Here is a 57,060-nt window from a genome sequence, read left to right as displayed (position 1 = left end):
CAGCCACCACTTTGCCCAGGAACTGCAACGCGAACGGCACGGCGTGGAGGATATTGAAGCGGCCGCTCAGTTCCACGGGAGGCAGGTAGAACATCCGCGCCACCAGCACTGCCAGCAGCGCACCGAAGAGCAGGTTTCCCGGGCTGAAGTCCTGCCACAGCGCGCCCCAGACAAGGACCAACCATACGAGCAGGGGAAGCTCCTGCCGCAGGGAAATCCGGCGTCGGCTCATTTTCCGCCTCCGGCCTTCAGCGCCAGGTCCGGAACGGGCGCGTCCTCGCCCAGCACCGCCTGGATGTAGGAGGTCCGGTCCAGCATGTCCTGCGCCGCCCTGTCCGCGAGGTTGAACAGCGGGCCCGCAAAAACGGTGAGTGACACGCCCAGCAGCACCAGTCCCAGCGTCGGGCCCAGCATGGTCCGCGGCAACAGCGTAACGTTCGTGCGGCCTGCCCTGCTTCCCGTATCCGAATCCTCGGGCGCGGCCAGCAGGACGGGGTCCGGGTACTCGGCGTCCGTGGGCTTGCGCCAGAACGCACGGTTCCAGACCCTGGCCACCGCCAGGAGTGTCAGGAGGCTGGTCACCACACCGCCGATCACCAGGGCATAGGCCAGCGGGGTGCCCAGTTCGATGCCGGCCTGGATCAGCCCCACCTTGCCCAGGAACCCGGAGAACGGCGGGATGCCCGCCAGGTTCATGGCGGGCACAAAGAACAGGATGGCCAGCACCGGGGACAACTTGGCCAGGCCGGCCAGCCGGTCCACGGAGGAACTGCCGCCGCGGCGTTCAATGAGCCCCGTGACCAGGAACAGGCTGGTCTGGATGGTGATGTGGTGGGCCACGTAGAACACGGCGGCGCCCAGCCCGGCCACGGAGGACATCGCCAAGCCGAAGACCATGTAGCCGATGTGGCTGACCAGGGTGAACGAGAGCAGACGTTTGATGTCGCTTTGGGCCAGGGCACCCAGGATGCCCACCACCATGGTCAGCAGCGCCGCCACCATCAAGGGTGTGTTCAGGCTGTCGCCCGGAAACAGCAGGGTTTCGGTGCGCACCATCGCGTACACGCCAACCTTGGTCAGCAGGCCCGCGAACACGGCCGTGACCGGGGCAGGCGCGGTGGGGTAGGAGTCAGGCAGCCAGAAAGACAGCGGGAACACAGCGGCCTTGATGCCGAACGCCACCAGGAGCATAACGTGCAGCAGGGTCCGGGTTCCCTCGTCCAGGTCCGCGAGCTTGATGGCGAGATCAGCCATATTCACGGTCCCGGTAGCGCCGTAGACCATGGCGATGGAGATCAGGAACAGCACCGAGGACACGACGGACACCACAACGTAAGTGACGCCGGCGCGGATGCGCGGTCCGGTCCCGCCCAGCGTCATCAGGACATAGCTTGCCGTCAGCAGGATCTCGAACCCGACGTACAGGTTGAAAAGGTCCCCTGAGAGGAACGCGTTGGAGACTCCTGCCACCAGGATCAGGAAAGTCGGGTGGAAGATCGATACCGGCGCGTCCTGGTCGCCGTCGGCCATGCCCTGCCCGGTGGCGTAAACCAGCACCGCCAGGCTAACGGCGGAGGACACCACCAGCATGAGGGAGGAAAACTGGTCCACCACCAGAACGATGCCCCACGGTGCCACCCAGCTGCCGATCTCCACTGCGGCCGTTCCGCCGTTCCAGACAGAAGCCAGCAGCACGCATTCAAGCAGGAGCGTCAGGGACAACACGCCGATACTCACGGCGCGCTGGGCACGGGAATGCCGGATCAGCAGGAAAGCCAAAGCCGCGCCGAGGATGGGAAGCACGACGGCGAGCGGGGCAAAGCTTGCGATGTTCACTTCACACCTCCTTCAGGGCCAGGGGTGACGTTGCGTGATCCAGGCTGCTCTTCGGCAGCGGCATCCGCAGCAGGTATCTTTCGGGCGCCGGCTTTGACGGTCGCGCCTGCTTCAGGGGCGTCTCCGGGCGCGGCATGGTCGGAGAGGGAGCTTCCGTCGCCGCCCAGCATCGTCAAGGGAAACTCGGAGGTCTCGGCCGGAATCTCGGCGTCGTCCTCGGCATCAAAACTGGGGGTCTCGGCGACCCGGAGGTCTTCGAGGTCGTATTCGATCTCATCCTGGCGGGCGAGTACCCAGGTCCGGTAGATGATGCCGAGCATAAAGGCCGTCACAGCGAAGGAGATCACGATCGAGGTGAGGATCAGGGCCTGCGGAAGGGGGTCCGCGTAGTCCTGCGCGGCTGTGTCCTTGTCATAGAGCGGGGCCAGCCCGGCGTAGCCGCCGGTGGCAAGGATCAGCAGGTTGGTGGCGTTGGCCAGGAGCATCAGCCCCAGCAGTACGCGGGTAAGGCTTCGTTCCAGGATCAGGTAGATGCCGCACGCGTAAAGCGCCCCCATGACGATCAGCAGGGTCAGGTTGACACTCATCCTTGGCCCTTCGCAGTGGTTTCGGCGGCGGCGTCCACGGTCCCGGGCCCGTCCGCCGCTTGCCGGTCAGAACCCTGCGCAGCTGGCTCTGCGTCAGCCTGCAGTCCGTCGTCGGACGGTTCTCCTTCGGGCGGTTCTCCTTCGGGCGAGGCGGCGTCCTCTTCGAAGTGCTCGTCAATTTCGGCGCCGAGGGTCCGCAGGACGTCCAGCACCAGGCCGATCACCACGGTGTACACGCCGATATCGAAGATGGTGGACGTGACGAACTTGATGTCGCCGAACACCGGCAGCCACAGCTCGATGATGGCGCTCTGGAACACCTGGCCGCCCAACAGCAGCGGCACCACGCCCGACGCGGCCGCCGTGGCGAGCCCGATCCCCAGCAGGGTTCCCGCTCCCACAGGAGTTGCCTCGCGCAGTTCAAAGCGGCCCCCTGCCAGATAGCGGATGGCCAAAGCAAGCCCTGCTGTCAGGCCGCCCGCGAATCCCCCGCCCGGCAGGTTGTGCCCGGCCAGCAGGAGGTAGAGGGAGAAAATGATCAGGGAGTGGAAGATCAGCCGGGTCACCACCTCAAAGATGATGGAACGGCGTTCGGGTGCCAGGGTCCGTCCCGCCACAATCCAGGCATCCCGCGCGGACGCCGCGAACCTGCGGCTGATGGCCAGCGCTGCAGCCTCCCGGGATCCTGGATCCACTCCGACCCGGCGGCCCACGCTGCCCTCGGCCACCGTGGTAGACATCTTGATCCGGTCACCCCGCCCCCGGACAAAGATCAGGCTGGCAACGCCGGTGGCGGCCAGCGCCAGGACCGAGATTTCACCAAAGGTGTCCCATGCCCTGATGTCCACCAGGGTCACGTTGACGATGTTCAGCCCGCCGCCGCCCTCGTAGGCGAGGCGCGGAAACTCCAGTGAAACAGGCACGGCCACCCGTGCTCCCATGGCAAAAATGGCCGCGAAGACCATGGTGACCCCGAATGCCAGGCCGATCACCACACGGACCACGCGGTACCTTCCGCCGGTCCGGTCCCTGAGCTCGGCCGGAAGGCTGCGCATGCCAAGGACAAAGGCGACCAGAATGATGGTTTCCACCAGCATCTGGGTGAGGGCGAGGTCCGGGGCTCCCTGGAGGGCGAACATCAGTGCAATGCCGTAGCCCGTCACGGACACCATCAGCACGGCCAAGAACCGCTTGTTTGCCTTGACAGCGGCCAGGGCACCGATCACGATTCCGGCCCCCACCACCGCCTGCAGCGGCGAGTACGGGTCGATGAAATACAGGTTCTCCGGCAGCGGCTTGCCCGCCAGCAGCATGACCGTCAGCGGAAGCGCAAACGCCATGGAGAGGATGACGGCCAAGTAGAAGTACAGTGAACCGCGCTGGGTCCGCCCGGTGATCCACACCGCAGTGTCATCCAGCGCCCCGATGGTGAGCTGGTAGGCCCTGTCAGCATCAACCCAGCCCGGCACGAGGTCCTGTGCCCGGCCCACCGCCGTCCGGCCGAAGTACATCGCCAGGCCGAGTGCGAAGGTGAGGGCCGTCAGCCCCAGTGCCGGGTTAAACCCGTGCCACAGCGCGAGGTGGCCTGCCTGCTCGGCCGCTGTCCCGGCGTCGGGCGCGGTGGAGGCGAACAGTGCGGCGTAGGGCTGGATCCAGGAATCCACTGGTGCCGGCCACAGTCCATAGACGATGGTGAGCAGGCTGAGGAGGGCAGGAGCCGCCAGGAATGAAGGACGTACCGCCTTGAACGGCGTGGGCTCCACTCCGGGCTTCGCCGCGAAAGCTCCCCACATGAACCGGGCGCTGTAGGCGAACGTCAGGATGGAGCCCAGGACTATGCCAGCGAGCACTGCTACGCCCCACGGGCCGCTCTCCGCATGGTGGACAAAGGCCTCAAGCACCGATTCCTTGGCCACGAAACCCGCGAGCAGCGGCACGCCGGCCATGGACGCGGCGCCGATTCCTGCCACGATGCCCAGTGCCCTGGACGAGCGGAAGACGCCGGACAGTTTGCGGACATCCCGCGTCCCGGACTGGTGGTCGATGATGCCCACCACCAGGAACAGGGTGGCTTTGAAGAGCCCATGGGCCAAGAGCATGGCAAGTCCGGCCAGCGCGGCGTCCGGCGTGCCGAGCCCCACCACCATGGTCAGGAAACCGAGCTGGCTAACGGTGCCGTACGCGAGGATGAGCTTGATATCCGTCTGGCGGAGTGCCCGGTAGCCGCCCACCAGCATGGTGGCCAGCCCCAGTCCCAGCACGATCGGCTGCCAGTAGGCGGTCTCTGAGAAGCCCGGCGCCAGCCGCGCCACGAGGTAGATCCCGGCCTTCACCATTGCTGCTGCGTGGAGGTACGCGCTCACCGGTGTGGGCGCGGCCATGGCCCCGGGGAGCCAGAAGTGCAGGGGAATCAGAGCGGATTTGCTGATGGCACCCACCAGGATAAGGACGACGGCGGCCGCCACCATGCCCGCGGAAGGTCCAGTGACCAGGGTGGGAGCCTGCGCCAGGATGGCCGAGATGCGGTATGTGCCGGCGCTGAAACCCAGCATGACCAGGCCCACGAGCATAGCGAGCCCGCCCGCAGTGGTCACCATCAGCGCCTGGAGGGCCGAGCGGCGCGCGGCCAGCCTGGTCCGCGCGAACCCGATCAGCAGGTAGGACAGGATGGTGGTGAGTTCCCAGAAGATGAACAGCAGGAGGAGGTCGTCCGCCACAACAAGGCCGAACATGACCCCCGCGAAGGCGAGCAGCTGGGCGCCGAAGCCACCGAGGTTTTCGTCCTTCTTCTTGAAATACCGGGCGCAGTAAACCAGCACCAACGAACCGATACCCAGCACCAGCAGGGACATGACCCAGGCCAGGGCGTCCATCCGGAAGGCAAGCTCAAGCTTGAGCCCCGGAATCCACGGGAAAACCTCAGCGGTTGCACCTGACCCGGAATACACGGCGCCGTGCTGGAGCAACAGCCAGAGGAAAGACGCCGCAGGGACAGCGGCCAGCGCGTAGAAAGCGTTGCGGCCCCACGCCCTGAACAAAAACGGCGCCACAGCAGCCACCGCAAAATGCACGGCAAGGACTGTGATCACTGGTATCTCCGCGTTCGTCAGGAATTCGATTGTCAAAAGTTGGGGCAGGCGGTCAATTCGTTGGATTCGGTGGCCACAGTTTAGCAAGCGCCCACCGACAATTTCCCCCGGCCGTCACGCTGGGACGCCGGATTCCCCGGGTGTCCCGCAACAGGAGGACCCCTTGTTCGCCACGGGCGGATACCATTCAGCCTATGAACACCGCCAGCGCTCCCGAGGCCATGCAGCCGTCACCGGAACTCACCTCCGGAAACGAAGCCACCGGCCGGGGCAGGGTCATTGCCTGGGCAGCCTGGGACTGGGGTTCTGCGGCCTTCAACGCAGTGATGACCACCTTCGTGTTCACTGTCTATCTGACCTCCAACGCCTTCGGCGGCGAGGACCAGGCGTCAGCTGTTCTCGGCGGTGCCCTGTCGATCGCAGGACTGGCAATCGCCCTGCTGGCCCCGGTAACCGGCCAACGGTCCGACGCCGGGGGCAGGCGAAAGCTATGGCTGGGGGTCAACACGGCCGCCGTCGCCATCCTGACCGCCCTGTGCTTCTTCGTCTTCCCTCGGCCGGAATTCCTGCTGCTGGGGGTTGCCTTGATTGCGCTGGGCAATATTTTCTTTGAGTTCGCCGGCGTGAACTACAACGCCATGCTCACCCAGATCTCCACCCCGAAGAACATCGGCAAAGTCAGCGGCTTCGGCTGGGCCATGGGCTACCTTGGCGGCATCGTGGCACTGCTGATCGTGCTGCAACTGTTCGTCCAGCCGAGCTTCGACTGGTACGGCGCCTCTACCGAAGACAGTCTCAATATCCGGCTGGTGGCAGTGTTCTCCGCCCTGTGGTTCTTTATCTTCGCCCTGCCGGTCATGTTCGCGGTGCCGGAACTTCCCCGTCCGGTGCAGGTCAAGCCACTGGGGTTCATGGCCTCGTACGCCTTGCTGGTCCGCCGGATCAAGGCGATCTATGCCACGAGCCCGCACACCATCTACTTCCTCCTCGCCAGCGCCGTTTTCCGGGACGGCCTGGCCGCAGTCTTCACGTTCGGTGGCGTCATCGCGGCCGGCACTTTCGGCTTTGAGCTGTCCCAGGTCATCTTCTTCGCCATCTTCGGCAACGTGGTGGCGGCCGTGGGGGCAGTGATCGGCGGATTCCTGGACGACAGGGTGGGCCCCAAGGCAGTGATCATCGGCTCGCTTGTGGGGCTGCTGATCGCGGGGACCATGATCCTGGTCCTCGGCAATGGCGACTATGTCTTCTTCGGAACGGAGTGGGCCGGGAGCACCACGTTCTGGGTGTTCGGGCTGTTCCTTTGCCTCTTTGTAGGCCCGGCCCAGTCCTCGTCGCGGGCGTATCTGGCGCGGTTGGCCCCCCACGGCGAGTCCGGCGAGCTTTTTGGACTTTATGCCACCACAGGTCGCGCCGTCAGCTTCCTGGCGCCGGCCCTCTTCACGCTCTGCATCGCGCTGGCCACTCCCCTGGTCGCTGCCGGCGAGGCACAGCGCTGGGGGATCCTGGGCATCATGGTGGTTCTGCTGGCAGGCCTGTTGGTCCTGTTGCCGGTGAAGTCGCCGGACAAGACCTCCATCGCGGTGGTCCCGTCCGCCTAACGCGAACAAATCCCAAGGTCCCGCCTCCGCCGCCCCCTACCCGGCGCGCGGCCACCCTAAACCACTCCGCGAAGACTAGGCTGGAATCATGAACGTGGACGAGACAGACCTCCCCGGCCTCGGCCGGCGGAAGGACTTTATGACGGCTTCAGGGCGCCGTATCGGCGTAGTGGAGCTACGGGAGGGCCAGACGGAACTTATTGTTTCCACCTGGGACGATCCCGATACCTGCCAGGCGTCCATTCCCCTCACCGGGGATGAGGCCGCCACCCTGGGCAACCTCCTGGGCGGGCAGCACCTGGCCATGAAACTGTCCGAGGAGCACCGGGAAATCCCGGGCATCGTCACCCGGCAGTTCTCCATCGCTGCTGACTCCCCGTTCCAGAACCAGCCCATGGGCAAGGCCTGCATCCGCACCCGTTGCGGAGTTTCGATCGTGGCGATCATGCGGGAAGGCGAGGTTGTCCCGTCGCCGGGCCCCGACGTCGTGCTTCACCCCGGTGACCTGCTGGTAGCCGTCGGCACGCAAGAGGGCCTCGACGCCGCGGCCGATATCCTGCGCAACGGATAACCGTCATGGACCCGCTGGCCCTGACCCTCATTGAACTGGGGGCCGTTGTGTTCTGCCTTGGCCTCTTGGCCAGGCTGGCCGGACGGATCGGAATGTCACCCATTCCCCTGTACCTCGTAGGCGGACTCGCCTTCGGCGCTGGCGGCGTGGTGAAGCTAGAAGGTATGCAGGAATTCGCACATCTCTCCGGTGAGATCGGCGTCATCCTCCTGCTGCTTATGCTCGGATTGGAATATACGGCGGCGGAACTTTTCACCGGCCTGCGCAGGTCATGGCAGGCCGGTGTTCTTGACCTTGTACTGAACTTTGTGCCCGGGGCAGCGTTGGCTTTCCTGCTTGGCTGGGGTCCGGTGGGCGCCATGGTCATGGGCGGCGTGACCTATATTTCGTCCTCCGGAATCGCGGCCAAGGTCATCACGGACCTCGGCCGGATCGGCAACCGCGAAACCCCAGTGGTGTTGTCCATCTTGGTGTTCGAGGACCTGGCCATGGCCCTCTACCTCCCCATCCTGACAGCCACGCTGTCCGGCGTGAGCTTCCTGGGCGGGCTGACCACCGTGGGCATCTCCCTGGCAGTGGTCACGGTTGTCCTGGTGGTGGCCCTGAGGCACGGCCACCACGTGTCCAAAGCTGTGCACAGCGAAAACTCCGAGGTCTTCCTGCTCAACCTGCTCGGCGCTGCACTGCTCGTGGCCGGCATCGCGTCGGCCATGCAGGTCTCTGCCGCGGTGGGCGCTTTTATGCTCGGCATCGCCATCTCGGGAGCCACCGCCCACAGCGCCACCCGGATCCTTGAGCCGCTGCGGGACCTCTTCGCCGCCATCTTCTTTGTTGCGTTTGGGCTCAACACTGACCCGTCGTCCATCCCGCCTGTGCTCGGCTGGGCCCTGATCCTGGCCGTCGTCACCGCGGCCACCAAAATGGTCACCGGAATCTGGGCCGCCAAACGGGCCGGCATTGCCCGGCCCGGCCGCTTCCGCGCCGGCGCTGCGCTGATTGCCCGCGGCGAGTTCTCCATCGTCATCGCCGGCCTGGCCGTGGCCTCGGGCGTGGTTCCGGACGAACTCGCTGCAATGGCCACCGCCTACGTCCTGCTGATGGCCATCATTGGCCCGCTGGCCGCACGCTACGTTGAGCCTGCCGTGAAGGCGTTCCCCTGGCCCGTCCGCGTAGCTGCGCAGACCTGACGCCCGCCTGGGTAGGTACCCAACCGCACCCGAACCCTCATCGACTGGCTACATCTCATCGCTTTGGCGGCCGCTTAGCGCAGATACCTCACCCCTCGATCCGCCACCCCGCCGCACCCCGAACCCTCATCGAGTGGCTACATCTCATCGCTTTGGCGGCCGCTTAGCGCAGATATCTCACCCCTCGATCCGCCACCCCGCCCGCACCAGCGCATCCAGCACCCGGTGGGCACATCCGTCGTAACCCCAGGTCCGCACATGGCCGGCCGTAACCGTGACCGACTGCCAGCCGATAGCCGCTATGGATTCATCCCTGCTGATGTCTGACTCACGTTGGCGGGCCTCCAGATGGTGGCGCCCATCGTAATTGACGGCCACCTTGAAGTCCGGGAACGCCATGTCCGGCCAAGCCAGTTCCCAGCCGGTTGGATCCTGCACCACATAACTGAGCACCGGCTCCGGCAGGCCGAGCCGGCCGAGGGCCAACCGAAGCCGTGTCTCGGGCACGGAATCGGCACCAACCCGGCACAGTTCCACGGCAAGCCTCGCTTTCCGGATTCCCCGGACGCCGGGGTTGGACCTAACCTGTTCGTGGAGGTCCGCCAGTGAGCACAACGCCTTCTTGGGAGGGCCGAAACTCCTCGACTGGCTGCAGATAAAGAAATCGCCGGCCGCCACGAGGTCCTCAAGATCCAGGACCGAAGCCAGGTCCAGCCAGGTTCGCGCGGGGCCGGTGACAGGGACGTCGTCGAGCATTGCCACGTCCTGCTCGCGGAGTGCCAGCCGATGACCGGCGATTCCCTTCCGGACCGGCCGCGTGCCGCCAGCTGCCTTCGCCAAGTGAATGTTCAAGTCATGCTGCATGGCGAGGGGCAGCGGGCACTCCCACAGCAGGGCCGCCGTCGTGAGGCAGCAGACCGCGTCCGGCGTGAGCGCGGCGAGCAGGGCACACGTGCGGTGCAGCGTTTGGGCAGCACCCCATGGAACGCGAACGCCACGGCTCGCCACCCGCAGATCACTGCGCCATGCACGCCCGGCAGGGACTCCCGCCTGGACCTGCTGCTCCAGCGTGAAGGACAGTCCGACCAAGTGGTCAGGGAGAGCTGAAGGCGGCCGCATGACCCATTGTTGGCACAGTTAATCCCCGGTAGGCGGGTTATGCACAGTGTGGAGGAGCAGTCCGGCCCCGGACCGCGGATCGAGTGGCGAGCTCTCGCCGCTTAGGCCGGGTGTTAACGCCGAGATCTCGCCACTCGATGAGGAGCCGCCCTCGAAAAGACTCAGACCGCGGTGCGGTGGAAGTTCAGGTGGCTGCGGCTGGCTGTGGGGCCGCGCTGGCCCTGGTACCGGTTGCCGTATTCGCCCGAACCGTACGGGAATTCAGCGGCCGAGGTTAGCCGGAAGAAGCACAGCTGGCCGATCTTCATTCCCGGCCACAGCTTGATGGGCAAGGTGGCCATGTTGGACAGCTCCAGGGTCACATGCCCGGAAAAGCCCGGATCGATGAACCCTGCGGTGGAGTGGGTGAGCAGGCCAAGGCGGCCCAGCGAAGACTTGCCTTCGAGCCGGGCGGCAATGTCATCGGGCAGGGTAACCGTCTCGTACGTGGAGCCGAGGACGAACTCGCCAGGGTGCAGAATGAAAGGCTCACCGGTCTCCACCTCCACGAGCCGCGTCAGCTCCGGCTGCTCCTCCGCGGGGTCGATGTGGGCGTATTTGTGGTTGTCGAAAAGCCGGAAGAACCGGTCGATCCGCACGTCCACCGACGACGGCTGAACCATCACGGGATCGTACGGTTCAAGAACAATCCGTTGGGAGTCAATTTCGGCACGTATGTCGCGGTCAGAGATCAGCACGCCTCCCAAATTACTATGCGTTGTCCACAGCGCACATTCTTTCGTTGTTGCTGTTGCCTGGTGGGGCTAATGTTGCCTCAGATGTAAGCCGCCGGATGGTCTCCCGGTTGGTTCCAACTGAACAAAAAGCTGGGGATGAATTTGAGAAAATTTGCGGCGCCCGCCGTTGTGGCTGTCCTGTGCGCGCTCTCGCTCGTGTCCCCGGCGGCCGGCCTGTACACCGGTCCTACTGACAAGGACCCAGGCGCCTCGGCAGCCCAAGCTGCGGGAGCCACGGGTCCCAGCGCCGTCACGCTGAACCCGGCGGTCGCAACGGACGACGACGGCGGTACTCCTGGCGCTGACACCGGCGGCGGATCGCCGCTCGCCCCGGCCGTGGAACCATTGATCACCCCGGCCTCGCCGGCCGTGGATCAGGCCGCGGATCAGGCCACGTCAGATGCCGCGCCCCTCGCGTCAACGGCAAACCAGGCCGTGCCCGTGACCGCCCCCAGTGAGGCCATCGCACCGGAGCCGCCTTCGATTCCACCGCTGTGGGCGCCGGACGAGGAACTGGCCCAGCCCAAAGCGCCAGCACCCTCAACAAAGTCAACGGAATCAACCCTCACCCCCGAAGCACTGACGCCGGAGGCCCTCGTCCCGGACAGCAACGCAGCCGCCATCCTGACTGTGTTCAACAGGATCAACGAATACCGGGTGGCTAAGGGTTTGGCTCCCGTGAAGTACCACGCCACCGTGGCGGGCCTGGCGCAGGATTGGTCAGACAATATCGCCTCACGTGACGTCATTGAACACCGGGCCAGCTTCTGGACGGATGCCCGCGCCTTGAGCCCGAACAACGGAGCCGGTGAGGTTATCGCCATCCGGACAGACCGCGACGCAGCGCAGTTGGTCGAGTGGTGGAAGGGCTCCCCCGGGCACAACGCGATGCTTCTCGATCCCCGGTTTAACGTCATGGGTGCAGGGATCTCCTACACGAATAACCTGTACTCCATCTGGGGCGTGGTGAACTTTTTCGGCTACACCACCCTCCCTGCGGGCACCGTCACCTCCCCTGGTGGCGGCTCAACCGGCAGCTCGCCCTTCCCGCCGGCAACACCGAGTGTCTGCGATCCGGCCGTCAGGCACATGCCGCCTACCCTGGATCTGACAGCCGCCGCCATCACCAGCGCCGCGGACCTCGTCTCCATCAATAGCGGCGGCGAACTCATCAACCGCCCCTCCACTGGGAACAGGACCTACGGCCCGGCCAGGGTCATAAACTCCTTCTTCAGCGGCGCGAAGGAAGTCTTCGTGACCGACTGGGACCGCAACGGCACCTATGACATCCTCGCGCAATGGAATGACGGCCGGCTTACGCTTCATCCGGGGTTCGCCGGCGGGGGCTTCGCCGCTGCGGTCACACTCGGCCAGTCCGGTTGGGCCACCATGACCCTCGCCGTCGGCGGGTGGTGCGCCACCAACCGGCTTCCGCAACTGGTTGCCCTGGACACGTCGGGCAACCTCTGGCTCTACCCGAACAAGGGCCTGGCCGATCTGTCCTCCCGCACACTGATGACCAGCGGCGTCCCGCAAAGCAGGCTGAGCATGGTGGATTATGACGCCGACGGCTTCCAGGACCTTCTGGCAATAAAGGCCGACGGCGTGGTGCAGCTTTACCGGGGATCCGGCGCCGTGGCACCCCGCGCCGAAGCCCGCACCACTGTCGCTACCGGCTGGGGCGACGTCACCGGCATCAGGTCCCTGAAGGGTGTTACCGCCCTGAACTCCACCGGCGTTGCCCTGCGCCGGGCTAACGACGCCGTGCAGTACTGGGACCTGAGCGGCGGAACCCTTGCGGCGGCGTCGAACATTACCGGCAGCTGGGCCGGCCAGAGGCTGGCACAGTAACCTGCGGCCAAAGGCGGCGCTAAGCGGCCGTGCGCATCTCCAGCACGTCCTTGAGGCGCATCAACTGGCACACTTCGGCCTTCATGGTGCGCTGGATGCCGGCGTTCATCAGGCCGAGCAGGCCTTTGGGCTGATATTCGAGCGCGAACCGGACCCGGGTCCCGGCCTGTTCCGTGCTGAGGTAATAACCGCCCGCGGGCTGTTCGGGGCCCGCAATGACCTTGAACTGGATCTCGGCGCCGGGCCGGGCGTGGGTGATTTCGAAATCTGCCGGGATTGTCCGTCCGGCCCGGCCTGTCATTGTCTGCTGGTAAATGGCGCCCTTGGTGCCGGGTGCCCCGGAGAGCAAGCCAATGGTGCGGATGCCCCGGCGCCACTGGGGCAGGTTCATGCCGTCGATCAGGAAGTTGTAAACCGCCAGGGCGTCACGGCGGATAAGCACTTCGTGCTCGGCAAATGCCATGGGATTCCTTCGTTCAGCGGCAGGGTCGGCGATGGTAGCCCGCCCCACCCCCATGACACCGCAGCTAACGGGTTCAGAGTAGCCACCCGGTCCGCCCCGGACCTAGCCACAGGCGGCGGCGTTATGGAACAGTTATTGGATGACGCGGCAGGCTTGGGCAGCTCTCCCGGACACGGCCCGCACAGGCGCCGCAGGTTGCAGGGGAGTCCGCGCATCTGCGCTAAGCTAAGTTCTGCCCCGCTCACATTGGGGGCGACGCGGCTGTAGCTCAATGGTAGAGCGCTAGCTTCCCAAGCTTGATACGCGGGTTCGATTCCCGTCAGCCGCTCCAAAGCCACTAAATCCCCCGGTGAACCCCTAGCCGTTTCTGGCCTTCCTCACGCCTCGCTCCACGGCCTTTTTCAGCGCTGCAAGCCGGGCCGCTTCCTGCTTCCGGTATGAGCCTTCCTTGGCAGCGGAGAATATACGCCCAAGGCCCTTCGGCTGGTACTGCGCGGTCGCCGTCATCCGGGTGCTGTCAGCCACCGGATACAGGACGTAGGAACAGCTGACGGTCTCGCCGCTGCCCACGAACGTTTCGGTCCAGGACCGCTCCGCCTCCTGGTCCTGGAACGTGAGGACCCGCCCCTCCTGGCCAGGCACAGCCGCCCGGGCTTGGGCATCCGTGCAGAGCGCATAAACCTCTGGACGTCCGCAGGGGATGAGGACGGTACTTTCAATCGTGATGGTTCCCATGGCGCTGTTTCCGTAATCCCGCAAGGCCTGCCCGGCGCAGTGCCCAGAGCGTCATTTTCACACCCTAAACCTGCAGGCACAATGACCGCCGCGCTGAACGCTCCCCGGCCGGATTCCGGGCGCGCCGGATCCCAAGGCCCGTTAGGTGCCGGCGTGTATCGTCGGAAGTCAGGAACCTCTCCGGTTCCGCTACAGGAGCAATCATGGCTGACAAGTCCCCCCGTCAAGCAGCATCCGCAAAATCCGGCAAATCCATCAAGGAAAAACGCGCCGACAAGAGAGCCGCTTCCTCGCCCGCCAGCTCCGTGGACACCACGCCAAACAAGGCCGCCAAGAAGAAGTGAACGGCCAGCAGACCCAGCTGAGCCTGGGCGTCCTTGCCTCCACGCGGAAACCGGACGAACTCCGTCTCCCCATCCATCCCCTGCACTTCGAGCGCATCGCCCCTGAACTGCGCCAGCGCATCATCTTGGAGCAGGGCTACGGCGAGCGCTTCGGCGTCTCCGATCAGCACCTTTCCACCCTCGTGGGCAAAATGGCCACCAAGGAAGCGCTTCTGGCGGAGGCCGACGTCGTACTCCTGCCCAAACCGCAGCCGGAAGACCTGGCAGAGCTGCGCGACGGCCAGGTCCTCTGGGGCTGGCCGCACTGCGTCCAGGACCGCGCCATCACCCAGCTGGCCATCGACAAGAAACTCACGCTGATTGCGTTCGAGGCAATGAACCACTGGGCCAGCGACGGCGGCTTCGGCCTGCACGTATTCCACAAGAACAACGAACTGGCCGGATACTGCTCGGTCCTGCATGCCTTGGCATTGACCGGTTCAACGGGCGACTACGGGCGGCGGCTCAGTGCGGTGGTGATCGGCTTTGGTGCCACCGCCCGCGGCGCCGTGACCGCGCTGAACGCGCACGGCATCCATGATGTGCAGGTGCTGACCAACCGCGGGGTTGCCGCCGTCGGCGCCCCGATCCACTCGGTGAACATCGTGCAGTTTGATCACGACGCCGAGGCCCCCTTCCTGAGCCAGGTCATCACCGAGCGGGGCCGGGTTCCGCTGGCGCCGTTCCTGGCCGAGAGCGACATCGTGGTCAACTGCACGCTGCAGGACCCCAACAATCCGCTGACTTATCTGCGGACCGAGGACCTCGCGGCGTTCAGTCCGGGCAGCCTGATCGTCGATGTGTCCTGCGACGAGGGCATGGGTTTCAGCTGGGCGCGTTCCACCACCTTTGCCGAGCCCATGTTCACCATCGGCGACCACATCAACTACTACGCCGTGGACCACAGCCCGTCCTACCTCTGGAACTCCTCCACCTGGGAGATCAGCCAGGCGCTGCTGCCGTTCCTCGAGACGGTCATCAGCGGACCGGCGGCATGGGACGGCAACGAGACCATCTCCCGCGCCATCGAGATCCGCGACGGCGTGGTCCTGAACAAGGACGTGCTGGTGTTCCAGAAGCGCGGGGCGGAGTACCCACACCCAACGGTGTAGCGGGCAGGCCTACAGCAACTGCGCCGCCAGCCCGGTGGAAACAAAGGCCGCCAGCTGATCAGGGTTCCAGCCACGCTGCACGACGAGCACTTCGTACAGCTCCGGCGATGAGTAGAACCACATGATGTCTGCCGCCTGCTGCTCCGTCAGGGACGCTTTGGCGTGACCTGACTGCAGCAGGCGGCGGGCGTTCGCCCTCATCCGGTGGTACTTTTTTTCCCGGATTTGTTCAAGCTGCAGGGTCAGCTCGGTGTGCCCGGCAGCGGCGGCATCCCGCATCAGGATCCACACAGGCGCGCCCTGGACCAGCACCTCCGCCACCAGGTGCCCCCACGTTCCCATCAGACGCAGCGGATCGCGTTCCTGAAGCTGTGCCGCATCTGACCTCAGCTCGGCCGGGACGCTTTCGCTGCCCAGGAGGCCGCGCTCGTAGATACCCCGGACCAGTCCGGCTTTGCCGCCGAAGTACTTGTACACAGATTCGGGTGAAACGCCGGCAGCCTTGGCCACCGCGGTAATGCTGGTGCCTGCGTAGCCGCTGCGGAACAGCAGATCCCTCGCGGCGTCCAGCACCGCTTCCCTGTTCCGGGCCGCGCGCTCCTGCCGGGCAGAGGCGTCATAGGTCCGGGGCTGACGCCCTCCCGCAGCATCCGGACCATTGACTGCTCTACGCACAAGACCTACACTCCTTATTAGATACAGCTCATTGTATCCAATATTCCAGCCTTCTCAGAAGCCTCTACCGGGAGGTCTGCCATGACCCTCGACGACCGCACCGATGCCAGCCCCCTGGCCACAGTCCTTCGCCTGCTCGAAGCCGCCAACCGTCACGATCTGGACGCACTGGTGGCCTGTTTTTCGCCGGATTACGTCAACGAAACGCCGGCCCATCCGCTCCGTGGGTTTACCGGCCGCGAACAGGTCCGCCGAAACTGGGAACGGATCTTCGCCGCCGCCCCCAACACGGACCTCAGCCTGATCAGCCACAGCGTTGACGGGCCCCGCATCTGGACGGAACTTGCCATGGAGGGAACGCTGGCCGACGGATCCCCCAGCAGCATGGCAGGCGTAGCCATCTTCCACGTGGACGGCCCTGCCGGGGGAACCGGACGGATCATTGCCGCGAAGTTCTACCTTGAACCGGTTGAGCGGGCCAGCGGGAATGTCGATGACGCCATTGGCCGTCTGACGCACGCCCCCGCTCCTGCGACCACCCCCACTCCCACTCCAGGAGGTGTCCGGCCATGATTCTGTTGGCGGGTGGTTCGGGGACAGCCGGCAGGGTGGTGGCCGCGGCGTTGCAGGACGCCGGAATGCCGTTCCGCGTCCTGACCCGATCACCCCAAAGCGCCGCGGACCTCCAGAAGAGGGGCGTCCTGACTGTCCTTGGTACGGCGGAGAGCCGCGCTGATGCTGACCGCGCGGTGAGCGGTTGCACCGCCGTCGTCTCGGCCATCAGCGCCTTCGGCCCCCAATCAGGCAGCACCCCCGCAGCCGTGGACCGGGACGGAAACATCAACCTGATGGAAGCCGCAGCGCGGGCCGGCGTGAAGCAGTTTGTGCATTTCTCGATGCACGGGGCGTCAGTCTCGCATCCCCTGGAGCTGGCGCGGATGAAATACGCCGCCGAGCAGCGGCTGGTGGCCGGCAACCTGGACTGGACCATCCTGCGGCCCACCACCATCCTCGAAACCTACGCCGCGATCATGGGTGAGTCCCTGAGTAAGAGCGGCGTTGCTGTCGTCTTCGGGCGCGGGGACAACCCCGTCAACTTCGTCAGCGCCCTGGATCTGGCCGCGGCGGTGGTGTTTGCGCTCCATGGCGGGCTAAAGGACCAGGCGGTGGACATCGGCGGACCGGACAATCTGCCACTGAATGAACTGGCAGCCCTCCTGGTGAAACGCAACGGGAGTGGCCGGACAGTCCACGTTCCGATACCCATGCTCCGCATCGCCGCTGCCGGGGCCCGGCTGGTGGCACCGCCGTGGGGCCGCGTCCTGGGTGGGGCCGTGAATCTGGGATCTGCGGACATGCGGTTCGACGCCGCCTCCGAACGTGCCAAGCTCCCGGGGGTGCCATTCACACCCGTTCGGGAGGCCCTTGCGGCGCCCGGTCCGGCAGTGCCCGGGCAGACCGTTTAGGCAGGCGCCCGGCGGCGGCTTAGTCCCGGCGCGGCTTAGTGCAGGCGCGGCTTAGTGCAGGAGGCGGAGACGGATGCGGTGGTCGGCTATTTTAGGCGGCCGACGCCCGGCTCACGATGCGCACCGGGTGGCGCCGGTCCTTCAGGTTCACCCTGAGCCCGAGGGCACCCTTGCGGGCAAGCACGACGCCGACCGTCAGGGCAGCGAACGCCGGCACCCCGCCTGAAACGAACAAGGCAACGTGGGGATTCACGTTTTCGGCAATCCAGCCGAGCATGGGCCCGCCGATGGCCTGGCCGCCGATCAGCACCATGATGTACAGGCTCATGACGCGGCCGCGGATGCCCATGTTGGAGCTGATCTGGACCAGCTGGTTGGAGCCGGTGAGGAACATCAGGCACCAGAAGCCGGACATCACCATGACCGCCCCGAACCAGACCAGGGACGGGGCGAACGCGGCCAGGCACAGCATCACGCCGTACATTCCGGCGCAGAACACCACGGACCTAAGCCGCAGCTGCCGGCGCCGGGTGGACGCAACGGCACCGGCCAGGGCGCCCAGTGCTACGAGGGCGTTCAGCAGGCCGTAGCCCCCGGCGCCGATGTCGAACACCCGGTCAGCGAAGGCAGCCAGCAGCACGGGCAGGCTCATGGCGAACACGGCGATGAACCCTGCCATCAACCACGGCCAGTAAATGGTGGGTTTGCTGAGGGCGTACCGCAGCCCCTCGCGCAGCATGCCCTTCTTCTTGGGCGCCGGCCTGCTGATGAACAGCCGGTCCTTGCGCAGGAGCAGCAACATGGTCACCGTGGAGCAGCACGCCAGCGCATTCGCGGCAAAAGCCCATCCTGCACCGACGGCGGTGAGCAGCAGACCCGCCAGCGCAGGACCGATCAGCCCGCCCAGCTGGAAAGTGGTGGAGTTGACGCTGATGGCATTGCGCAGGTACTTCGGGCCTACCAACTCGTTCACGAACACCTGCCGCGCCGGCTGGTCCAGGACAGTGACCAAGCCCAGCACCAACGCGATGACATAGACGTGCCAGACTTCCACCGCGCCGCTGAGGGCAAGAACTGCCAGTGCCGCCGCCAGCACGCCGGCCATGGACTGGCACAGGATGAGGATCTTCCGCTTGGCGAACCTGTCAGCCATCATTCCGCCCCACGGGCCGAGGATCAGCGATGGCAGGAACTGCAGTGCCACCGTGATGCCCACGGCCGTGACGGAGCCGGACAGTTCCAGCACCAGCCAGTCCTGGGCAATCCGCTGCATCCAGAGCGCGATCACTGCAACGAAGTGGCCAATCGCGAAGATGCGGAAGTTGGGGACCTTCAGGGAGATGAACGTGTGGCGCCAGGGGAGGTGTTCACTGACGACGGCGATGGGCTGGGTCTGGGAGGAAGCTGAGTCGATAACGGGTTGGCTGACGGTTGCCGATGAAGGCGGTGGGGGTGCCACAGGGATGTCCTCAGGGAAGCGGGCGGTCCGGGATGACTCCAACGCTAAGCTGAACCGGAGCGATTATGTAGAACTATCGAGTCAATAACTAGCATTACAATCCGTAATAGGGCCCGCTTTAGGGCCACTGCAGCGCGCAAGGAGACCCCGTGTTTGAACCCGCCCAGCTCCGCTCCTTCCTGGCCGTGGCTGAGACGCTGAGCTTCACCAAGGCCGCCGAGCGGCTGGGGCTCGCACAGCCCACCGTCAGCCAGCACGTCCGCAAACTGGAGCTGGCCGCCAAGCGGGTCCTCATCACCAGGGACACCCGTGACGTCCGCCTGACGGACAACGGGGATGCCATGGCCGGTTTTGCCCGGACCATCCTCTCGGCGCACGATGCCGCCGCGCGCTACTTCTCGGGCTCCGCGATGCGCGGCCGGCTCCGCTTCGGTACGGCCGATGACCTTGCCATCACAGGACTTCCCCGGATTCTGCGCGAGTTCCGGCAGGTCTATCCGCAGATCAACCTTGAGCTGACGGTGGGCCAGAGCGACCAGCTGTACCGGAAGCTCAACGCAGGCCAGTTGGACCTCGTGTTCGTGAAGTGGGTGGCCGGGGCCAAGGACGGCACGGTAGTCCAGCACGATTCCTTCTCGTGGGTGGGACTGGAGCAGACCTCCCTCGAGCCGGGTGATCACGTGCCGCTGATCGCCTACCCCTCCCCCAGCCTCAGCCGGAAGCTGGCCATCGACGCCCTTGAATCACACGGCCGGACGTGGCGGATCACCTGCACCACCCGGCAAATCAGCGGAGTCCTGGCGGCACTCAGGGCGGGCATCGGGATCGCCGTTATGCCGACGTCGCTCGTTCCCGAGGACCTGAAGATCATCACCCGCCGGTTTGACCTTCCGCCGGTGGGCGACGTCGACTTCACACTGATCCGCAATCCGCTGGCCAACGCCGAAGTGATCGATGCACTGACCCAGGCCATCGTGGGCAGGACCCTGAAGAAGTCGGCCTGACAGCGCCCGGACCGGGCCCAGGGTTTGCTCAAACCATTGTAGAAAAAGCCCGCCTCCCCTATGCTGGATTATCCATGGGGTCAAGCAGTGGCCGGTTCAAACCGTACGAGTGCGCCCTGCAGCCCATGGGGCGGCCGCGCTCGGGATAGGCAGCCAATGACGACAGCCGAGAACACCCATCTTTACCCAGCATTAACGCGCACGCACCACCCGGTGCGTCCTCTGGTCACCCACCATTCGGGTCACAGCTCCATCACTTCCAGGGCGGAGCCCGAGTTCGTCAGCAAGCCCACGTGCGATAAGTGCGGCACCGACGAGTTCATTTATTTGGAGTCGTACATTCCTCCGGTTTACCGGCGTGACGGGGCGGTCAGGACACTGGGCGAAGTCGCCTATACCTGCACCCGTTGTGAAGAATTTTCCGCCCACAGCGTTCCCGCCTCGTGGGCTCCCCCGGGCTGGTACCTGGGGTGACTACTGAAGGTCTCCTGCCGCGCCGCAGCCGTTAGCTGAAGCGCAGCCCCATCCGATAACAGCGAAAGGCCCGGCGGCTCAACAAGGTGGCCGCCGGGCCTTTCGCTGTGTCAACCCTCTTAGTCAACGGTGATCTGACCGGGCCGGGTTCACGCTCAGATCAGGGCGTCCGAGAGGTGGTTCGGCGTTCCGAAGCGGTGCGCCGTGATGCTGATGGCCTGCTCGTGCAGGAACGGCAGCAGCTCCACGTACCCGGCCTCCGTGACCGGGTGCGAGTACACCGCAAGGTCCGGCCGGCCGTCCGTCGCTTCCGCCAGGGCAGTGGCGTCCCCGCCGATCAGCCGGATCCGTGCGCCGGACAGCTTGCCCGCCGCGGCGAGGCGGGCTGCGGTTGCCAGCCATTCGGCGTCGGACTCCACCATCACGTTGATGTCCAGTCCGGTGAGCACCGCGCGCAGCTGTGCGGGAAGCTCGACGGCGGTGGAGACGGTCAGTTGCGAACCGGCCAGGACGCCAGCGGCGACAGTCCGGGCGAGGTGCGCCAGCGGGGCACCTTCGGAGAGCCGGACGGTGACCGGCAGCGGACGGTAGCGGAAGATGTTCCGCTCCGCGCTCAGGCCGGAGACGTCCTTGGCGGTCCCGAACTCGTCGGCCCAGGCCTGCGCATCGGATGCGAGCGAGCGCTGGAGGGACTCCAGTTCGGCCGGCTGGACGGCATCCGCGGTGGCGTTCAAGATCCGGCGCACCCCTGAGTTGGTCACTGCTGCCGACGATGTGGCTTCGCTGCTGACCCAGTGGCCGAGGCCGGTCAGGTAGTTGGGCCCGCCGGCCTTGGTGCCGGCCCCCACTGCGGACTTCTTCCAACCACCGAACGGCTGGCGCTGCACAATGGCCCCGGTGATGCCGCGGTTCACGTACAGGTTTCCGGCCTGGATACTGTCGAGCCAGATGCCCAGCTCGTCCGGGTTCAGGGAGTGCAGGCCGGCGGTGAGACCGTATTCGATCTGGTTCTGGATGGCGATGGCCTCTTCCAGGGTGTCAGCGGTCATCACGCCAAGGACCGGTCCGAAGAACTCGGTGAGGTGGAAGTAGGACCCGCGGCGGACGCCGTAGCGCACGCCCGGGCTCCACAGGCGGCCGGTGCCGTCCAGCTTCTTCGGCTCAACAGCCCAGTTTTCGCCTTCGCCGAGCGTGGTGAGGGCGTTGAGGAGCTTGCCGTTGGCTGGCTCGATGATCGGGCCCATCTGGCTGGTGGGGTCCTCCGGGTAGCCCACCTTCAGTGAGGTCACGGCGTCCACAAGCTGGTTGTGGAAGCGCTTGGACTTGGCAACCGAGCCCACCAGGATCACCAGTGAGGCTGCGGAGCACTTCTGGCCGGCGTGGCCGAACGCGGAGTAGGCCACGTCCTTGGCTGCCAGGTCCAGATCGGCGCTGGGAGTGATGATGATGGCGTTCTTGCCGCTGGTCTCGGCCAGGAGCGGCAGGTCCTTGCGGAAGGAACGGAACAGCTCGGCGGTCTCGTAGCCGCCGGTGAGGATTACCCGGTCCACGGCGGGGTGCGAGATCAGCTGCTTGCCCAGTTCCCGCTCACCCAGCTGGACCATGGTCAGCACGTCCCGCGGAACGCCGGCTTCCCAGAGGGCTTCGATCATCACGGCGCCGCTGCGGCGGGCCTGCTTGGCGGGTTTGATCACGACGGCGGAGCCGGCGGCGAGTGCCGCGAGGGTGGACCCTGCGGGGATGGCAACAGGGAAGTTCCATGGCGGGGTCACCACGGTGAGCTTCGCCGGGACGTACGTGGCGCCGTCGACCTTTTCCAGTTTGCGCGCCGATTCGGCGTAGTAGTGGGCAAAGTCCACGGCTTCGCTGACCTCGGGATCGCCCTGGTCGATGGTCTTGCCGGTTTCGCTGGCCATGACCTCGAGGAGATCGGCGCGGCGGGCCTCCAGGACGTCGCCGGCTCGGTGCAGTATCTCGGCGCGCTCGTCGCCGGACAGGGCACCCCAGGCCTTGCCCTTTTCAACTGCTGTTTCGATCACGGTGTTGAGGGTTGCCTCGTCCTTGATGGTGGCTGCTTCCACGGCGGCGTTGCCCAGCGTGGAGGACGGGACGCGGCCCAGGATGGCCCGGCCCCAGTCGCGGTTGGCGGGCAGGGACGGATCCGTGTCCGGGGTGTCCTTGAACGAATCGTGCGGCAGCGGCTGCGGCGGGAGGTTGCGGTTCTGCTGCCGGTTGGCCGGGGGGACGGCGTCGTCGAGCGTGTCCAGGGAGGCGAGGAAGCGCTGCTTCTCGCGCTCAAACAGGGCAGTGCTTGTTGGGGAGTTCCCCCCCAGCTCGAACACCGCGGACATGAAGTTATCCTGGCTGGCGCCCTCTTCGAGGCGGCGGATCAGGTAGGCGATCGCGACGTCGAACTCGGCCGGGTGCACCACGGGGGTGTAGAGCAGGAGCGAGCCGACGTCCTTCTTGACGGCTTCTGCCTGGCCCTGAGCCATGCCGAGCAGCATCTCGAACTCGATACTCTGCGGTGCGGTATCCGCGATGCCGCGCTGCCTGGCCAGGAGCCAGGCGAAGGCGATGTCGAACAGGTTGTGGCCAGCCACGCCGATGCGGATGTTTTTGATCCGGTCCGGGTGCAGCGAGTAGTTGATGACCCGCTTGTAGTTGGTGTCTGAGTCCTGCTTGGTGTGCCAGGTGGCCAGGGGCCAGTCGTGCAGCGAGGATTCCACCTGTTCCATGGGCAGGTTGGCGCCCTTGACCACGCGGACCTTGATGGCGGCACCGCCGTTGGCCCGGCGCTCCGCAGCCCAGTCCTGGAGGCGGATCATGGCTGCGAGGGCGTCCGGGAGGTAGGCCTGGAGCACGATGCCGGCTTCCAGGTCCTTGAACTCGGGCTTGTCCAGGATCCGGGTGAAGACCGCGATGGTCATGTCCAGGTCCTTGTATTCCTCCATGTCCAGGTTGATGAACTTGGCCTTCTCACCGGGGCCGGTCCCTGCGAAGGAGGCGGCGCGCGCGAACAGCGGCGTGAGCTTTTCGACGACATGCTCCACTGCCTCATCGAACGCCCAGGCAGAGTGCGGGGCCACGGTGGAGGACACCTTGATGGAGACGTAGTCAACGTCCGGCCGGGCAAGGAGGGTGTGGGTGCCCTCGAGCCGGCGGGAGGCCTCGTGCTCGCCGAGCACTGCTTCGCCGAGGAGGTTGACGTTGAGCTTGATGCCGTCCTTGCGGATCTTGGCGATGGCCGGCCCGAGCTTGGCGTCGGTGGCGTCCACGATCAGGTGGCCCACCATTTCGCGGAGCACGCGGCGGGCGATCGGGATGACAACCTGGGGCAGGACCGGGGCCATGGTGCCGCCGAGCTGGACCGCGCGGCGCATGTACCAGGGCAGGAACGCCGGAACCTTGGGCGCCAGGGCGGCCAGGTTGCGGGCGGCGACGTTAAGGTCCTCGGGGCGGACCACGCCGTCCACGAAGCCCACGGTGAAGTCCAGCCCATTGGGGTCCTTCAGGACGCCGGCCAGCTGCTGCGCGGAAGCGTCCACCGGAACCTTCGACGCTTCGGTGAGCCAGTGGCGGACCAACGCGATGGTTTCCGCGGCCAGGGCACGGGCCTGGGGGACGTCAACGTCAGCAGTGCGCGGCGCGGATCCGGCGTTCACGCCGGGCTCGATTGCAGTGTTGGTCATGGCTGATTCTCGTTCTTTCTTCGGGAGCGAAGGGGTCTTATCCATCAGTATGAGCCTGCGGTCACATAAGATAAAGCGATGTTTTCTGAGCAATACAGGTTAGAAAACCCAACCCTTCCCCCGACGCTCTCTCACTCCCTGCGCCTTTTCAACGGACGCTCTCTCACTTGCTGCAGGAAAACCGAAAACGCTCTATCACTTTCTTCAAGAAAGTGATAGAGCGTCCGGTTTTATACGACAGGAAGTGCCAGAGCGTTGGGTCAGGCGAGGGGGCGGTGCATCTCCACGATTTCCTCGTGACGCGGGCTGTTGGGATTCATCAGCGAGTTCTTCTTGCCGTAGAAGAAGTAGATGGCCAGGCCGATGACCAGCCACACACCGAACCGCATCCAGGTTTCCCAGTGCAGCTGGGTCATCAGGAAGGCCGAGGCCAGGACGCCGAAGGCGGGAATCACGGGCATGAACGGCAGGCGGAAGGTGCGCGGGGCGTCCGGCTTCTTGTAACGGAACACGATGACAGCGAAGCAGACGACGACGAACGCGGCCAGGATGCCGATATTGGTAAGGTCCGCGACCTCCTTGATGGGGAACACGCCGGCCAGCAGGGCAGAAGCGACGCCGGCAATCCAGGTGACCCGTTGCGGCGTGCCGTGCCGGTCGGTCTTGGAGAACCAGCCAGGCAGGAGTCCATCACGGCTCATCGAGAACCAGACGCGGGTGACACCCAGGAGGAACGTCAGCATCACGGTCAGGATGGACAGGACGGCAAAGACCGAAATGATGGTGGCGATGACGGGCAGGCCAACCCCGGTGAAAGCTGACGCGAAGCCGGCTGTGGGGTTGATGTCCTTGTAGTTCTGCATTCCGGTCAGCACCAGCGTTGCGGCAACGTAGAGCAGCATGGCGATGATCAGCGACAGGATGATGGCCTTCGGCATGTGCTTCTTGCCGTCAGTAGCCTCTTCCGCTGCGGTACTCATGGCGTCATAGCCGAACACCGCGAAGAACACGGTGGCAGCGCCGGCCAGTACGGGTCCGAATCCGCTGGGCATAAACGGGTTGTAGTTGTTGGTGTCGATGTAGAAAATGCCGAGACCGATGATGAACAGGATCAGGATGACCTTGATGGCAACGGCCACCAGTTCGAACCGGCCAAACGCCTTGGTGCCGCGGGAGAGGATCCAGGTCACGATCAGGCAGACCACGATCGCCGGAATGTTGACGATGCCACCCTTGCCTTCATCCGGCGTCGAGGTCATCCAGAGCGGCATCTGGATGCCGATCCCCGAAAGGAACGCATCGAAATAGCCCGAGATGCCGATGGCCACCACGGCCACAATCGCGATGTATTCGAGCAACAGGTCCCAGCCGATGAACCAGCCGATCACCTCGCCCAGCGCCACGTAGCCGTAGGTGTAGGCGGAACCCGCCCGCGGGATCATGCCTGCAAATTCGGCGTAGGACAGGGCGGCCGCCGCGGAAGCCAGGCCAGCGATCAGGAAGGAGAACAGCACGGCGGGCCCCACACCCGGAGTGTCTGCGCTGCCAGCCGCCACCAGTCCTGCGAGGGAGAAGATGCCGACGCCGATGATGCCGCCGACGCCGATGGCGGTGAGCTGCCAGAGTCCGAGGGACTTGAACAGGCCGCTGTGCTTGTTTTCTTCTTCGATGTCGTCAATGGGCTTGCGCCTCATGATCGACTGGGACATGTCTTTAGTGGTCATCAGGAACTCCTGCTTGGGGTGGGGGCCCGTCACGGCGGTCACTGGCGGCACGTGTGACGGAGGCAACTCAGTCACCTCAGTATGCAAGCCTGCTTGCATTAGATAAAGTGACTACTTCTAACCAATATCCATTAGATTCGGTAAGGAATTCCTCATGCTTGATGTTCGCCGCCTCAGGCTCTTGCGGGAATTGAAGATCCGGGGCACCCTCGCGGAAGTGGCAGACGCACTCCAGTACAGCCCGTCGTCGGTCTCTCAGCAGCTGGCCTTGCTCGAGAAGGAAGTGGGCGTGGAGCTGCTGCGGAAAACCGGACGGCGTGTCCAGCTGACGCCCCAGGCGGAGGTCCTTGTGGCCCACACCGCCCAGCTGCTGGAGACCATGGAGCAGGCGGAAGCGGACCTCGCCGCCTCCCTCACCACCGTCACAGGGACGGTCCGGATAGCGGTGTTTCAGTCCGCAGCACTTGCGCTGATGCCGGATACGCTCACACGGATGGGAGCGGCTTATCCGGAGGTGCGGATTGAGATGATCCAGCGCGAGCCGGAAACCGCGCTGCACGAGACGTGGGCGCGGGACTTTGACCTGGTGATCGCCGAACAGTATCCAGGCCACGCCGCGCCGCGCTATCCCGAACTTGACCGCGTCAAGCTGACCACCGACGCCATCCGGCTTGCCGTTCCGCCAAGGACTCCGGACCAGTCACCAGTCACCTCGCTGGAGGAAACGGCAGCGCTGCCGTGGGTGATGGAGCCTCGTGGTGCGGCCTCCCGGCACTGGGCGGAACAGGCCTGCCGCAGCGCAGGCTTCGAGCCCGACGTCCGGTTCGAAACAGCGGACCTCCAGGCCCAGATGCGGCTTATCGAATCCGGGAATGCCGTGGCACTGATGCCTGACCTTGTATGGATCGGGCGCGGCACTACCGCCCAGTTGCTGGATCTGCCCGGCAATCCGCACCGCACCATCTTCACCTCGGTGCGCCGTTCCAGCGCCCAGCGTCCAGCCATCCTCGCTGCCCGGGAGACTCTGGCGGTGGCTGCCGCGTCCGTAGCCCAGACTGACGACGGCGGCGTCCCCGCCGGGGGTGGGTAACAACGCTTTGCGTCCTGGCCGGTTCCGGAACTGCCCGGCCGTAGTGTTCCCTGCGTCACTGCGCGATGAGAAGGGCCGGCGCTAGACTGTGGCTGTTATGAATCGCACAATGTTCAAGTCCAAAATTCATCGGGCCACCGTCACGCACGCCGACCTCCACTACGTAGGTTCGGTCACCGTAGACCTGGACCTCCTTGATGCTGCCGATATCCTCCCCGGTGAGCTTGTGGCCATTGTGGACGTGACCAATGGTGCGCGCCTGGAGACCTACACCATCGCCGGTGAGCGGGGCTCGGGCGTTATCGGCATCAACGGTGCCGCCGCGCACCTGATGCATGAGAACGACATTGTCATCCTGATCACGTATGCGCAGATGACCACGGAAGAGGCTCAGGCCTACTCGCCGAAGGTTGTCCACGTGGACCGGGACAACAGGATCGTCCAGATCGGGAACGATCCCGCGGAGGGCCACACGCCCGGCCTGATGCGCCCGCCATTCGCCCTTAATAACGCCGCACTGTAGCCGGAGCGTGAGTCCGGGCAACCATCACCCCCGAAGATTCGGGGGCACTTCTTGGTAGGCGTGCTGCAGGGCTTTTTTGTGGTCTGGTTCATCATCCTGGTGGGCTGGTTTGTTGGCCGGCAGAGAATTCTTGGCGAGAACGGCCGCCAGGTCCTGAGTGGACTGACCTTCTTCGTGGCGAGCCCGGCCCTGCTGTTCGAGACCCTCAGCAAGGCGGAGCTGAACGCCGTCTTCGCGGAACCCCTGCTGGTCACGGCCGTCGCCGCCTTCGCCAGCGCCCTTGTCTTCTTTGCGATCGTGAAGTTCTGGTTAAAACGGGCGATGCCGGAAGCGCTGATGTCCTCGATGGCCGCATCCCTGGTCAACTCCGCCAACCTGGGCATTCCCATCGCCATCTACGTCCTCGGCGATGCCAGCTACGTGGCGCCGCTGCTGATTTTCCAGCTTGCCTTCTTCTCACCGCTGTTCCTGATGCTCCTGGACGCCAGCACCAGCTCCCACCGCACCACACCGCTGGGGTTTGTCCTGATGATCCTGCGGAATCCCATGATTGTTGGCTCCGGGCTGGGCCTGCTGGTGGCGGGCAGCGGCTGGGAGGTGCCGCCGCTGGTCCTGGAGCCAATCCATCTGATTGGCGGCGCGGCCATCCCTGCCATGTTGATCGCTTTTGGCATGAGCCTGAACGGCGGCAGGCCGTTGCAGGCGGCGGCGGGCAGACGTTTCGATACTGTCCTGGCGAGTACTTTCAAGCTTGTGGTGCAGCCGGCAATGGCCTATGTTTTTGCCCGCTTTGCCCTGGGCATGGAAGGGCACGCGTTGTTTGCCGTGGTGGTCATTTCCTCCCTGCCCACGGCGCAGAACGTCTTTGTTGCCGCCAGCCGCTACAACACCGGCCTTACCGTAGCCAAGGACACCGTCCTGATCACCACCGTGGTGGCGGTGCCCGCGATGATCGGCGTCGCCCTGCTGCTGAACTGAACCGCGTCCGCGGCGGTCAGCGCACCTCAGGCGAGTCCGTGGCCGGGTCAGGGTTGAAGGCCTGCCGGTGTGGGCTGGTTTTAGGTGTAGCCGGCATGGCAATCACCGCGGCCACCGTGAGGACAGCGCCGGCGAGCACGCTGAGGAACACGGCCCCGGAAGCCGCCACCACGTTTGACCCATTGCCTGTCCCCCCAGCGGAGGCGGCGTAAACGGCATTGGCCACCGCGCCGAAGGCAGCCACTCCCAGTGCACTGCCGATCGAGCGGGCAAAGAGATTGGTGCTGGTGACCACACCGCGTTCGTTCCACGGAACGCTGGACTGGGCAGCGATCAGGGTGGGCGTGGCCACCAGGCCAAGGCCAAGCCCGACGACGAAGCAGCTGCCTGCCACCAGCGCCACGTTGGGAGTGGCTGAGGTCAGCGCGAGGATGGCCACCCCGAGGACGGTGATGCTGATGCCGATCAGCGCTGTGGACTTGAAGCCGATCCGCAGGTAGAAACGGCCCGCCTGTGACGCACTGATCGGCCAGCCGACGGTCAACGCCGCCAGCGCCAGGCCGGCAACCAGCGGGGATGTTGCCAGCGCGCCGTCCAGGAAAGTGGGCACATAGGAAGTCAGCCCGATCATGACCGTTCCCACACCGAAGGAGACCAGTGCGGTGGTGCCGAGCAGCCGCCGCGATAGGACGTACGGCGGGAAGACGGGTTCGGCTGCCCGCCGCTCAACCAGGATGAACAGGACCAGAAGGACCGCTCCGGCGGCGAAGATGCCGATGCTGACCGGCGAGTCCCACGCCCAGGTGTTCCCGCCTTGGAGCGCACCGAGGATCAGCAGGGTGAGCGATCCCGCCAGCAGGGCCGCTCCGGGATAGTCCACCTTGTGTTTGGCAGGCTCCACGTTCTCATGCAAGGTACGCAGCAGCATCCACCCCGCCAGCAGGCACAGCGGGACGTTGACCAGGAAGATCCCCCGCCAGGCGTCCAAGGAGGCGAAAATACCGCCGAGGCTCGGCCCCACAACGGACGACGCCGCCCAAACACTCGCGAGGTAGCCCTGGACTTTGGCGCGTTCCTCGAGCGAATAGATGTCCCCGGCGATGGTGATCGAAACCGGCAGCACGGCCCCGGCGCCCAGGCCCTGCAACGCACGGAAGGCAATGAGCGCCGGCATACTCCAGGCGAAACCGCAGAGGATGGAACCAAGGAGGAAAAGTCCGATGCCGGCCAGGATGATCGGTTTGCGGCCGGCCATGTCGGACAGCTTCCCGTAAATGGGTACCGAGACAGCCTGGGCCAGCAGGTACGCCGAGAAGAGCCAGGGGAAAGACGCGAACCCGCCGATGTCAGCCACGATCGAGGGCACGGCTGTGGCCACGATGGTTGCGTCAATGGCTACCAGGCCGGTGGCCAGCATGAGGGCAATGAGGATGGGGCCTCGTTCGGAGCGGAATCCCACTGGATTGGCCTGGGTTGTCATCGCTCCACTCTAGGGAGGGAACGGTGCGGCCACCTAGTGCTTCGCCCGCGGTTCCTGCCTGTCATGATGCATGTCCAGCAGCCGGGCGCAGCGGATGAAGCCCAGGTGCGAGTAGGCCTGGGGATGGTTTCCCAGGTGGGTTTCCGTACTGGGATCGTATTCCTCGGGCAGCAGCCCGGTGGGCCCGAACAAATTCACCAACTGATCGAACAGATCCCAGGCCTCCTCAATCCTGCCCACCGCAACGTACGCCTCAATCAGCCAGGTGGTGCAGATGTGGAAGCCGCCCTCCAGACCCGGCAGGCCGTCGTCGTACCTGTAGCGGAAGACGGTTGGCCCCACCCGCAGTTCCCGTTCCACAGCGGTGACGGTGTCCAGGAAGCGCTGGTCGGTGACGTCCAGCAGGCCGGACAGCCCCATGTGCAGGACGGCGGCATCCAGGTCCGGGCTGTCGTAGGCCACCGTGTAGGACTGGGCGGACTCATCCCAGCCCTCGCGCAGGACTTCCTCACGGATGGTTTGGGCGGTGGGTTCCCAGGAGGGTTCCGGCGCCCTGCCGTGCCTTTCCGCGGTGCGGAGTGCCCGGTCCAGCGTTACCCAGCACATGACTTTGGTGTAGACGTGGTGACGCGGGGGGCGGCGGGCTTCCCAGATGCCATGGTCGGGTTCGTGCCAGCGGGCCAGGACGGCGGCCGCCATCTGCACCATGAGTTCCCAGTGGTCATCTGCGAGGGTTCCGTGCCGTTCGCTGAGCGTATGGATCAGCTCAGCAATGGGGCCGAAGACGTCCAGCTGGACCTGGTGGTCAGCGGCGTTGCCGATCCGGACGGGACGGGAGCCCGCGTACCCGGGCAGGCTGTCGACGACGGCTTCCGTGGACAGCGGCGCGCCCGTGACGGAGTACAGGGGGTGCAGCCATTCCGGGCCGGGCGCGTGTTCAAGGATGCGGCCCAGCCACGCCAGGAATCCGGCCGCCTCGGTGGTGGAGCCGAGGTCCGCGAGCGCATTCACGGTCATGGACCCGTCGCGCAGCCAGCAGTACCGGTAATCCCAGTTCCGGGTGCCGCCGATTCCCTCCGGCAGCGATGTGGTGGGCGCGGCCAGCACGGCACCGGTTGGCTCGTGCACCAGGGCACGGAGGACCAGCGCGGAGCGGCGGACCAGTGACGGTTTTACCGAGGGAAGCTCGAGATCCCGCACCCAGCGCCGGGAATGATGGGCTACCCCGGCGCGCCGATCAGTCTCCCCGCTGGGATCCGCCAACTGCGGTTCAGTATCCCCGCAGCGCAGGTTGAGGACCACTGGCCCGTCCTGCAGGTTGACCGAAGCCATGGCTGTGGCATGGCGGCCGTCGGAGGTGATGGTGAAGCTGACGCCGGGGGCAAACAGGATGATCGGATCCGATGTGCCCACCACGTGGAGTTCGTCGCCGCGGGCCTCCATGCTGAACGGGGCGTTGGCGTAGTCCGGGCGCGGTGCGAAGACGATTTTTGCGCCGCCGGTGCCGGACAGCACCCGGACCAGGCTGGTGATCCCCTCCGGCGCGGGTTCCAGATAGTCGGTGACAGTGACATCAGCCCAGCGGGTCTCCACGATCATGGTGCTGTCCACATACCGCTGACCCAGCACCTGGGAGGGCTTGACCGGTTCCACAGAGAAGTGCCCTGCTGCGTCCCCGCCCAGGATGTGCGCGAACAGAGAGCCTGAATCCGGCAGCGGGTGGCTCATCCAGCAGATCTTGGCGTCCGGGGTGACCAAAGCGGTGGAGGATCCGTTGCCGATCATCGAGTGCCGCTCCAGCCCCACGGCGTCCTCACCGAAGAGCCACGCGCGGCGCAGTTCGAAGAGCATGGCAAGGACCCGGGCGAATGATTCCGGGTCCCGCAGCCGGTGGGTGGCCCGGGTGTCCCCAGGCCCCACGCGCAGGCCCATGTCCGGACCCCGCAGGGTGGCGATGGCCAGCTCGTCGCTGTAGGCGTCCCCCGCATACAGAGCGGCGCTGGCGCCAAGCCGGGACCTCAGGCTTTCGAGGGCGTCTGCCTTGGACGGTTCCACCACGGAGAGATCCAGCACTGAGCCGTCCACGATGAAGAACAAACCGTGGGCTTTGGCGATGTCCCGCGCCGTTTTGGTGACGGTCTTCACCACCTCAGCCGTGGCTGGCCGGGTGTGGACGGAGACAGCCACGGGTTTGCGTTCGATCCAGATGCCGGGGTGGAAGCCCACGGCTTCAGACAGTGCTGCACTGACCTTCTGGAGGGTGGCTTCGGTGGCGAGGGACTGGACGTGGGCGTACCCCATGTCCGACTCGGCACCGTGCGAACCGATGAGATGCACCTCGGCAGGAAGCCGGGACACCGCGGCGAGGTCACGCAGCGACCGCCCGGAAATGACGGCGGCATGGGTGTTGGGCAGGGCCGCCAGGGCGCGGAGTGCAATGGCTGCGCTGCCCAGCGGGAGGGTTTCGGTGGAGATGCCCTCGGCGTCGCACAGCGTTCCGCCGTAGTTGCAGGCCACGAGCAGGCCGGGCACCCGGGCCAGGACCTTTAGCTCTGCAAGCAGGGTGGGGGTAAAGCCCTCGTCTGCCACGTCCGACATAACGAACGCGCGGAGCAAGCCCAGCGGGAGGGATCGGGTCAGGAGCGCGGAATCGGCGACACTCTGATTGAGCGGAGTAGGCATTTGCATAACCCTTCGAGCAGATTCCTGCCCGGAACAGCGGCCCGTTGGATCTACCTGACGGACGTCCGGGTGGTGCCCCGCTCTGGAACTCCCCAGCGGAATTCCTGAGGGGGCATGTTCATTCTCCGCCCGGACCGTTTCCCGCGAAAGTCTCTTACATTACATATGTGTAAAAGTCGGAAAAGTGGGTAAGAGCCCCAAGGCCTCAGACCTTGGCCAACCCGGCGGCCTGTGCGAGCAATTCCACGGATCGCAGCCGCGCCCCGGTTTCGGTGCTCTGGTGCGCGACGATGAGTTCGTCGGCATCCGAGTGCTTGGCGAACTCGTCAAGGTACTCGATCACGGCGTCCGGCGTGCCGATGGCGGAGTACGTCATCATCTGCGAGACGTGCTGGCCCTGCGGGGAGTCAAGGATCATGTCCGCTTCGTCATCGGTGAACTCGCGTCCGCCGCCGAAGAACAGCGAGACCCGGGCGCGCTTGGTGGCCCGGAATGTCTCCTGTGCCTCGGACGCGGTGTCCGCTGCAATCACGTTCACGCCGGCGATCACGTGCGGGGCGTCCAGTTGGGCTGACGGCTTGAATTCGCGGCGGTAGATGGCTACTGCATCCTGCAGGGCGGTGGGCGCGAAGTGGGAAGCGAACGCGTACGGCAGGCCCAGCTGGGCGGCCAGGCGTGCGCCGAAGAGTGATGATCCCAGGATGTAGAGCGGGACGTTGGTGCCCTTGCCGGGAGTGGCCTCAACGCCCTGGATCCGGGTGGGACCGGTGAGGTAGCCCTGCAGTTCCAGAACGTCCTGGGGGAAGCTGTCCGAGGACATCGGATCGCGACGAAGGGCACGCAAGGTGTTCTGGTCACTGCCGGGGGCGCGGCCCAGGCCGAGGTCGATCCGGCCCGAGTGCAGGGTCTCCAGGGTGCCGAACTGCTCGGCGATGGTCAGCGGCGAGTGGTTGGGCAACATGATGCCGCCGGCGCCCAGCCTGATGGTGTTGGTGTGGGCCGCCACGTGGGCAATCAGCACACTGGTGGCCGACGAGGCGATGGAGGACATGTTGTGGTGCTCCGCGTACCAGATCCGCCGGTAGCCCAGCTCCTCGGCCCGCTGCGCCATGGCCACACTGCCCGCGAAACTCTCCGCCGCCGTCTGGCCCTTACCGATGGTTGCCAGGTCAAGGATGGAGAGGGGAAGCGTCACGTCGGGTGCCGGCCTTTCAATGCGTTGCGTAGTGGTTCGCCGCACCGGGTTCCGGCGGGCACACTGTGGACAACGACGGCGGCGCCCGGGTTATTTCTCCTGACCCGCGACCGCAACCGGATAACCGGCCAGAACCGGCAGTCCAATGAGGACGTGGTGAGGGCTTGGCTGGTAAATCCTCCGCAATAGCGGCAAGACTATAGAGAAGCCCGGCCATGCAGCCGGGCTTCTCTATAGTCTGACCTAAAGATCAGGCGACGCACCCACCCAGCAAAATCTGACCATCAACGGCCTTAATCTGAAGCTGCACGGTTCCAAGCTTGTCTTGTAGGCCACTGACCACGGCCTTCTGAAGAGTGATGGCGGCCTTGTTCGAATTCTTCTGCGCCTCAAGTCCCCGCAAAGTGGCCAGCGCATCGGATACCTGCCCGGCAAGTGTTGCGGCGTCCGCCTGGAGCTGGCCAATTTGCTTCTCCGTTGCAGTGATCTCATCCCCGATGCTAATGAGCTGAGCGAGCAGAGGCGCCACTTTGGTCTCCAGCGCGCTGATCTCCTTTTCCTTGCCAGCAATAGATGCGTTAAGAACGGTCAAGGTAGCGACCAGCTTTTCCATGTCAGAGCTCAGAATGACTATTTGGTCTTCTTTTGCTTTTACTGCGGTGTCCGCGTCACTGACTGCGGCCCCAAGAGCGGGTAGCTCAGAATTGAGGCCTTCAATCAGACTCTTCTGGGCTTCCACCAAGGCGTCGGCCTCCACTAGCGCTCGTTCCGCCGCGGCGAGGGTGCGGTTGAATCCGTCAAGAATCGTCTGTTGGTCAGCAATCGCCTGCTGGGCTGCCGTCACACCTTCTGCAAGTCCCGACTCCTCATCCGTAAGAGCTGCCACCAGTTCGGCCTGAACCACCGCAGCAGCCGCCGCATCGTCCCGTGATTTCGTCAGCCCAGGAAGCTGGTTCTCTAGTGCTGCTAGCTCATCCTCTTCAGTAGCGACTGCCTTAATGGCTTCTTGCACTGCCAGTTGCAGGGACGGAAGTTGCGCTGTTAGGGATGCGATCTCAGACTGCTGGGCGGCAACTGATTCGTTGGCCCGGGTCAAGGTATCCTGCAGCGGTGCAGCTTGCAGTTGGAGTGCGGCGCTATCCGCCTTCTTCAAAGCCAATTGCGTATTCAGCGAGTTGACCTGAGTCTGCAGGGCAGGGATATCGCGCTGCAAGATCGCAATCTCGGCGTCCTTCGCTGAGATCTCCCCGCTGGTTGTCGCGAGGTCAGCTTCCTTGCTGGCCCGAAGGGCCTCCAGCTGCCTCTTTGTACTTGAATTGGAACTCGGCGGAAATTCGTTAGTGATTCTGGAAGTGAGCGCTGCGATTTCGGCAACGAGGGTCAGCTTGGAATCGCCCAACGCTTTCACCTGACTCTGCAAGGTTCCAATCCGTGACTCCTGGTCCTTGAGGGCGGCAGTCGCATCCAGCAGCTGTTTGTCCAGCCCAACGATTTCCTTGCTCAGGGCGTCAATCCGCTCGGCATTCTCGGCCAGCGCATCGGCTGCCTTTTTGGCGTCGCCTTGGAGCGTTAGGAGCAAGGCTTCAGCGCCCGCTATTTCGGAATTCTTAGAGGTAAGTGCGTCCCCCGCAGCCTTCGACGCAGCCTGCGCGTTCGTTAGCGCTTCTTTGGCATCACCAATTTCGTTCAGTTTCGCGTCGACTGCCCCCCTGGCAGCGTCGGCAATCACCTTCAGGGAGGCAAGGGTGCCTTCCGCAAGGCTCAACTCCTGCCTCTTCGCGTCAAGTTCGGACTGAGCTTGGCTACCGGCGACTTCGAGCGCCTGCAACTGGGCTGTGGCATCGCTGACGGCTCGGGCCGCCTCGGTAACATCAGTGGCGGCGCGTTCCGCTGCCGACCTCAATTCGATCAGTTCTTCCTCAGCAGCCGCTATGTGATTAGTTTTCGCGGCCAGCGCAGCGGCAGCAACGGCCGCGGCGGACTTAAGTTCGCTCAGCTCGCCCTCTGCAGCATCTATGCTGACCTTCTTGTCAGCGATTGCCGAATCAACTTCCGCCTTCTGCAGCTTCAGTCCGGCAGACTCTGCCTGGGCCACAGCCACCTGCTGCTGAAGTGGGGACAGCTCCGCGACGACGCTTTCCCGCAGCGCAGTCAAATCTGCGAGGGCGCTTTGGGCGGTCTGAATCTCCTGGGTCTTGGCAGTCTCCTGCTTGGTGAGATCGCCCAATTGGCTTTCAGCTCTTGTAATTGCAGCGTCAATTTCAGCCACAGCAGTGTCCAGGGCAGCGATGCTGTCAGTCAAGCTGCTGATCTCCGCCTTCAGTGAGGTTTCCTGTGCCAGCAAAGTGGCTCGATCGGCGTGCAGCGTAGCGATTAGTGTCGCATTCTTCTTCGCAGCCGCCTTAAGCAGGTTCTCCTGCACGAAGCCCCGATGCGCTTGCTGATTCACCACGCCGTTGCAGATACCGGCGGACGTCGTGGCCGCGGTAGCCGGCATGGCGAAGACAAGCGAGCTCGTGAGCAAACCGGGCAAGACAACCGCGGCGGCCAGTCGTCTGGTGAGGGAGGATTTTGGCGCTGCAATGGGCATGAAAACTCCTGGTGAGACCGTGACGCGACCGGCGTTGGTCGCTGCGTAGCCCCACCGTAGGCGGCTGGGCCAAGGGAGCACACGCGTAATTGGCACCTGTCTTTTTTGGGTGAGTACTCACATTCCCAGGCACCACTCAGGGCACTACTTGGATTATGACCGCCCCTGACGCCGGGTTAACGGCCGTTACTCCCGGTATCGCACCGTTTCGGCGGCCTTTGATCCCGTGCCTGCGCTCCCGGATAGTTGCTGCCACAAGCAAAATCCGTTGCATCGTTCACGAACTTCCAAGGGGAAATCATGGCCACATTCAAGACGAAACCGGCTTTCGGAGCAGCTCTCGCGGTGACCTCGCTGCTGGCGCTTGCGGCCTGCTCGGACCCGGGCGCGACGGCGGCGTCAGCACCGTCGTCGGGCTCCGCCACCACGGCAGGCAAGACGTTCAATCTGGCCCCGGAGCAGGACCGCATCAAGGTGGACGGCGATCCTGAGGCGGCCGCGCTGGTCCCGGAAGCCATCAAGGCGGACGGCAAACTGACCGTAGTCACCACTGGCGGCTCGGCCCCGCTGACGCTGTTCGCAACAGACAACAAGACGCTGATTGGCAGCGAAGTGGACATCGCCTACGCGGTGGGCGAGTCCCTGGGGCTCGAAGTTGAAGTCCTCCCCGTCGCGTGGGCAGACTGGCCCCTGGGCGTCGAATCTGGCAAGTACGAGGCCGTGCTCTCCAACGTGACAGTCACCGAGGCGCGCAAGGAGAAGTTCGATTTCGCAACCTACCGCAACGACCTCCTCGGCTTCTACGCGAAGGCCGACTCCACCATCGGCGACATCAAGGAAGCCAAGGACGTTGCCGGCAAGCGGATCATCGTGGGCTCCGGCACCAACCAGGAAGCCATCCTGGTCCGCTGGGATGAGGCGAACAAAGCCAAGGGCCTCGAGCCGGTCGCCTTCCAGTATTACGACGACGACTCCGCTTCAACCCTGGCGCTCCAGTCAGGCCGTGCGGACCTGACGTTTGGCCCGAACGCCTCAGCCGCCTACAAGGCAGCGAAGGACGGCAAAACCAAGGAAGTGGGCACGCTGAACGGCGGCTGGCCCCTGACGGCCGAGATTGCCTTCACCACCCAGAAGGGCAACGGCCTCGCGGTTGCTGCCCAGGCGGCCCTGAACCAGCTGATCGAGGATGGCGACTACGCCAAGATCCTGGACCGCTGGGGGCTCTCTGCGGAAGCCATCCAGAAGTCTGAACTGAACCCGGCAGGCCTGCCCAAAAAGTAGCCTGCCGACGAAGGTCCCCGCATTGCACCAGCGATGCGGGGATCCGCATTTCCCCAGGCCCGCATGGGGACAGTCTGTGGATCCGGCAAGATGGCGGCATGCGAGAATGACCGCATGACTCATGTCTCACAGCGGCCCGGCGTCACGCCTGCACCGCGAACGGCCCCTGACCCCGCTTTCGAAGCCGCCTACCGGGCCGCCCAAAAGGGCCTCAACCAAGGCGGCATTCCCATCGGCGCAGCACTCTCCCGGGGCGGCGTGGTCATCGCGAGCGGACACAACGAACGGGTCCAAAACGGCGACCCCATCGCACACGGGGAAATGTCCGCCCTACGCGCAGCCGGCCGGCAGAAGAGTTACCGTGACACCACGCTTTACACCACCTTGGCCCCCTGTGCCATGTGCACCGGAACCATCATTCAGTTCAAGATTCCCCGCGTCGTGGTTGGTGAAGCGCGCACATTTGCCGGCGAGTTCGAGCTTCTGCGATCTCGCGGAGTTGAAGTGGTTGTCCTGGATGACCAGCGGTGCGTGGACATGATGCGAACGTTCCAGGAGCACAACCCGCAGTTGTGGGCAGAGGACATCGCAGAGTAGGACTGATGCATGGGCGGCAATTCCAGAAGCAGCAATGACTACGAATTTCTGACCGTCTGGCGCGTGACCGGAACCCCGCACGAGGTGATGGACATTCTGGGTGATGCCGTAGCACTGGCCCGCTGGTGGCCCTCGGTGTACTTGGGGGTTACGCCTCTGGATCCAGGCAGCCCGGACGGAAGTGCAAAGGCGTTCCTGTTGCACACCAAGGGTTGGCTGCCGTACACCCTGAAGTGGCGGCTCATTGTCACCGAGCCCATGACGGAACAAGGACTTGCGCTCTCCGCCGAGGGTGACCTCAACGGCACAGGACGCTGGACCTTCGAACAGGACGGGCCGGAAACGGTTGTCACCTACGACTGGCGGGTCAGCGCGTCCAAACCGCTGCTGCGCCGGCTCAGCTGGCTGCTCAAGCCCGCCTTTTCCGCGAACCACCGTTGGGCGATGGCCCGCGGGCAGGAAGCCCTCGCCCTGGAATTGCGGCGGCGACGGCCCGGCGCGGATCCGTCCACTATCCCCACGCCCGCGCCGCCCACCTTCGTCAGCCGGAACCGCCGGCCACGGATGACAAGCCGCACCTGACCAGGACCCTACAGCCGCTCCTCCCAAACCGTCAGCTGCAACCTGACGCCCCCAACGAAAGGGTCGACGGCGGCACTCACCGAAGTGCCGCCGTCGAACGCTCCAACGAGGAAGCTGCTGCGCGCGGCCCGGAACCAGCGCCGCAGCCACCCGCCGAGGACGCCGGCTGTGCCTCCCGCGCCGCCCGCGCTCATGACGCGCGTACCGCCCCGGCAGTTTCGTCGGCAGAACGCACCGGCGTATCCAGCCCGAGGTTTTCCCGCAGTGTGCTGCCTGCGTATTCAGTGGGGTAGACGCCGCGTTCCTGAAGTTCCGGCACCAGGTGGTTCACGATGTCGTCGAGGCCGGTGGGAATCAGCCACGGCGAGATGTTGAAACCGTCCACCGCACCCACGCGGGCGTACTCCGCCAACCGGTCCGCCACGGCCGTGTAGGACCCGGTGAAGGTGGCATCGATGCGCGCCGTCTTGGAGGTGACGAACTGGCGGATGGACAAGCCCTTGTCCTTGGCCTCCGCCCGCCACTGATCCGCCAACTGACGGGCCTTCGCGCCGTGGAAGCCGCTTCCGCGGGTCTCGGAGGTCTCCTCCACCACAGGATCGATCTCAGGCAGCGGCCCGTCCGGATCGTACTCGGAGAGTTCGCGGCCCCAGAACTGCTCCAGGTACGCCACCGCCTGCTGCGGCCCGATCTGCAGGCTCCGCACCCACTCCTTCTTCTCCAGGGCCTCCGCATCCGTGCGCGCGAGGATGAACTCGCTTGCCGGCATGATCTGCACGGCATTGGCGCCGCGGCCAGCTGCCAGCGAACGCTCCACGAGGTCCTTGCGGAACTCCACGGCGTCGTCGAACTTGGGGTGTGCCGAGAAGATGACGTCCGCCTGGCGGGCGGCAAAGTTGCGGCCCTCCGGGGAGTCGCCGGCCTGGAAGAGCACCGGCCGGTACTGCGCGCTTCGGGGCAGCCGCGGCGTCACATCCACCGTGTAGTGCTGGCCCTCGTGGCGGACGCGGCGGGCAGGCCCGTGAGCGGTTTCCCAGGAGTCCCAGATCCGCTTGGCCGTTTCCACAAACGCTTCAGCGTGCTTGTAGCGGTCTGCGTGGTCCAGGTATCCCCCGCGGCGGAAGTTCGCCCCGGTCCAGGCGTTGTCCGTGGTCACGATGTTCCACGCGGCGCGCCCGCCCGAAATCAGGTCAAGCGACGCGAGCCGGTGCGCCAGGTCCGCGGGGTCGTTGTAGGTGGTGTTCTGGGTGGCCACCAGCCCGATGTTTTTGGTCACCGACGCCAGGGCGGCCAGCATGGTCTGGGCGTCCGGACGGCCCACCACGTCCAGCGCATGCGGGCGGCCCAGGTGTTCACGCAGGCGGAGTCCCTCGCCCAGGAAGAAGGCCGCGAACAGGCCGCGCTCGGCGGTCTGCGCGATGCGGCGGAACGACTCGAAGTCGGTTTGGGATCCTGATTCTGCCGCCTTCCAGATGGTGCCGGAGTTGACGCCCTGGAAGAAGATGCCGAACTGGATCTTGCCTGACGGCGTAAAGACCTCGGATTTAGCACGGTTGTGCTGATTCATAGTTGTACCCCTTATTTTCCGGCGCCGACGGCAGCGGATGCGTAGCGGCTGGCCGGGCGCGTCAGGCCCAGCAGGTCACGAAAGGTGCCGCCCAGGACAGGCGGCCGGAGCGCGCCCCTGCGCCGTAGCTCCGGCAGCACCAGCCGGCCAAGTTCCTCAAGGTCAACAAAGAGCGACGCCGGGTGCAGGCGCACGCCGTCGGCCTCCTTCAGCAGCGACTCCAGGAAGTCCGTGAGGCCCGCAGCGCTGCCGGAGTACCGCGCACGGCCGCCTTCGAACCCGGCCGAACGCTCCGCCGCAGCCTGCCCGCGGGAGTCAAGGACGACGTCGAGTTCGGCGATCACTGCCACAGGCGCCCCGATCCGGGCACGCACGTCGCGCACCTCTGCGGCGAGCAGTTCCGGCGTCGGCGCGGTAACCAGCACAGCGTCAACGGCGTCGGCCGGAACCTGCCCGCTGCCCACCAGCGACGCCGCGGCGATCACGGGAAGCTGACCCTGCAGCGGCCTCGGAATGATGGACGGGCCCTTCACCGAGTACGCGGGCCCGGCAAAATCAGCGGGCGTTTCGAAGTCCGCGTAGTGCAGTTTGTCCACGTCAAGGTAGCGGCCGGTGGCGACGTCGCGGATCACGGCATCGTCCTCCCACGAGTCCCACAGCCTGCGGGACACCTCGATCGACGCGGCGGCTTCCTGCGTGAGTGCGGCGCCAGCTAAGGAAGAGCGGCCGACGGCGGCAGCCGTCTCGGGTGATTCCGCTGCGGTGACGATCCACCCGGCACGGCCGCCGGAGACATAATCCAGGCTCGCCAGCTGGGTGGAAACGTGGAACGGCTCGGTGTAGACAGTGTCCACTTCCGGTACCAGGGCGATGCTGCGCGTCACCGGCCCTGCGAAGGCCGCACGCTGCAGCGCGTTGACCCGGTCCGGAACCGGCGCGTCGGAGAAGGTGGCGGCGTGGAAGCCGGCGGACTCAGCGGCCAAAACGGCTTCGCCGAGGCTCGCGAAGTCGCCGCCGTCCCAGCCGGCGCCGTCCAGCTCCATGGCAAGGAACCCTGTGCGGGTTTTGTCAGCCGGGGCTGGTGCTGCTGAATTCACTGCTGGTCCTGACGCTCGTAGGGGATCTTTTCGCCGGCTTCGATGGCCACCGGCAGCCGGTTTTCCGCCGGCGGCAGCGGGCAGGTGGCGAGATCGGTGTAGGCGCACGGCAGGTTCACCGCCCGGTTGAAGTCCAGCTCCACGGAACCGTCCGCCGCGGGCACCAGCGAAAGCGAGCGGTTGGCAGCATAGGTGGTCTGGCCGGAGGTCCGGTCCGTGAACAGCACGGACAGCGAGCCCGGCGCGTGGCCGTTGAAAGCGGTCAGTGCCAGTTCCTGGCCGGCCAGCTTGAAGCGGATCTCGCCCGGCGCCTCGTAGACGTGCTGGATGCCTTCGACGGCGGCGCCCACCGTGGTGGGGCGGGGTGCGTCGAACGGCACGTAGGTTCCACGCACGGCGTAGGCAGCATCCGGCGAGTAGGCCGGTGTGCCCTGGTATTCGCGCAGCAGCCCGTTCTCCGGATTCCGCGGCCGCACAATGTACTCGCCGCCGCGCTTGGCCACCTCAATGACCGTATCCCCGGACACCAGGTTGAGGCCGCCGCGCTCCTCAATGGGGCCGAATTCGAGCGCTGCCCCGGCGGCACTGTTCAGTTCCTGCCCGTCCCGATGCAGGCTTTCGCCCGGCTCCAGGACTACACGGACGACGTCGGCCTCCGCGCTCCAGGTGCCCGGGGCGCCTTCCAGCCGGGTGGCCTCGCTGCCCAGCCAGTGCAGGTGGGTCACCGCCAGGAAGCCGTGCGGGTGCGCACGGTGCTGTTCGTGGGCTGCGTGCCATTCCTGCCAGTCGGAGTCGAAGGCTTCGAATGCGGTGTCTGTGTGCGCTGCGTTCATGACGTCTTTCCGGTTTGGGCAGCAGCCTGGGCGGCCGCGAAGGATTCCTCGGTGATGGTCTTGGATTCCGGCAGCGCCTCCTCCGAGAGTCCCCAGCGTTCCAGGACTTCGGCGTAGGAACCGTCCTCGATGGCGGAGTTCAGCGCCTCAGTGAGCACCGGAGCCAGCCCGTTGCCGCGGAGGGTGGTGGCTGCCACGAGTGTCTCGGACGGCCAGCCCGCGTTCACCTTGCCCACCACCTTCAGGTCATCGCGGGTGTTCTCGCGGTACACGGTGGACGGGTAGGGGCCGATGTTGAGGTCGGTCCGGCCGGAGGAGAGCGCCAGGATGGTGTCCGCATCGGTGGAGTAGTACTGCAGGACGGCCGGAGCCTTACCCTTGCCTTCGAGTTCCTTGTTCCAGGCCAGCAGGATCTTCTCCTGGTTGGTCCCGGAACCCACGGACACCTTCAGCCCGGAAATGTCATCGGCGCCCTTGATGTCGTAGGTGGCGGTTTTCCTGGCCTCGAAGCCCATGTACGCAGCCCGGTAGGTGGCGAAGTCGAACAGCTTCACGCGGTCCTTGTTGACGCCCACATTGGAGAACACCGCTTCGAAATCGCCGGACTGGGTCTTCAGCGGCCAGTTTTCCCAGGAGGTGATCTGGATGTCCAGTTCCAGCCCCAGCTTGTCCGCTACAAGCTGGGCGAGGTCCAGTTCCACACCGATCGGCGTCTTGTCGTCAGTGGCGTGGAAAGTCAGCGGAATGGAACCTGCCGTGGTGGCCACGGTGAGCTTGCCGTCCTTGCCGATCAGCTCCGGGACTGTGGCAGCAAGCGCCGCGTCCTTCTCTGCCCGGAGGCGCTGCTGGTCCGGGGCGGTGTTGTAGACCACGCCGTTGCGTGCCGCCGTCGGCGCTGCACTGCTTCCGGAGGCTGAGGCTCCCGGGTCCGCGCAGGCGGACAGTGCTGCCGTTCCAAGAATTACGACGGCGGGCAGCGCGGCAAGGGAGCGCACGCGGCGGTGGGGGCTTGTGAAAGATGCCATGGGGAGTTCCTTTAGATGTTGAAAGCCGGTTCGAGCACTTTGGAGAAGAAGCTCCGGGTGCGTGGTTCCTGGGGGTTGGTGAAGAGTTCCTGGGGACTGCCCTGTTCCACGATCTGGCCCGCGTCCATGAACACCACGGTGTCCGCCACGTCGCGGGCGAACCCCATCTCGTGCGTGACGATGATCAGGGTGGTGCCGGACTTTGCCAGTTCGCGGATGACGTCCAGCACCTCGTTGACCAGTTCGGGGTCAAGGGCGGAGGTGGGCTCGTCGAACAGCAGGATCTTGGGGTCCAGGGCAAGCGCACGGGCAATTGCCACGCGCTGCTGCTGGCCGCCGGAGAGCTGGCGGGGGTAGGCTCCGGCCCGGTCCTTCAGGCCCACCCGGTCCAGGAGTTCCAGCCCGCGGCGGCGGGCTTCCTCCTCGGACCGCCCCTGGGCCACGACGGGCGCCTCGGTGACGTTCTCCAGGGCCGTCAGGTGCGGGAACAGGTTGAAGTTCTGGAAGACCATGCCGATTTCGGTGCGCTGCTTCAGGATGTCCTTCTCGCGCAGCTCGTGCAGGCGCCGGCCCCGGACTTCGTAGCCCACCAGGGTCCCGTCGATAGCGATGTGGCCGCCGTCGACCTTTTCCAAGTGGTTGATGGTGCGCAGCAGCGTGGATTTTCCCGATCCGGACGGTCCCACAATGACGGCCACTCCCCCGGGCTCAACGGTCAGCGTGATGCCCTTGAGGACTTCGGTGGTTCCGAACGATTTGCGGACCTTCGTGATTTCCACCAGGCCTCGGGTGGCTCCCGGGGCGGTGGCAGCGTCCGGGCGGCTCTGGGTGGCGGTGCTCATCGCGGGCTCCTTGCACGGTTGGGTGCCACGGCGTGGGTGGCGAAGAATTGCCTGGCCTTCTGCAGCGGTGTCAGCGGGAGGCTGCGCACAGCGCCCTTGGAGTAGTGCCGTTCGATGTAGTACTGGAAGACGCTCAGCACGGAGGTGATCACCACGTACCAGAGCGTGGCCACCAGGAGCAGCGGCAGTACCTGCTGGGTGCGGTTGTAGATGACCTGGACGGTGTAGAACAGCTCCGAATACGCTAGGACGTACACAATCGAGGTGCCCTTGACCAGGCCGATGATTTCGTTGAACGCCGTCGGCAGGATGGCGCGCATGGCCTGCGGCAGGACGATCCGGGTGGACCGCCGCCAGGCCGGGATCCCCAGCGCCGCGGCCGCCTCGAGCTGGCCCTGGTCCACGGAGAGGATGCCGCCCCGGATGATTTCGGCCGAATACGCCGCCTGGTTCAGCGTCAGGCCGAGCACCGCGGCGGCGAACTGGCTGATCAGGGTGGTGGTCTGGACCTCGAAGAAACGGACGTCCGTGAACGGGATGCCCAGGCTGATTTTCTCGTACAGGTAACCCAGGTTGTACCAAAGGAGCATCTGGACCAGCAGCGGGGTGGAGCGGAAGATCCACGAGAAGGTCCATGACACCGAGACCAGCAGCGGCGAGGCGGACAGCCGCATCAGCGCCAGGATGAAGCCCAGGACGAACCCGAGGATGCCGGAGATGGCGGTCAGTTTCAGCGTTTCCAGGAGGCCGTTGACCACCGACTGCGCGGTGAACCACTGAGCCACCACCCCCCACTCCCACCGCGGGTTGGTGGCAAGGGACCAGGCGATGCCGAAGACGCCCAGGGCCACCACCGCCGTTCCCACCCAGCGCCATGGATGCTTGGCGCCCACCAGCGGGAAGCCGGAGTAGTCGGTTGCCGGCTGGCGGAGTCCGGGGCCGGGTCCGCCGCCGGGTCCTGCCGGGCCCGACGTCCCCGCCCCGGCGGCTCCCGCCGCAGTCGTTGCCGGATATGCTGCCGCAGGCGCTGCCGGGTCGGCTGCCGTCTGTCCGGTGGCCGGCCCTGCTGCTGTTGCCGGTTCTGCCGGCTGGGCCACTTTGGTTACTGCTGAACTCATGCGCCACCTCGCTTCTTCACTGGCTTGTACGCCGCGGCATGCCACTGCGTCCTGGTGTTGGCTGCCGGAACCTGTTGGTCCGGGTGCTGGCTGCAAATCTAGGGCGGCGCGGAAAGGGGCAGCAAGGCGGTAAGTTGCATTACTTCACCGGGCTTCGCACGGGGTCATGAGTCGGTTTTTTACGTCCCGTAACGCCCGGCGACGCGGAGTTAACGGGCGTTACCGGCCCCTCGACCGCCGTCGGACCGGCTGCCTAGCATGGGCACTCAACCCACTGCCAGCACACCGTCCCGATCAGGAGTTCCCATGCCAGCGAGCGCACCGTCCGTCGTCTTCGTCGGCGGCGGACCGCGCACTGCAGGGGTGCTGGAGCGGCTGGCTGCCAACCGGCCCGCGCTGTTCGCCGGCCCGCTGGATATCCATGTGGTGGAACCGTACGAGCCGGGCTCCGGCCGGATCTGGCGGTACGGCCAGCACCCGGGGCTGATGCTCAACTCAACAGCCGCGGACGTCACCATGTTCACTGACTCGTCCGTTGAGTGCGGCGGTCCTGCCGTGGACGGTCCCGGCCTCGCCGGGTGGGCCGCCGGGGTCCTGGACGGCTCCATCACCGATGTGCCTGACTTTCCGCGGTCCCTCCGCCACCAGCTGCAGTCCCTCACCGGGGGCACCTTCCCCACCCGCCAGCTGAACAGCCAGTACCTCGAGTGGTTTTTCCGCCGCGCGGCTGCCGCCCTCGGGGGAAACGTGACGGTGCACCGCACCACTGCCCTCTCCATCGAGCCCGCCCGTACGTCCCCTTCCACCACAGCGTCCGACGACGGTCCCCACCTCGTGCGGCTGGCCAACGGCGGGACCCTTCGCGCCGACGTCGTGGTCACAGCACTCGGCCACACGGACTCGCGGCCTGATGCAGCATCGGCGAAGTTGGCCGACTTCGCCGCCCGGCATGGCGGTTACCACGCTCCACCCAGCTACACCACCGATGTCGACTATTCAGCCCTCGCCCCGGGCCAGGACGTAATCGTGGCCGGGATGGGGCTGGCGTTTGTGGACCTGCTGGTGCTGCTGATGGAAGGGCGCGGCGGCCGGTTCGAGGAAACGCCCGACGGCGGCCTGACCTACCGCACGTCCGGACGGGAGCCCAAAATCTGGGCCGGTTCACGGCGCGGGGTGCCCTACCATTCCAAGATCTCCTCAACCCTTCGTGGTGAGGCGCCCGGTCCACTGCGCTTCTTCACCGCCCGCGCCCTCGACTCGCTGCTGGCACGCCACGCCGAGCTGGACTTCCGGGACCACCTCTGGTCGCTCATCGCCAAGGAAGCCGGCCATGGCTACTACCGCGAGCTGTTTACCGGGAGCCCGGAACGGGTGAGCGCGTCCTGGGCGGAGTTCGCCGCCCGCTTCGAGGAGCTCAGCTGGTACAGCAGCGCCCGGGAGGAACTCGTGGCGGAGACCGTGCCCGATCCCGCCCTGCACCTTGACCTTGAGCGGCTGGACCGCCCGTTCACCGGGCGGCAGTTCACGGGCGCATCGGAGGTCCAGGCAGCGGTTGCGGCCTACATTGAGCGCGACCTGGCCCTCCGCGACGGTCCGGACAACCCGGAAACCATGGCGCTTTTCCTCGCCCTGCTGAAGGTTTACATGGAGCTTGGCCGGCTGGTCCCGGCGGATCGCCTTAACGCCCGCTCCCAGCAGGCCGTGCATGGCTGGTGGCACGGCTTCTTCAGTTTCGTCGACTCCGGACCGCCGCCCCGCCGGCTGCGGGAGATGCTGGCCCTCCACCGGGCCGGGCTGTTGCACTTCCTGGGGCCGGGGTTAACCGTCAGTGCGGACGAGTCCACCGGAGAGTTCGTGGCCGGCTCACCGCAGACCGGCTTCGATATCCGGGCCAAGGCTTTCATCGAAGCGCGCCTGCCCGCAACGTCCGTGGCCCGCTCACTGAACCCGCTGCTGGAATCCCTGCACCAGTCCGGACTGGCGAGTGAACAGCAGCTGCTCACAGCCGATGGCATCCACTCCACCGGGAAGCTGCTTGTCTCCGAACAGCATGAGCTCCGGGACCAGCAGGGACGGACCGCCTGCCGCCTGTTCGGAGTGGGCCCGGGGACGTCCGGCTGGGGAGCCGGGGCCTTTGCCCGGCCCGGCACCAATGCCGCACCGTTCCGCGAAAATGACGCCCTCGCCCGGACGGTCCTGACCGTCGCCGCGGGTTTGGCTTCTGCGCACCAGGCCGGTCAGGACGCACCTGCCGAACCCATCGTCGCCGGAAGGACCTGAAGCATGAACGTTGAAACCTTTACTCCCGGCGCCCCGGTCATCCGCGAAGCCACCCCCGCGCCCCTAGATGCTGCCGCATTGACAGTGCTGAATCTGCCCATGCACGATCCCCGGGTACGTCCTCTCCTGGACGAACTCGCCGTGGAATACGACTCCCGCTACGGCGATCTTTTTGGCCGCGGTGCCGCCGCCGCCGAGCTGAACCGGTACCCGGCGTCGGAGTTTGAGGGGCCCGATGGAGCGCTGCTGGTGGTCCAGGAGAACGGGAACTCAATCGCCGGTGGCGCGTTCCGGCACTACGAGCCGGGGACGGCAGAATTCAAGCGGATCTGGACCCACTCCGCCCACCGCCGTCGGGGTTTGGCCCGGCTGGTACTGGCCGAACTTGAAGCCCTGGCCGCCCGCCGGGGCTACACGCGCGTCTACCTGACCACCGGTCCCCGGCAGCCTGAAGCCAAATACCTGTATCTCACGTCCGGGTACGAGCCGCAGTTCGACCTCAACGAGGATCCGGAAGTGGTTAAGTCGCTCGCCTTCATCAAGGATCTTCCGGCACCCCGGCTAAGCTAGCCGCATGGCCAACAAATCCACTGCAGAGAAACTCGCCACCATCCAGAAGGGCTACACCCTGGAAGGTGCCACCATCGAGTTGGGTGCCGCCATTGTGGACGGCGAACTCCACAAGGAAGCCCAGGTCCGGCTGCCGCTTGCCATGATGAACCGGCACGGCCTCGTGGCCGGCGCTACCGGTACCGGCAAGACCGTCACGCTGCACATGATGGCCGAACAGCTGTCCACCGCCGGCGTTCCTGTTTTCCTGGCGGACATCAAAGGCGACCTGTCCGGCCTGGCCACGGCGGCCACCGGCAGCGAAAAACTCACCGCACGCACCGACGGCATCGGCCAGGTGTGGGCCGGCAAAACCTTCCCGGTGGAGTTCCTTGCCCTGGGTGGTGACGGCAACGGCATCCCGGTCCGTGCCACCATGACTTCTTTCGGCCCCATCCTGCTCTCCCGCGTCATGGAGCTCAATGACACCCAGGAATCCAGCCTCCAGCTGATCTTCCACTTCGCGGACAAGCAGAACCTGGAACTCGTTGACCTCAAGGACCTCCGCGCCGTCATCCAATTCCTCACCTCAGCCGAGGGCAAGGACGAACTGGAGGAGCTGGGCGGGCTCTCCAAGGCCACCGCCGGCGTCATCCTGCGCGAACTGATCAACCTCGAAGCACAGGGCCTGGAGAAGTTCTTCGGCGAGCCTGAGTTCGATACCGCCGAGCTGCTGCGGACTGCTCCGGACGGGCGCGGGGTGGTCACCTGCCTGGAACTTCCCACGCTGCAGACCAAGCCGATGCTGTTCTCCACCTTCCTGATGTGGCTGCTGGCCGATCTCTTCGAGGACCTCCCCGAGGCCGGCGATCTGGACAAGCCCAAGCTCGTTTTCTTCCTGGACGAGGCCCACCTGCTGTTCAACGGCGCCTCGAAAGCTTTCCTGGACGCCATCACCACCACAGTCCGGCTGATCCGTTCCAAGGGCGTGGGGATCTTCTTTGTCACGCAGACCCCCAAGGATGTTCCCGCGGACGTTCTGGGCCAGCTGGCCAACCGCATCCAGCACGCGCTGCGCGCCTTCACCCCGGAGGACGCCAAGGCCCTGAAGGCCACCGTGTCCACGTTCCCGGTCAGTGACTACGACCTTGAAGAGACCCTGACCTCCGCCGGGATCGGCGAGGCTGTCATCACCGTTATGAACGAGAAGGGCGCGCCGACGCCGGTGGCGCTCACCCGGCTCCGCGCCCCGGAATCCGTGATGGGCCCCAGCACGGACGAACTCATCAAGAGCACGGTGGCCGGCTCGGCCCTCCTCGCCAAATACGGCACGGCGGTGGACAACGTCTCCGCGTACGAGAAGCTCAACGGCAAGGCCGCCGCGCCCACCGGGGAGGCCGCGCCCGGCGAGCCCCCCGTCCCCGGAAGTGCAGGCGGCAGCCAGGCCGACGTCGATGCCGAGGCCCGCCGGATCGAAGAGGAAATCCTGGGCCGCCCCAGCAGCCGGCCGGCGCCGGCGCCGGACCGCGCCACCAGAGCGGAACCGGCCGCGCGTGCACCCCGGCGGCAGGCACCGGAACCGGCTGCGCCCGCAGGCGGCGGCCTGATGGGCGATCTGACCGGGGCTCTGGGCGGGGCCTTGGGCGGCGGCCTCAAGAGCATGGTCCGGTCCATGGGCACCCAGCTCGGCAGGGAACTGCTCCGCGGCGTGTTCGGCACCTCATCCCGGCGCCGCCGCTAGGCGTCTGATCCAGGCACATCCGTACGATGTCCCAGGGCCTGGCCGCCCGCCGTCGGCCGTCAGGAAAGCCGCCGGTGAGGCCGCTGGTTGGGCCGCCGCACGCCGCCCAGCGGGACGGCGGCTACACCTGTGTTCGGCGGGCTTGCAGGTAACGTAAGGGAAATGCAGATGAGTCAAGCGTTGGTGAGGATAGCGGCCGGGTGGCTGCTGGGCCTCATGCTCGCTGTGGCTGCAGCCATCCTTGGCATCAACGTGGTGAACAATACCGTGGCCAGTCCCCAGCAGCCCGTCCGGGAATACCTGGACGCCCTGAGCGCGGGTGACGGCGGAAAGGCGCTGGGCCTTCTCCGGGCCACTGTCCCTCCCAGCAACGCCGCAATGCTGGACGGGACTGCCCTGCAGACGGCCGCCTCCCGGCTGGCGAACGTGACCATCGGGGATCCGGAGGAACGGCCGGCGAACCAGGTGATGGTGCCCGTCCAGTACACAATCGACGGCAGCCGGCTCAGCACCGAGTTCATCCTGGAGAAGACCGGCACCGAATGGCTGTTCTTCAGCACGTGGGCGTTTGTGCCGTCGCAGCTGCCCACAGTGAGTGCCACCGTGGTGAACGCCAGCGAAGCCACCCTCAACGGCGTTGCGGTAAACATGCCCGGCGGCCGGAATTCGTTTGCGGTGTTCTACCCGGGTGAATATGAAGCGTCCCTGAACGGTGAATATTTTGCTGCCCCTGCCACCCGTGCCACGGTGACCTCCCGCGACGTCCCCGCCGCGCCGCTGAACCTGCTGACCGAGGCCACCGAGCAGCTGCGGAAAGACGTCGGCGCCAAAGTGAACGAGTTCCTGGATGCCTGCGCTGCCGAGGCGGTCAAACAGCAGAAGCTGCAGCCGGACTGCCCCTTCTACTTCGCCAGCACCAATAACGTGGACGACGGCACCATCAAGTGGACCATCACGGAGTACCCCTCGATCTCCATCGAGCCGTTCGATGGCCGCTGGGTGGTGGCTCCCCTCGACGGCAAGGCCAAGGTGGAGGCCGTCCAGCAGAGTTCCTTCACAGGCGCCTGGTTCCCGCTCAACGAAGAAGTGGACTTCAGCTTCACCACCCGCCTGGACGTCGCCGGCGACACCATCAAGGTCACCCCGCTCCTGAGCTACTAACCGCCGGGTTCCCTGGCCGGGTAGCCGTACTGGGCAAGCCTGTGTCACGCACGGCATGCTTTTGTGCTCCCTGACAGGAGCTGCCCTGACATTCCGCGGTTTGCTCTCCGCCGCCTCCCCAAAAGCCTGCTGAGCGTGACGGCCACGGGCCCTGAGGACGCCCACGAGGCGCTACCGGCGCCGGGCCAGGACTGACAGAACCTGCCCAACCATCTCCGTGGGCGAGTACACGACGTCCGCGTAGTAGTACCGCAGCGCTGTGTAACCCTGGAATATGGACTCATTGTTCCGGCGGTGGTCCTTTTTGACCTGCTCCCAGTCCGAATGATGACGGCCGTCGAGCTCCACCACCAGCCAGCCTTCAAGCAACAGATCCACGTAACCAACGCGCTGGAGGTACGCCTGGGCTTCCACGCGGATACCAGCCTGCCTGAAGTAGGTCCTCGCCAGGGTTTCCAGGAGCGAATCCGCGCCCCGGTCCACCCACCTCAACACCTCGCGGGCCGCGCCGTTCCTCTTGCCCGGCAGTCTCTGGCGCAGGAAATCCACGGTGATGTCACCCCTCGAAACGGCGCACTCCACCATCACCAGCGACGCGGCTAACGGCAGGCAGCGTAAGGCGTGGATGAGGACATCCGCTAATGCCGCAACCGGGCGGTGGGGATCCGCTGGCAAGAGGAGGCCAGCGTGGTGGACCCCGCCGCTGGAAACCGATTCTGCCCGGCGGTGATACACATGCGGTGCACCCGAGGACGGCAGCGCCCACAGCCGGTAGTGGGGCGCTGCGCTGGCACACGTCAGAAGTTCGCGGTTCCGAAGCCGATCCACAAGATCCGCGGGCGCCCAAGGGACGGCATACAGCCCGCGGTCCGGCTGGAGGAGGACTCCGCTACGGACTGCCCTGCGCAACGAGGCGTCGTCGATTCCCAGCCGCCCCAGCATTGGGCGGCGGGCTGCCCCACCGCACACCTCCAAGGCTTTGATGATATCCATGCGACCCATCGTGCCGCCGGGATGAGGGACTGCGCCTGTAACTTTCCCTTTATGTGGACAAACGCCTCCGTCGTTTCCTGCGTCACGCCGAGCACGCTTTCGGCGGCTGACCGTCGCTGCGGCCCCGGAATCCGCGGGCAGCCCCGTCGCCTGCACGCAAGAGGCTGCCTCCCGTGACACGACGTCGCGGGTAGCCGGAAAAGCCGGTCAGTCCATTCCGCGCAGGTCCAGCACCAGCTCGGTGTCGCCGTCGCTGGTCATGAGCACGGGGATGCCCCAGTCCTGCTGGTAGAGGTGGCACGCGGCGTGGTCCGGGATCTCGCCGTCCTCGGTCTCAGGGCCGTCGCAGGCAGCGGCACGGGCAGTGATGTGCAGGACGCCCTCCGGGATGTCCGAGGCGAGTTCCAGCGTGCGGAGCAATCCAACGGAGGTCCCTCCGCCGGCCACGAGAAGCTCATGCGGCGTGGAGGAGATCTTCAGCTGGGTGGGATCACCCCAGCGGTCGTCCAGCTTCTGGCCTGTGGGCGCGGTGAAGCGGACCGTCAGTTCCAGCAGGCCGGGGGCAATCGGGCTCTTGGGCCGGTGGGTCTGGGCAGCGCCCTCGTCCACCTGCTGCGCTTCCTTGGGGATCGGCACGTACACGAGCTGGTGCTTGTTGGCCTCCACCACAATCAGCAGCGGCTCGGCGCCGGCAGCCTGGGTGTGGTCCACAATGACGTCCGACGGCTCAGCCAGTCCCCGCGCGAGCGTGGACACGGTCTTGGTGGCGGGATCGTAGCGGCGGACAGCGCCGTTGTAGGTGTCGGCAATGGCTACGGAGCCGTCGGGAAGCACTGTGACGCCCAGCGGATGCTGCAGGCGGGCGTCGGCGGCAGCGCCGTCCCGGAAGCCGAAATCGAACAGGCCCTTGCCCACGGCGGATTCCACGGTGACCGTGCCGTCGTCGTCGATGGCCAGCTTCCGGAGCGCGGAGGTCTCCGAATCGGCCACCCAGATGCTGCCGTCCGCGTCCTCGGCCAGGCCGGAGGGCTGGGCGAACCAGGCCTCGTGGGCCGGGCCGTCCTGCAGGCCTTCCAGCCCATTGCCGGCAACGATCGCTACGGCACCGGTGAGGGGATCGAAGCTGAAGATCTGGTGGGTACCGGCCATGGCGATGACCACAGCGTTGAGCTTGGTGGACCAGACAACGTCCCACGGCGAGCTGAGGGAAACCTCCAGCGGGTGCTCACTGAGCTTCCCCGTGAAACCTGCGGCGTCCTCGTCCACGCGCGCCGGCCCGGTTTCGAGCAGGCGCTGCACGCCGCTTCCCACGAGCGTGGTGACCGTCCCGTCCGCCAGGGACAGTCCGCGGAGGCGGTGGTTGACGGAATCGGCGATGACGACGTCGTACCCCGTCTTTGCTGCCAGGTCTTCCGGGAGCAGCACCAGGCCCTGCGGTTCATTGAACTGTGCGGTGGGCTTGACGGAGTCGACGGCGGCGGCGGGACCATCCGCGTGGCCCTTGGTGCCCGAGCCGAACGTCGCCAGCACGGTGTGGAAGTCGGTGCCGAGCTGCACGAGGCGGTGGTGGCCGGTGTCAGTAACCAGCCACGAGCCGTGGGCGGCTGCGGCATCAACTGAAGCGCCGCCGTCGGACGCTTTGTTAATTGCGGCGCCGCGGCCTGCCGGGAGGAACAATGCCTTGCCGGGGAACCGCAGCGTGCCGGAGGTGGCCTCCGGGGCCACGTAGGGGCCGGAGCCGCGGTGCAGCGTGCCCTTGGCCTCGTGCTCGGCGATCAGTTCGGGGATGAGCACGGCCAGGCCGTCGGCGTGGCCTTCGCCGGAGAGGTGGGCCACGATGTAGCCCTCGGGGTCGATGACCACCAGGGTGGGCCAGGCGCGGGCCGTGTACGCCTTCCAGGTGTCCAGCTCAGGATCGTCCAGTACGGGGTGGTGGATCTCGTAGCGCTCCACTGCCGCGGCCAGCGCCACGGGATCCGCTTCGTGCTCGAACTTGGGCGAGTGGACCCCTACGGTCACCAGAACGTCGGAGAACTCGTCCTCGAGGGGGCGCAGCTCATCCAGGACGTGTAGGCAGTTGATGCAGCAGAAGGTCCAGAAGTCGAGCAAAACGATCTTGCCGCGCAGGGCTTCCAGATCCAGCGATTTGCCGCCGGTGTTGAGCCAGTTGCGGCCCACCAGTTCGGAGGCGCGGACCCGGTGTTGCGTGCGTACGGTTTCGCTCATGAGCGTCCTTCCAGCTTTGAATTGCGGTCAGCCAGCTTGGCGTCGCGTTCAGCCAATTTGGCAAACATATCGTTGTAAGCAGTCAGATCGGCGTCGTTATTCCTGTCGGCCGCCCGGTCCACCCGTTTGGTCTCGCGTGCATCGGAGCGGGACCACATGATGGCGACGCCGATTGCCACCAGGAGTGTGGGCACCTCACCGATGCCCCAGGCCACTGCGCCGCCCATCTGCTGGTCCAGGAGCGCAGACGGTCCCCAGGTGCGGCCCAGGTTTCCGAAGTAGTCCGCGGCCAGGAGGTTGGTTCCTCCCATGATGGCCACGCCGAAGAACGCGTGGAAGCCCATGGTGGCCAGCAGCAGCAGCAGTCGCATGGGGTACGGCGCCCGGCGGGGCAGCGGGTCAGTGCCGATCATGGTCAGGATGAAGATGTAGCCGGTGAGGGCGAAGTGCAGGATCATCAGCTCGTGGCCCACATGTTCGCGCATTGCGAACCCGAAGGCCTCCGAGTAGTAGAACAGCACGATGGAGCCGGCGAAGTTGGCGGCCGCGAAGATGGGGTGCGTCACCAGCTGCGAGAACTTGGAGTGGATGAAAACGAGCAGCCATTCGCGCACACCGCGTGAACCGTCGTTCCTCGCCGGCAGGGCACGGAGCGCCAGTGTGACCGGGGCGCCGAGCACCAGGAAGATGGGCGCCACCATGGTCAGTGCCATGTGGTCCACCATGTGCGCCGAGAAGAGGATTCGGCCGTAGACCGCGGGCGGTCCGGAAGTGATGTACGTCAGCACCATCAGGCCGATCAACCAATTAACGGAACGGAACCACTGCCATTTGTCGCCGCGGCGGCGGACCTTGGCAACGCCGAGGATGTACGCCACCAGGCCGAAGATGACCACAGCGATCCAGAGCCAGTCCAGGCGCCACTCAGTAAGCCAGCGCTCGGGGGTCAGCTCCGGAGGCAGCTCGTAGCCGGAAAGGATGAACGCCGGCGAAGCGTCGGGGGCAAAGCTGGTGGGCTCGGGCGGGGCCGAACGGCTCAAGGCAACGGCAACTCCCGAGGTAGCACCCATCACGAGGAGTTCCACGAGCACCAGCTGCCAGAGCACCCGGCGCGATGAGAACGCCGCACCCGTACGGCCAAGCTGGGGGATGACCCACTGCCGGTGCATAAAGCCGATTCCGCCGAGGAACAGGGTAGCGGCCGATTTCACGAGGATCAGCTGGCCGTAGGCCGAACCGAAGAGGTCACCCCAGTTGGTGATCCGGATGCTGGCGTTGATCACTCCGGACGCGAAAACCAGGACGAACGCGAAACCGGCGAGGGCGGAAAAACGCCTCAATGTGGATTCGGTGATGTCCGCGGCGGTTCCTGCCTTTGTGCCCGTTAGTATCCCGGAAAGAAGTGCCAGCACGATGATGCCGCCAACCCAGGTGCTCACGCCCACAAGGTGCAGGCCTAGGGAGTTGATGGCGCCCTCGTGGTCCGAGGAGCTGGACGAGTGGCCGATCAGAGCTGCGGGCACCAGGCCAACCAAGGTCAGGATCAGCGTGAGCGCAAGGCCACCGAGCGATCTGACGCCGAACAATACGGTGGTCACGACGGCGGCGATGATGGTGACGGTGAGCCATGCCCGGCCGGTCTCGATGTCCGTCATGAAGAACACCAGGGCCCGGGTGAACTCGGCGTCCCCGGACAGCCCCTGACCCGCCACGTCCGAATACGTCAGGACCAGCACGGCGATGGCGGACAGCGTCCAGGCGGCGCCGGCAGCGGCGGCGATCGCCAGGGCCCGCGCGAACGCGGGGTGCTCCGGCGCCTCGCCATCGTGATGCCGGGAACGGGGTCCGGATGTCCTGGGCAGGATCCCGACGGCGAATATCAGCCCCCCGATGACGGTGGCCAAGGAAACGTTGTGGATGGCCTTGCTGACGGGAAGCCCCCAACGGACCAGCGCCCCGGGGTCCGAGACCTCACGCGCTGCTGCTGCACCCGAAAACAGGAGAGCAACTGCCAGGCCAACAAACAGTGCTGCGAGTCCTGCCAGCTGCCACGGCCGGGAAATCCCCAGGGTGCCCGCGCCGTTCTGCTGAGGGGCGGGCTGTGGTGCTGTGGGACGGGACTTTGCTGCGGAAGGCACCTATCCATTGTCCGCTACCGGCGCCCACCCGGCGAATCGGTCCTGGGGTACTTCGGTTAAAGCAGTGGAGCGGCGACCGCATGGTCACCGCTCCACTCATGTTGTTGCTGAGAAGACTACTTCTTCTTGGCGACAGCAGCCTTCAGCTTCGAACCTGCGGTCAGCTTGACGCTGTGGCCGGCTGCGATCTGGATGGTCTCGCCCGTCTGCGGGTTGCGGCCGGTGCGAGCTGCACGGTCGGTGCGCTCAACTGCGAGCCAGCCCGGGATGGTGATCTTCTCGCCGGCGGCGACGGAAGTCTCGAAAACCTCGAACAGTGCATCGAGGACGGAGTTGACGGCTGCCTGGCTGGTGCCGGCCTTGCCTGCTACCTCTGAAACAAGTTCACTACGGTTCTTAGCCATTGATGTCCTCCTGGACGGTCACGATTTCTGGAGCCTGAACGCGGCATGCGTGCAAGCCACTGTTCGAAAACTTACCAGCTTGGGCCCGTGAGGTCCGCAAATTCCGCGTGTTTCCGCGACTTTTTGAGTTAAATCACGGGTTTTTAGGGGAATCTGAGGGGAATTGCGCCCACAGCGGACGCTCTCTCACTTCCTGCACCGTTCTGAGGAACGCTCCCTCTCCGTCAGGCTGGTTGTGAGTCATTCATTACCTGTTGATTTAAGGAGCCGGCGATGCCTGTTGATAA

General features: G+C 65.6%; 46 protein-coding genes and 1 tRNA gene (1 of these 47 only partly in view). 20 read left to right on the top strand and 27 right to left on the bottom strand.

All coding sequences use genetic code 11. The annotated features are described in order from the left end of the window. The 4 genes in view from ACP7AX_RS16055 to ACP7AX_RS16040 are tightly spaced (each overlapping or abutting the next) and all read right to left on the bottom strand, a layout consistent with a single transcriptional unit that may run on beyond the window. Positions 1-232, bottom strand: partial view of a Na+/H+ antiporter subunit E gene (locus ACP7AX_RS16055; protein ID WP_426227780.1) — the beginning only. The gene continues 314 nt to the left of window position 1, outside the view; the window shows 232 of its 546 coding nt (coding positions 1-232); its start codon is at positions 230-232; the stop codon falls past the left edge of the window. Continuing rightward, positions 229-1,836 carry a Na+/H+ antiporter subunit D gene (locus ACP7AX_RS16050; protein WP_426227778.1) on the bottom strand — a complete coding sequence of 536 codons (1,608 nt, stop codon included), beginning with the start codon at positions 1,834-1,836 and terminating at the stop codon, positions 229-231. The genes ACP7AX_RS16055 and ACP7AX_RS16050 overlap by 4 nt, the downstream gene beginning before the upstream one ends. After that, positions 1,833-2,423 (bottom strand): Na(+)/H(+) antiporter subunit C, encoded by a 591-nt coding sequence (locus tag ACP7AX_RS16045; protein WP_131683266.1) that lies wholly within the window; start codon positions 2,421-2,423, stop codon positions 1,833-1,835. Before ACP7AX_RS16045 ends, ACP7AX_RS16050 begins: the two co-directional genes overlap by 4 nt. Next, positions 2,420-5,512 carry a Na+/H+ antiporter subunit A gene (locus ACP7AX_RS16040; RefSeq protein WP_426227776.1) on the bottom strand — a complete coding sequence of 1,031 codons (3,093 nt, stop codon included), beginning with the start codon at positions 5,510-5,512 and terminating at the stop codon, positions 2,420-2,422. Before ACP7AX_RS16040 ends, ACP7AX_RS16045 begins: the two co-directional genes overlap by 4 nt. A 194-nt stretch (positions 5,513-5,706) precedes the next feature. Here ACP7AX_RS16040 and ACP7AX_RS16035 point away from each other — a divergent pair, with 194 nt between their 5' ends. The 3 genes from ACP7AX_RS16035 (at position 5,707) to ACP7AX_RS16025 (ending at position 8,868) form a co-directional block, all read left to right on the top strand. Then, positions 5,707-7,110: an MFS transporter gene (locus tag ACP7AX_RS16035; RefSeq protein ID WP_426227774.1), complete on the top strand. Its 1,404-nt coding sequence runs from the start codon at positions 5,707-5,709 to the stop codon at positions 7,108-7,110. Between the two features lie 88 nt (positions 7,111-7,198). Continuing rightward, a complete protein-coding gene (locus ACP7AX_RS16030; protein WP_131683269.1) occupies positions 7,199-7,681 on the top strand; it encodes a TrkA C-terminal domain-containing protein in 483 nt (160 codons plus the stop codon). Positions 7,682-7,686: 5 nt separating this feature from the next. Then, positions 7,687-8,868 (top strand): cation:proton antiporter, encoded by a 1,182-nt coding sequence (locus tag ACP7AX_RS16025; protein ID WP_131683270.1) that lies wholly within the window; start codon positions 7,687-7,689, stop codon positions 8,866-8,868. A gap of 177 nt (positions 8,869-9,045) precedes the next feature. Here the strand turns inward: ACP7AX_RS16025 and ACP7AX_RS16020 are convergent, their stop codons facing one another. Continuing rightward, positions 9,046-9,987: a hypothetical protein gene (locus tag ACP7AX_RS16020; protein ID WP_131683271.1), complete on the bottom strand. Its 942-nt coding sequence runs from the start codon at positions 9,985-9,987 to the stop codon at positions 9,046-9,048. 161 nt (positions 9,988-10,148) lie between these two features. Beyond that, a complete protein-coding gene (gene dcd, locus ACP7AX_RS16015) occupies positions 10,149-10,724 on the bottom strand; it encodes a dCTP deaminase (RefSeq protein ID WP_131683272.1) in 576 nt (191 codons plus the stop codon). A gap of 135 nt (positions 10,725-10,859) precedes the next feature. Here dcd and ACP7AX_RS16010 point away from each other — a divergent pair, with 135 nt between their 5' ends. Beyond that, a complete protein-coding gene (locus ACP7AX_RS16010; RefSeq protein WP_426227771.1) occupies positions 10,860-12,614 on the top strand; it encodes a CAP domain-containing protein in 1,755 nt (584 codons plus the stop codon). Positions 12,615-12,633: 19 nt separating this feature from the next. Here the strand turns inward: ACP7AX_RS16010 and ACP7AX_RS16005 are convergent, their stop codons facing one another. Beyond that, a complete protein-coding gene (locus ACP7AX_RS16005; protein WP_131683274.1) occupies positions 12,634-13,077 on the bottom strand; it encodes a hypothetical protein in 444 nt (147 codons plus the stop codon). A 257-nt stretch (positions 13,078-13,334) separates the two neighbouring features. On the opposite strand from ACP7AX_RS16005, the gene ACP7AX_RS16000 reads away from it, so the two are divergent. Beyond that, positions 13,335-13,408 (top strand) — tRNA-Gly (locus ACP7AX_RS16000). Positions 13,409-13,434: 26 nt separating this feature from the next. On the opposite strand, the gene ACP7AX_RS15995 is transcribed toward ACP7AX_RS16000, so the two are convergent. After that, positions 13,435-13,812: a hypothetical protein gene (locus tag ACP7AX_RS15995; RefSeq protein WP_426227769.1), complete on the bottom strand. Its 378-nt coding sequence runs from the start codon at positions 13,810-13,812 to the stop codon at positions 13,435-13,437. Positions 13,813-14,015: 203 nt separating this feature from the next. Here ACP7AX_RS15995 and ACP7AX_RS15990 point away from each other — a divergent pair, with 203 nt between their 5' ends. Together ACP7AX_RS15990 and ACP7AX_RS15985 are read left to right on the top strand one after the other, a co-directional pair. Beyond that, positions 14,016-14,156, top strand: a complete 141-nt coding sequence (locus tag ACP7AX_RS15990; protein WP_426227767.1) for a hypothetical protein — start codon at positions 14,016-14,018, stop codon at positions 14,154-14,156. Further along, a complete protein-coding gene (locus ACP7AX_RS15985) occupies positions 14,153-15,307 on the top strand; it encodes a N(5)-(carboxyethyl)ornithine synthase (protein WP_426227766.1) in 1,155 nt (384 codons plus the stop codon). Before ACP7AX_RS15990 ends, ACP7AX_RS15985 begins: the two co-directional genes overlap by 4 nt. Positions 15,308-15,316: 9 nt before the next feature. On the opposite strand, the gene ACP7AX_RS15980 is transcribed toward ACP7AX_RS15985, so the two are convergent. After that, a complete protein-coding gene (locus ACP7AX_RS15980; protein ID WP_426227764.1) occupies positions 15,317-15,982 on the bottom strand; it encodes a TetR/AcrR family transcriptional regulator in 666 nt (221 codons plus the stop codon). A gap of 81 nt (positions 15,983-16,063) precedes the next feature. Here ACP7AX_RS15980 and ACP7AX_RS15975 point away from each other — a divergent pair, with 81 nt between their 5' ends. Further along, complete coding sequence (locus tag ACP7AX_RS15975) at positions 16,064-16,555, top strand: nuclear transport factor 2 family protein (RefSeq protein WP_426227762.1); 492 nt, start codon at positions 16,064-16,066, stop codon at positions 16,553-16,555. Continuing rightward, positions 16,552-17,448, top strand: a complete 897-nt coding sequence (locus ACP7AX_RS15970; protein ID WP_426227760.1) for an SDR family oxidoreductase — start codon at positions 16,552-16,554, stop codon at positions 17,446-17,448. The genes ACP7AX_RS15975 and ACP7AX_RS15970 overlap by 4 nt, the downstream gene beginning before the upstream one ends. Before the next feature lie 91 nt (positions 17,449-17,539). Here the strand turns inward: ACP7AX_RS15970 and ACP7AX_RS15965 are convergent, their stop codons facing one another. Continuing rightward, positions 17,540-18,907: an MFS transporter gene (locus tag ACP7AX_RS15965; protein WP_426227758.1), complete on the bottom strand. Its 1,368-nt coding sequence runs from the start codon at positions 18,905-18,907 to the stop codon at positions 17,540-17,542. Between the two features lie 149 nt (positions 18,908-19,056). On the opposite strand from ACP7AX_RS15965, the gene ACP7AX_RS15960 reads away from it, so the two are divergent. Then, a complete protein-coding gene (locus ACP7AX_RS15960) occupies positions 19,057-19,911 on the top strand; it encodes a LysR substrate-binding domain-containing protein (protein WP_131683281.1) in 855 nt (284 codons plus the stop codon). Positions 19,912-20,540: 629 nt separating this feature from the next. On the opposite strand, the gene ACP7AX_RS15955 is transcribed toward ACP7AX_RS15960, so the two are convergent. Beyond that, a complete protein-coding gene (locus ACP7AX_RS15955; protein ID WP_426227756.1) occupies positions 20,541-24,077 on the bottom strand; it encodes a proline dehydrogenase family protein in 3,537 nt (1,178 codons plus the stop codon). A 260-nt stretch (positions 24,078-24,337) separates the two neighbouring features. Continuing rightward, complete coding sequence (locus ACP7AX_RS15950; protein ID WP_131683282.1) at positions 24,338-25,801, bottom strand: amino acid permease; 1,464 nt, start codon at positions 25,799-25,801, stop codon at positions 24,338-24,340. 154 nt (positions 25,802-25,955) lie between these two features. Here ACP7AX_RS15950 and ACP7AX_RS15945 point away from each other — a divergent pair, with 154 nt between their 5' ends. The 3 genes from ACP7AX_RS15945 to ACP7AX_RS15935 all read left to right on the top strand — a co-directional run bounded on the left by ACP7AX_RS15945 (position 25,956) and on the right by ACP7AX_RS15935 (position 28,392). Further along, complete coding sequence (locus ACP7AX_RS15945) at positions 25,956-26,891, top strand: LysR substrate-binding domain-containing protein (RefSeq protein ID WP_426227754.1); 936 nt, start codon at positions 25,956-25,958, stop codon at positions 26,889-26,891. A gap of 97 nt (positions 26,892-26,988) precedes the next feature. Then, positions 26,989-27,414, top strand: coding sequence for an aspartate 1-decarboxylase (panD, locus tag ACP7AX_RS15940; RefSeq protein WP_426227752.1), 426 nt, complete (start codon positions 26,989-26,991; stop codon positions 27,412-27,414). Positions 27,415-27,465: 51 nt separating this feature from the next. Then, entirely contained in the window at positions 27,466-28,392 is a 927-nt protein-coding gene (locus ACP7AX_RS15935; protein ID WP_426227750.1) for an AEC family transporter, read from the top strand. A gap of 16 nt (positions 28,393-28,408) precedes the next feature. Here ACP7AX_RS15935 and ACP7AX_RS15930 read toward each other — a convergent pair whose 3' ends face one another. From ACP7AX_RS15930 to ACP7AX_RS15915, 4 genes are all read right to left on the bottom strand, one after another. Further along, positions 28,409-29,872: an MFS transporter gene (locus tag ACP7AX_RS15930; RefSeq protein WP_131683285.1), complete on the bottom strand. Its 1,464-nt coding sequence runs from the start codon at positions 29,870-29,872 to the stop codon at positions 28,409-28,411. Between the two features lie 33 nt (positions 29,873-29,905). Next, the gene (locus tag ACP7AX_RS15925; RefSeq protein WP_426227748.1) at positions 29,906-32,554 is read right to left on the bottom strand and encodes a trehalase-like domain-containing protein; all 2,649 of its coding nucleotides are present in this window, start codon (positions 32,552-32,554) and stop codon (positions 29,906-29,908) included. Between the two features lie 205 nt (positions 32,555-32,759). After that, positions 32,760-33,749, bottom strand: coding sequence for an LLM class flavin-dependent oxidoreductase (locus tag ACP7AX_RS15920; RefSeq protein ID WP_426227746.1), 990 nt, complete (start codon positions 33,747-33,749; stop codon positions 32,760-32,762). Between the two features lie 250 nt (positions 33,750-33,999). After that, entirely contained in the window at positions 34,000-36,339 is a 2,340-nt protein-coding gene (locus ACP7AX_RS15915; protein ID WP_426227744.1) for a chromosome segregation ATPase, read from the bottom strand. A gap of 300 nt (positions 36,340-36,639) precedes the next feature. Between ACP7AX_RS15915 and ACP7AX_RS15910 the strand changes: the two genes are divergently transcribed. The 3 genes from ACP7AX_RS15910 to ACP7AX_RS15900 all read left to right on the top strand — a co-directional run bounded on the left by ACP7AX_RS15910 (position 36,640) and on the right by ACP7AX_RS15900 (position 38,799). Then, on the top strand, positions 36,640-37,620 hold the full coding sequence (locus tag ACP7AX_RS15910; RefSeq protein WP_426227742.1) for an ABC transporter substrate-binding protein: 981 nt from the start codon (positions 36,640-36,642) through the stop codon (positions 37,618-37,620). 114 nt (positions 37,621-37,734) lie between these two features. Next, on the top strand, positions 37,735-38,217 hold the full coding sequence (locus ACP7AX_RS15905) for a nucleoside deaminase (RefSeq protein ID WP_426227740.1): 483 nt from the start codon (positions 37,735-37,737) through the stop codon (positions 38,215-38,217). Positions 38,218-38,226: 9 nt separating this feature from the next. After that, positions 38,227-38,799, top strand: a complete 573-nt coding sequence (locus tag ACP7AX_RS15900; protein ID WP_426227738.1) for an SRPBCC family protein — start codon at positions 38,227-38,229, stop codon at positions 38,797-38,799. Positions 38,800-38,807: 8 nt separating this feature from the next. Here the strand turns inward: ACP7AX_RS15900 and ACP7AX_RS15895 are convergent, their stop codons facing one another. Genes ACP7AX_RS15895 through ACP7AX_RS15865 form a run of 7 tightly spaced genes read right to left on the bottom strand, consistent with a single transcriptional unit; the run spans position 38,808 to position 45,281 of the window. Next, the gene (locus tag ACP7AX_RS15895; protein WP_426227736.1) at positions 38,808-38,993 is read right to left on the bottom strand and encodes a hypothetical protein; all 186 of its coding nucleotides are present in this window, start codon (positions 38,991-38,993) and stop codon (positions 38,808-38,810) included. After that, positions 38,990-40,366, bottom strand: coding sequence for an NtaA/DmoA family FMN-dependent monooxygenase (locus tag ACP7AX_RS15890; protein ID WP_426227734.1), 1,377 nt, complete (start codon positions 40,364-40,366; stop codon positions 38,990-38,992). Before ACP7AX_RS15890 ends, ACP7AX_RS15895 begins: the two co-directional genes overlap by 4 nt. A gap of 11 nt (positions 40,367-40,377) precedes the next feature. Beyond that, on the bottom strand, positions 40,378-41,409 hold the full coding sequence (locus tag ACP7AX_RS15885; RefSeq protein ID WP_426227890.1) for an LLM class flavin-dependent oxidoreductase: 1,032 nt from the start codon (positions 41,407-41,409) through the stop codon (positions 40,378-40,380). A gap of 50 nt (positions 41,410-41,459) precedes the next feature. Then, on the bottom strand, positions 41,460-42,296 hold the full coding sequence (locus ACP7AX_RS15880; protein ID WP_426227732.1) for a DUF1684 domain-containing protein: 837 nt from the start codon (positions 42,294-42,296) through the stop codon (positions 41,460-41,462). Next, positions 42,293-43,321, bottom strand: a complete 1,029-nt coding sequence (locus ACP7AX_RS15875; RefSeq protein WP_426227730.1) for a transporter substrate-binding domain-containing protein — start codon at positions 43,319-43,321, stop codon at positions 42,293-42,295. The genes ACP7AX_RS15880 and ACP7AX_RS15875 overlap by 4 nt, the downstream gene beginning before the upstream one ends. 11 nt (positions 43,322-43,332) lie before the next feature. Then, positions 43,333-44,163, bottom strand: coding sequence for an amino acid ABC transporter ATP-binding protein (locus ACP7AX_RS15870; protein ID WP_426227728.1), 831 nt, complete (start codon positions 44,161-44,163; stop codon positions 43,333-43,335). Beyond that, positions 44,160-45,281, bottom strand: a complete 1,122-nt coding sequence (locus ACP7AX_RS15865; RefSeq protein ID WP_426227726.1) for an amino acid ABC transporter permease — start codon at positions 45,279-45,281, stop codon at positions 44,160-44,162. The genes ACP7AX_RS15870 and ACP7AX_RS15865 overlap by 4 nt, the downstream gene beginning before the upstream one ends. 306 nt (positions 45,282-45,587) lie before the next feature. Between ACP7AX_RS15865 and ACP7AX_RS15860 the strand changes: the two genes are divergently transcribed. The 4 genes from ACP7AX_RS15860 to ACP7AX_RS15845 all read left to right on the top strand — a co-directional run bounded on the left by ACP7AX_RS15860 (position 45,588) and on the right by ACP7AX_RS15845 (position 51,012). Then, entirely contained in the window at positions 45,588-47,561 is a 1,974-nt protein-coding gene (locus tag ACP7AX_RS15860) for an FAD/NAD(P)-binding protein (RefSeq protein ID WP_426227724.1), read from the top strand. Positions 47,562-47,564: 3 nt separating this feature from the next. Continuing rightward, positions 47,565-48,131 (top strand): GNAT family N-acetyltransferase, encoded by a 567-nt coding sequence (locus ACP7AX_RS15855; protein WP_426227722.1) that lies wholly within the window; start codon positions 47,565-47,567, stop codon positions 48,129-48,131. 4 nt (positions 48,132-48,135) lie between these two features. Continuing rightward, positions 48,136-49,851 (top strand): helicase HerA-like domain-containing protein, encoded by a 1,716-nt coding sequence (locus tag ACP7AX_RS15850; protein ID WP_426227720.1) that lies wholly within the window; start codon positions 48,136-48,138, stop codon positions 49,849-49,851. A 168-nt stretch (positions 49,852-50,019) separates the two neighbouring features. Beyond that, positions 50,020-51,012: a hypothetical protein gene (locus ACP7AX_RS15845; RefSeq protein ID WP_426227888.1), complete on the top strand. Its 993-nt coding sequence runs from the start codon at positions 50,020-50,022 to the stop codon at positions 51,010-51,012. Between the two features lie 171 nt (positions 51,013-51,183). Here the strand turns inward: ACP7AX_RS15845 and ACP7AX_RS15840 are convergent, their stop codons facing one another. From ACP7AX_RS15840 to ACP7AX_RS15825, 4 genes are all read right to left on the bottom strand, one after another. Beyond that, positions 51,184-52,005, bottom strand: coding sequence for a type IV toxin-antitoxin system AbiEi family antitoxin domain-containing protein (locus ACP7AX_RS15840; protein ID WP_426227718.1), 822 nt, complete (start codon positions 52,003-52,005; stop codon positions 51,184-51,186). Between the two features lie 207 nt (positions 52,006-52,212). Continuing rightward, positions 52,213-54,231, bottom strand: coding sequence for an NHL domain-containing thioredoxin family protein (locus tag ACP7AX_RS15835; RefSeq protein WP_426227716.1), 2,019 nt, complete (start codon positions 54,229-54,231; stop codon positions 52,213-52,215). Then, complete coding sequence (locus ACP7AX_RS15830) at positions 54,228-56,369, bottom strand: cytochrome c oxidase assembly protein (RefSeq protein WP_426227714.1); 2,142 nt, start codon at positions 56,367-56,369, stop codon at positions 54,228-54,230. The genes ACP7AX_RS15835 and ACP7AX_RS15830 overlap by 4 nt, the downstream gene beginning before the upstream one ends. A gap of 116 nt (positions 56,370-56,485) precedes the next feature. Then, a complete protein-coding gene (locus ACP7AX_RS15825; protein WP_056341443.1) occupies positions 56,486-56,773 on the bottom strand; it encodes an HU family DNA-binding protein in 288 nt (95 codons plus the stop codon). Positions 56,774-57,060 lie beyond the last annotated feature (287 nt).

Source organism: Pseudarthrobacter sp. DSP2-3-2b1, from assembly GCF_049895945.1.
Taxonomy (GTDB): domain Bacteria; phylum Actinomycetota; class Actinomycetes; order Actinomycetales; family Micrococcaceae; genus Arthrobacter.
Note: the sequence above shows the minus strand (reverse complement) of the source record. Positions and strands in the feature narration are given on the sequence as shown.

Excerpts from the sequence above, each read along its gene's own strand:
- ACP7AX_RS16045 (WP_131683266.1), bottom strand. The coding sequence starts at position 2,423 with ATGAGTGTCAACCTGACCCTGCTGATCGTCATGGGGGCGCTTTACGCG.
- ACP7AX_RS16035 (WP_426227774.1), top strand. The coding sequence starts at position 5,707 with ATGAACACCGCCAGCGCTCCCGAGGCCATGCAGCCGTCACCGGAACTC.
- ACP7AX_RS16030 (WP_131683269.1), top strand. The coding sequence starts at position 7,199 with ATGAACGTGGACGAGACAGACCTCCCCGGCCTCGGCCGGCGGAAGGAC.
- ACP7AX_RS16025 (WP_131683270.1), top strand. The coding sequence starts at position 7,687 with ATGGACCCGCTGGCCCTGACCCTCATTGAACTGGGGGCCGTTGTGTTC.
- ACP7AX_RS16020 (WP_131683271.1), bottom strand. The coding sequence starts at position 9,987 with ATGCGGCCGCCTTCAGCTCTCCCTGACCACTTGGTCGGACTGTCCTTC.
- ACP7AX_RS16010 (WP_426227771.1), top strand. The coding sequence starts at position 10,860 with ATGAATTTGAGAAAATTTGCGGCGCCCGCCGTTGTGGCTGTCCTGTGC.
- ACP7AX_RS16005 (WP_131683274.1), bottom strand. The coding sequence starts at position 13,077 with ATGGCATTTGCCGAGCACGAAGTGCTTATCCGCCGTGACGCCCTGGCG.
- ACP7AX_RS15995 (WP_426227769.1), bottom strand. The coding sequence starts at position 13,812 with ATGGGAACCATCACGATTGAAAGTACCGTCCTCATCCCCTGCGGACGT.
- ACP7AX_RS15990 (WP_426227767.1), top strand. The coding sequence starts at position 14,016 with ATGGCTGACAAGTCCCCCCGTCAAGCAGCATCCGCAAAATCCGGCAAA.
- ACP7AX_RS15975 (WP_426227762.1), top strand. The coding sequence starts at position 16,064 with ATGACCCTCGACGACCGCACCGATGCCAGCCCCCTGGCCACAGTCCTT.
- ACP7AX_RS15970 (WP_426227760.1), top strand. The coding sequence starts at position 16,552 with ATGATTCTGTTGGCGGGTGGTTCGGGGACAGCCGGCAGGGTGGTGGCC.
- ACP7AX_RS15955 (WP_426227756.1), bottom strand. The coding sequence starts at position 24,077 with ATGACCAACACTGCAATCGAGCCCGGCGTGAACGCCGGATCCGCGCCG.
- ACP7AX_RS15950 (WP_131683282.1), bottom strand. The coding sequence starts at position 25,801 with ATGACCACTAAAGACATGTCCCAGTCGATCATGAGGCGCAAGCCCATT.
- ACP7AX_RS15945 (WP_426227754.1), top strand. The coding sequence starts at position 25,956 with ATGCTTGATGTTCGCCGCCTCAGGCTCTTGCGGGAATTGAAGATCCGG.
- panD (WP_426227752.1), top strand. The coding sequence starts at position 26,989 with ATGAATCGCACAATGTTCAAGTCCAAAATTCATCGGGCCACCGTCACG.
- ACP7AX_RS15930 (WP_131683285.1), bottom strand. The coding sequence starts at position 29,872 with ATGACAACCCAGGCCAATCCAGTGGGATTCCGCTCCGAACGAGGCCCC.
- ACP7AX_RS15925 (WP_426227748.1), bottom strand. The coding sequence starts at position 32,554 with ATGCCTACTCCGCTCAATCAGAGTGTCGCCGATTCCGCGCTCCTGACC.
- ACP7AX_RS15915 (WP_426227744.1), bottom strand. The coding sequence starts at position 36,339 with ATGCCCATTGCAGCGCCAAAATCCTCCCTCACCAGACGACTGGCCGCC.
- ACP7AX_RS15910 (WP_426227742.1), top strand. The coding sequence starts at position 36,640 with ATGGCCACATTCAAGACGAAACCGGCTTTCGGAGCAGCTCTCGCGGTG.
- ACP7AX_RS15905 (WP_426227740.1), top strand. The coding sequence starts at position 37,735 with ATGACTCATGTCTCACAGCGGCCCGGCGTCACGCCTGCACCGCGAACG.
- ACP7AX_RS15900 (WP_426227738.1), top strand. The coding sequence starts at position 38,227 with ATGGGCGGCAATTCCAGAAGCAGCAATGACTACGAATTTCTGACCGTC.
- ACP7AX_RS15895 (WP_426227736.1), bottom strand. The coding sequence starts at position 38,993 with ATGAGCGCGGGCGGCGCGGGAGGCACAGCCGGCGTCCTCGGCGGGTGG.
- ACP7AX_RS15890 (WP_426227734.1), bottom strand. The coding sequence starts at position 40,366 with ATGAATCAGCACAACCGTGCTAAATCCGAGGTCTTTACGCCGTCAGGC.
- ACP7AX_RS15885 (WP_426227890.1), bottom strand. The coding sequence starts at position 41,409 with ATGGAGCTGGACGGCGCCGGCTGGGACGGCGGCGACTTCGCGAGCCTC.
- ACP7AX_RS15880 (WP_426227732.1), bottom strand. The coding sequence starts at position 42,296 with ATGAACGCAGCGCACACAGACACCGCATTCGAAGCCTTCGACTCCGAC.
- ACP7AX_RS15875 (WP_426227730.1), bottom strand. The coding sequence starts at position 43,321 with ATGGCATCTTTCACAAGCCCCCACCGCCGCGTGCGCTCCCTTGCCGCG.
- ACP7AX_RS15870 (WP_426227728.1), bottom strand. The coding sequence starts at position 44,163 with ATGAGCACCGCCACCCAGAGCCGCCCGGACGCTGCCACCGCCCCGGGA.
- ACP7AX_RS15865 (WP_426227726.1), bottom strand. The coding sequence starts at position 45,281 with ATGAGTTCAGCAGTAACCAAAGTGGCCCAGCCGGCAGAACCGGCAACA.
- ACP7AX_RS15860 (WP_426227724.1), top strand. The coding sequence starts at position 45,588 with ATGCCAGCGAGCGCACCGTCCGTCGTCTTCGTCGGCGGCGGACCGCGC.
- ACP7AX_RS15855 (WP_426227722.1), top strand. The coding sequence starts at position 47,565 with ATGAACGTTGAAACCTTTACTCCCGGCGCCCCGGTCATCCGCGAAGCC.
- ACP7AX_RS15850 (WP_426227720.1), top strand. The coding sequence starts at position 48,136 with ATGGCCAACAAATCCACTGCAGAGAAACTCGCCACCATCCAGAAGGGC.
- ACP7AX_RS15845 (WP_426227888.1), top strand. The coding sequence starts at position 50,020 with ATGAGTCAAGCGTTGGTGAGGATAGCGGCCGGGTGGCTGCTGGGCCTC.
- ACP7AX_RS15840 (WP_426227718.1), bottom strand. The coding sequence starts at position 52,005 with ATGGATATCATCAAAGCCTTGGAGGTGTGCGGTGGGGCAGCCCGCCGC.
- ACP7AX_RS15835 (WP_426227716.1), bottom strand. The coding sequence starts at position 54,231 with ATGAGCGAAACCGTACGCACGCAACACCGGGTCCGCGCCTCCGAACTG.
- ACP7AX_RS15825 (WP_056341443.1), bottom strand. The coding sequence starts at position 56,773 with ATGGCTAAGAACCGTAGTGAACTTGTTTCAGAGGTAGCAGGCAAGGCC.